Genomic DNA, 55,075 nt, shown 5'->3' with positions numbered 1-55,075 from the left:
GCGCCCCACTCCTTCAATCGCTCGATGACCCCGCGCACCAGCACTTCCGGGGCGGAGGCGCCGGCCGTGATGCCGATGCGCTGGACATTCTCGAACCACTCACGCTTGAGATCCTCGGCACCGTCGATCAGATATGCCGGCGTGTTCATGCGCTGGGCCAGTTCGCGCAGGCGGTTGGAATTGGAGCTGTTGGGACTGCCGACCACCAACACCACATCGCACTCGTCGGCCAGCTGCTTTACCGCATCCTGGCGATTCTGCGTGGCGTAGCAGATGTCGTCCTTGCGCGGCCCGCCGATGCTGGGGAACTTGCTACGCAGCGCATCGATAACCCGACTGGTATCGTCCATCGACAGCGTGGTCTGGGTGACGAACGCCAGTGCCTCGGGATTGCGCACCTGTAGCCGCTCGACGTCCGCCTCATCCTCGACCAGATAGATCGCACCGCCGTTGCGCGCGTCATACTGGCCCATCGTACCTTCGACCTCCGGGTGCCCCTGGTGGCCGATGAGGATGCACTCCCGCCCTTCCCGGCTGTACTTGGCCACTTCCAGATGCACCTTGGTCACCAGCGGACAGGTCGCGTCGAATACCTTCAGGCCGCGCTTGTCTGCCTCTTGGCGAACCGCCTGGGAAACGCCGTGGGCGCTGAAGATGACGATGACGTCGTCCGGAACCTGATCCAGCTCTTCGACAAATATCGCGCCGCGCTCACGCAGGTCTTCCACCACAAACTTGTTATGCACTACCTCGTGTCGCACGTAGATCGGCGGGCCGAACACTTCGAGCGCACGGTTGACGATCTCGATCGCACGGTCGACGCCTGCACAGAAGCCGCGGGGGTTGGCGAGTTTGATTTGCATAGTGGGTCTCGGCGCGCGGAGCTTGAAAACGAAGGGGGAGTAACACTACGGCTCAGCTAATCCTGTGTCACAGTGGCCAGCGGATGCCCGCCAGCCCCGACCAGGTTAGACCGGGCGAACGTCGATGATCTCGACTTCGAAGGTCAGCGTCTTGCCGGCCAGCGGATGGTTGAAATCAACCGTGACCTGACGCTCGTCAAACGCCTTCACCACACCCGGCAGTTCGGTGCGCGCGGCGTCCCGAAAGCTCACCATCAGGCCCTCGGACAGCTCCATGCCCTCGAACTGGCTGCGCGGCATCACCTGCACATTCTGTGGGTTGACCTGACCGAAGCCCTGTTCCGGGGCAATCTGCAAGGTGCGCTTGTCACCGGCTTTGAAACCGTAGAGCTGCTGCTCGAAGCCAGGCAGCAAGTTACCGTCGCCCACCTTGAAGGTGGCAGGCTTCTTATCAAACGTACTGTCGACCAGCTCGCCTGTTTCCAGGCTGAGCGCGAAATGCAGGGTGACTTCCTTGTCCGGCCCGATGCGCTGTTCAGTCATGTGCAGATTCTCCGGTCTTGTTGCCCTTGAGCATGTCCAGCGCCAACATCAGGGCGCCCACGGTGATGGCACTATCAGCGATATTGAAGGCTGGGAAATACCAGCGGTTCTGCCAATGCACCAAGATGAAATCGACAACGTGGCCCAGCACCACGCGATCGTAGAGATTGCCCAGCGCACCGCCCAGCACCAGCGCCAACGCTACTGCCAGCCAGGTCTCGCTAGCCTTCAGCCGCGTCATCCAGACCACCAGCACGACGCTCACGCCAATGGCGATCACGGCGAACAGCCAGCGCTGCCAGCCGTTGTGATCGGCCAGAAAACTGAAGGCCGCTCCGGTGTTGTAGGCCAACGTCCAGGCGAAATAGCCGGGAATGACATCGACCTTCTGGTACAGACTGAAATTGGCCTCGAACCAGTGCTTCGTGACCTGATCGACGACGATCACCAGCACGCTGAGCGATAGCCAGGTGAGCTTGCCGAAACGGCTGGTCATTGCCGGGCCTCCGAAAACGCATCACGCATGGTGACGCACCTCACCGGCACCTTCGATGTTTTCCACACAGCGGCCGCAGATTTCCGGATGCGCCGCATGGGTGCCGACGTCCGGCAGGTGATGCCAGCAGCGCCCGCACTTGGCGTGTTCCGTCTTGCGAACCACCAATTTGAGGCCGTCCAGCTCGCTGTCCACCGCGGCGGCCGGTGCCTTCGCGAGGGGCGCGACTTCGACCGCCGAGGTGATCAGCACGAAGCGCAGTTCGTCGCCCAGCTTGGCCAGCTCGGCTGCCAGCGATTCCTCGGCGTACAGCGTGACTTCCGCCTGCAGGTTGCCGCCAATGGTCTTGGCGTTGCGCTGGTTCTCCAGCTCCTTGTTCACCGCGGCCTTGACCGCCATGACCTTGTCCCAGAATGCGCGATCGAGCTCGAAGCCTTCCGGCAGCTCGGTCAGCCCCTCGTACCAGGTATTGAGCATCACCGACTCGTTGCGCTCGCCCGGCAGATACTGCCAGATTTCCTCGGCGGTGAATGCGAGGATCGGCGCGATCCAGCGCACCAGCGCCTCGGCGATGTGGTACAGCGCGGTCTGGCAGGAACGCCGCGGCAGGCTGTCGGCACCGGTGGTGTACTGGCGGTCCTTGATGATGTCCAGGTAGAAACCGCCCAGCTCCTGCACGCAGAAGTTGTGCACTTTCTGGTAGACGTTCCAGAACTTGTAGGTTTCGTAGGCTTCCTCGATTTCACGCTGCAGCAACAGGGCGCGGTCGATGGCCCAGCGGTCCAGGGCGATCAGCTGGTCGTTGGCCACCATGTGCTGCGTCGGGTCGAAGCCGTCGAGGTTGGAAAGCAGGAAGCGCGCGGTGTTGCGGATGCGCCGGTAGGCATCGGCACTACGCTGCAGGATCTGCGTGGACACCGCCATCTCGCCCGAGTAGTCGGTGGCCGAAACCCACAGACGCAGGATATCGGCACCCATGCTGTCGGTGATTTCCTGCGGAGCAATGACGTTGCCGAGAGACTTGGACATCTTGCGGCCGTTCTCGTCCACGGTGAAGCCGTGGGTCAGCAGGCCGCGGTACGGCGCGTGACCGTCGATGGCAGCGCCGGTCAGCAGCGACGAATGGAACCAGCCGCGATGCTGATCGGAGCCTTCCAGATAGAGATCGGCGCGCGGACCTTCGTCGTGACCCATCGGATGCGAACCGCGCATCACGTGCCAGTGAGTGGTGCCTGAGTCGAACCAGACGTCCAGCGTGTCGCTGGTCTTCTCGTACTGCGCAGCCTCGTCGCCGAGCAGCTCGGCCGGATCGAGCTTGAACCAGGCCTCGATACCCTCGCGTTCGACGCGCTGGGCGACCTGTTCCATCAGCTCAACCGTGCGCGGGTGCAGCTCGCCGCTTTCCTTGTGCAGGAAGAACGGGATCGGCACGCCCCAGTTGCGCTGACGCGAAATGCACCAGTCCGGGCGACCGGCGATCATGCCGTGCAGACGCGCCTGGCCCCAGGCCGGGACGAACTGGGTCTGCTCGATGGCATCCAGTGCGCGACGGCGCAGCGAGCTGCCATCGTGGGCAACTTTGTCCATGCCGACGAACCACTGCGCGGTGGCGCGGTAGATCAGCGGCGTCTTGTGCCGCCAGCAATGCATGTAGCTGTGCTGGATGGCTTCGTGCTTGAGCAGCGCACCGACTTCACGCAGCTTCTCGACGATGGCCGGGTTGGCCTTCCAGATGAACTGGCCGCCGAAGAATGGCAGGTCCGCGACGTAGACACCGTGGCTCTGCACCGGGCTGAGAATGTCGTCGTTCTCCATGCCGTAGTGCTTGCAGGTACGGAAGTCATCCTCGCCATAAGCCGGCGAGGAGTGAACGATACCGGTGCCCGCGCCGGTTTCCACGTACTCGGCCAGGTAGACCGGCGAGAAGCGCTCGTAGAACGGATGGCGGAAGCGAATCAGCTCCAGCGCGCGCCCTTCGCAGCGAGCGACGATCTCGCCGCTCAGGCCGTAACGCTGCAGGCAGGATTCCACCAGCTCCTCGGCCAGCACCAGCAGCCGCTCGCCGGTATCGACCAGCGCATAGATGAAATCGGGGTGAACGTTGAGCGCCTGGTTCGCCGGAATGGTCCAGGGCGTGGTGGTCCAGATCACGATGCTGGCCGGCTTGGCCAGCTCAGCAACACCGAAGGCGACGGCGAGCTTGTCGGCATCTTCAACGGCAAAGGCCACGTCGATGGCATCGGATTTCTTGTCCTGGTATTCGACTTCCGCCTCGGCCAGCGCCGAGCCGCAATCGAAGCACCAGTTAACCGGCTTCAGCCCCTTGAAGACGAAGCCACCCTCGACCATCTTCGCCAGGGCGCGGATCTCGCCGGCTTCGTTGGCGAAATCCATGGTCTTGTAGGGGTTGTCCCAGTCGCCGAGCACGCCGAGACGGATGAAGTCGGCCTTCTGCCCTTCGATCTGCTCGGCGGCGTAAGCGCGGCAGCGCTCGCGGGTCAGGTCCGCCGGCTGGTTCTTGCCGAAGGTGGTCTCAACCTTGTGCTCGATGGGCAGGCCATGGCAGTCCCAACCGGGCACGTAAGGCGCATCGAAGCCGGCCAGGGTGCGCGAACGGACGATCATGTCCTTGATCACCTTGTTCACCGCGTGGCCGATGTGGATGTTGCCGTTGGCGTAGGGCGGGCCATCGTGCAGGACGAACTTCGGACGACCTTCGCCGATCTGCCGCAGCTTCCGGTACAGGTCGATGCTGTTCCAGCGCTGCAGAATCTCCGGCTCGCGCTGTGGCAGACCGGCCTTCATCGGAAATGCCGTGGACGGCAGATTGAGGGTCGCTTTGTAATCGGTCATTTCAGTCCTGACTCGTGGGTGAGTGAAGCCCGCCAATAATCACGGGCGGCGGCGATATCCGCATCTATCGCCGTCTTGAGTGCCTCCAGCGAGGCGAAACGCTGCTCGTCGCGCAGCTTGCGATGAAAGGTTACGCATACCCGCCGGCCGTACAGGTCGCCCTGGTAGTCCAGCAGATGCACTTCCAGATGCGGCTTGCCATCGCTTTCGACGGAGGGACGCGTGCCAATGTTGGCAACGCCAGCCAGTTGCTGGCCATCCAGCTCCAGGCTGACCACGAACACCCCGTTCAGCGGCGTGCTGCGACGCTTGAGCTGGATGTTGGCGGTTGGCGCACCGAGCTGGCGGCCGAGCTTCTGCCCATGCATGACCCGTCCACCCAGGCTGAACGGCCGGCCCAGCAGCGCCTCGACCGCGCCCAGATCGCCGCCAGCCAATGCCTGACGCACGCGCGTGCTGCTGACCCGTTCGCCATCCACCTCGATGGTGGTGGCCGCCTCGACTGTAAAGCCCTCGGCAGCGCCGGCCTTGCGCAGAAAATCGAAGTCGCCGGCGCGGTCGCAACCGAAGCGGAAGTCGTCCCCCACCTCCAGATGACGCACGCCCAGCCCCTGCACGAGCGTGGCATGAACGAACTCGGCGGCACTCAGTTCGCGCAGGCGCCGATTGAAGGCCAGGCACAGCACCCGGTCGACGCCTTGCTCGCTCAGCAGGCAGAGCTTTTCGCGCAGACGGGTCAGGCGCGCCGGCGCCTTGTCCGGAGCGAAGAATTCACGCGGCTGTGGCTCGAAGATGACCACGCAGCTGGGCACCCCCAATTCGGCCGCACGCTCGCGCAGGCGCGCCAGGATGGCCTGATGCCCCCGGTGCACGCCGTCGAAGTTGCCGATGGTGGCGACGCAATCCCGATGCCGGGGGCGCAGGTTGTGAAGGCCTCGAACCAGCTGCATACGCACTTCTTGCTTGAAAAGTGGCCGATTATACGCATGTGCGGAGCATCCCGGACAGGCTTGCTCCCCACCGCCCGGTGCGATCAGTGGCGAAAATGCCGCGGTCGCAGACCGAGCATCACCAGACCGGCGACGAATGCCGCCAGCCCGGCACAAATCAGCAGCGTCAGACGCAGCGCCCGCTGCTGCCAACCCCAGGCGAACCATTCCGACGAGGGCACATTGAGCCACCAGACCACCGCCACCATAGCGGCGCAGCCACCAGCCAGGCGCAGCGCAAACAGCCACCACCCGGCGGCGGGCCGATAGACGCCGATCTTGTAGAGCCCCCAAAACAGCAGGAACGCGTTCAGCATCGACGACAGCGAGGTCGCCAGCGCCAGACCGACGTGCTTGAGCGGCCAGATCAGAATCAGATTCATCGCCATGTTCGCGACCATGCAGATGATCGCCACGCGCACCGGCGTCTTCAGATCCTGACGAGCGAAGAATCCCGGGGCCAGCACCTTGATCAGCATGAACGCCAGCACGCCGAGCGAATACGCCTGCAGCGCGCGAGCCGACTGGACCACGGCTTCCTCTGTCATCGCCCCGTAAAAGAACAGCCCGGCGATCATCGGCTCGGCAAGGATGCCGAGCGCCAGCGCGGCCGGCACGCCAACCAGCAGGACCATCCGCAGCGCCCAATCGAGCGTAGAGGAGAACGCCTGCGGATCGTCACTGGCATGCTGACGCGACAGACTGGGCAGAATCACCGTACCGATGGCGATGCCGAACGCACCCAACGGCAACTCGGACAGACGGTCGGCGTAGTACAGCCAGGAGACACTGCCGGTCTGCAGGAAAGAGGCCAGCACAGTATCCAGCAACAGGTTGATCTGGCTGACCGACACACCGAACAAAGCCGGCACCATCAGCAACATGATCCGCCGCACCCCCTCATCGCCCGGCTTGAACCTGGGCCGGGGTAGCAATCCCAGCTTCGCCACGTAAGGCAACTGGAACGTCAGCTGGGCGAAGCCGGCAATGAACACCCCCCAGGCCAGCGCCATCACCGGCTGATCGAAATACGGCGTCAGGAACACTGCCGACACGATCATGCAGACATTCAGCAGCACGGGAGTAAAGCCAGGTACAGCAAAATGCCCGTAGCTGTTGAGCACGCCGGAAGTGAAGGCGGTGAGCGAAATCAGCAGCAGGTAGGGAAAGGTGATGCGCAAAAGCTCGCCGGCCAGCTGCATCTTCGCCGGATCGTCATGAAAGCCCGGCGCGAACACCATCACCACATAGGGTGCAAACAGCACGCCCACGGCAGTCAGGCCGGCCAGCACCAGGCCGAGCATGCCAGCCGTGCGATCGACCAGCTGCTTGACCTCCGCCAGGGAGCGCTTGGCGCGATACTCCGACAGCACCGGCACGAACGCCTGGGCAAAGGCTCCCTCGGCGAACAGCCGGCGCAGGAAGTTGGGAATCTTAAAGGCAATGAAGAAGGCATCCGCCGCCGCCCCGGAGCCAAAATAGCTGGCCACGACCATATCGCGTACCATGCCCAGCACGCGCGACAGCAGCGTCATGACACTGACCACCGCGCTGGAGCGCAACAATCCGCCCTTGCCGTTGTTTTCGGACATCAGTCTTTCCTGGAATCGCAGCGGGTATTCGGCATGACGCAGCGCGTCAGCCGGTTCGTTGGCCAGATACGACACGCAACGAGGCGGCGAGTTTAGCCGCCGCCCACCTGTCCGACCAGCTTCGCGACTCCGCGACACAGGCTTGACAAGCGCGCGGCGCATCGGCATGATTCGCGGCCTTATTTGCTTTGCAATCCCCACGTTTTCGAGGAGTTCGACGGTGGCCAACAGCCCTTCCGCCAAAAAACGCGCAATTCAGGCTGAGAAGCGTCGCAGCCACAACGCCAGCTTGCGCTCCATGGTCCGCACCTACATCAAGAATGTGGTCAAGGCCATCGACGCCAAAGACCTGGACAAGGCCCGCGCAGCCTACACCGCAGCCGTACCGGTCATCGACCGCATGGCCGACAAAGGCATCATTCACAAGAACAAAGCTGCTCGTCACAAGAGCCGCCTGAACGGCCACATCAAGGCCCTCGGCGAAGCTGCCGCAGCCTGATTAAGCTGTAAGTTCTTTGAAAAAACCGGCCTCGCGCCGGTTTTTTCATGTCTTCGCCTTTGTCTTATGCGCCGCCAGCGCAATCAGCGGGCAGTCGGCCAGGGCAGCACAGGGATCGCCGTCACCGCATTCTGCGGGCTACCCTCAATCACGCGATCGCTATAGACCAGATACACCAGAGTGTTTCGCGACTCATCGAAGAAGCGCACCACCTGCATGGTCTTAAACACCAGCGACGTCCGCTCCTTGAAGACCACCTCACCATCCTCGAGCTTCTCGGCAAAGCGAATCGGCCCGACCTGACGACAGGCGATCGAGGCCTCGGCCCGATCCTCGGCCAACCCGAGCCCACCTTTGATTCCGCCGGTTTTCGCGCGCGACAGGTAACAGGTCACACCCGCAACTTTAGGATCGTCGAAAGCCTCGACCACGATCTTGTGATTCGGCCCGAGCCACTTGAATACCGTATCGACCGAACCGATTTCTTCCGCCATTGCCAGGCCCGAAAACGCCAGCCCCGCCGCTAGCCCCACGAAAGCACGCATAGCCACCTCAGACCAGGATCATGTTGTCGCGATGCACCAGCTCCGGCTCATCGACATAGCCGAGCAACTTTTCGATCTCATCCGATGGGCGCCCAAGGATTCGCTGCGCCTCGGCAACGCTGTAGTTCACCAGCCCGCGCGCAACCTCCTCGCCCTGCGGACCGACACAGACCACCATCTCACCACGACGAAAACTGCCCTGCACCGCCTTCACGCCAACCGGCAGGAGACTGCGATTACCCTGGCGCAGCGCATACACGGCCCCCTCATCCAGCGTCAGGGTGCCGCGCGTCTGCAGGTGGCCCGCCAGCCACTGCTTGCGCGCCGCATGCCGACTGCACTCCGGCGCGAGCAACGTACCCAGGCGTTCGCCAGTCTTGAGCCGCGCAAGCACCTGCTCGATGCGCCCGCCGACAATCACGGTATGCGCACCGGAGCGCGCCGCCAGTCGCGCCGCGCGCAACTTGGTCTGCATGCCGCCGCGCCCCAGCGCACCCCCGGTACCACCGGCAACGGCATCCAGCGCCGGATCGTCGGCACGCGCCTCACTGATGAGATTGGCATCAGGATTGCTCCGCGGATCAGCATCGAACATGCCGTCGCGATCGGTAAGAATGACCAGCAAATCGGCTTCGACCAGATTGGCCACCAACGCAGCGAGCGTGTCGTTGTCGCCAAAGCGGATTTCATCGGTGACTACGGTATCGTTCTCATTGATCACCGGCACCACACCGAGATCGATCAGCGTGCGCAGCGTGCTGCGCGCATTCAGGTAGCGCTTGCGATCGGAAAGGTCGTCATGGGTGACCAGAATCTGCGCAGTCTGCTGATCGCAACGCGCAAAACTCGACTCCCACGCACGAATCAAGCCCATCTGCCCGACCGCCGCAGCCGCCTGCAACTCGTGCACAGCCTTCGGCCGCGCCGCCCAGCCCAGACGGCTCATGCCGGCAGCCACCGCGCCAGACGACACCAGCACCAGCTCGACACCGGCAGCACGCAAGGCCACCATCTGGTCCACCCAGACGGCCATTGCCGCCTGATCGAGACCACGCCCATCGGCGGTCAGCAGCGCACTGCCGATTTTCACCACCCAGCGCCGCGCACCGCTCACCTTGTCCCGCATCGTTCCCGCCTTGTCATTCGGCCAAAACCTTTCCGGGGCGGCCGCGCATGAGCACGCCATCCCGACCTCTCACCCGAACCTGCTTGCCGTGCGCCCGAACTCAGCGCACGTAGAAGATCTCGGCACCACCCTCGTCATCATCATCGTCATCGAAGTCGTCTTCATCGACCTCGTCAGCCGCTTTGACCCCGGCGCGACGCAGCGCCCGCTGATCGTCCAGCTCCTGCAGACGCGCACGCGCCTCGTCCTCGATCTGACGATCCAGCTCGGCCAGCGCCTCGGCATACTGCGGATCCTCCGCGATGCGCAGCGTACGCTCATCGAGATAGCGCATGATGGCCTGAGCCAACGCCTCGGTGCCGTCGCTTTCCAGCGCCGAGATCACAAACACCGGCCCCTTCCAGTCCAGCCGCTCGACCACCTGACGCATGCGCTCTTCGCGCTCCTCGTCGAGCAACTGATCAGCCTTGTTGAGCACCAGCCAACGATCACGCTGCATCAGTGCCGGGCTGAACTTCTCCAGCTCATGCAGGATGATCTCGGCGGCATCGGCCGGATCACTGCCATCCGGCGGCACCATATCGACCAGATGCAGCAGCAGACGGGTGCGCGCGAGGTGCTTAAGGAAGCGAATGCCAAGCCCGGCGCCCTCTGCCGCCCCCTCGATCAATCCGGGAATATCGGCGATCACGAAGCTCTTGTAGCGCCCCACGCTGACCACACCGAGATTCGGCACCAGGGTAGTGAACGGGTAGTCGGCAACCTTCGGCTTGGCCGCGGAAACCGAGCGAATAAAGGTGCTCTTGCCAGCGTTCGGCAGCCCCAGCAGGCCGACATCGGCCAGCACTTTCAGCTCCAGCTTGAGATCACGCGCATCGCCCGGCTTGCCCGGCGTGGTCTGCCGCGGCGCACGATTGGTACTGGATTTGAAACGCGTATTGCCCAGCCCGTGCCAGCCGCCCTGCGCCACCAGCAGGCGCTGGCCCGCCTTGGTCAGGTCGCCCATGATTTCCTGGGTCGCTGCATCGATGACCGTGGTGCCCACCGGCACCGGCAGGATCAGATCCTCGCCCTTCGCGCCGGTACAGTCGGTGCTGCCACCCTTCTGCCCGTTCTGCGCATGGAAGCGACGGGTGTAGCGGTAGTCCACCAGCGTATTGAGGTTCTCGTCGGCCTCCAGGTAGATCGAGCCACCGTCACCGCCATCGCCCCCGTTGGGGCCACCCTTCTCGATGAACTTCTCACGCCGGAAGCTCATCATGCCGTTGCCGCCGTCGCCGGCCTTTACAAAAATCGATACTTCATCGACGAATTTCATGGGAACGCCTCCCGTCACAGGACGGGCTTAGGAAACAGAAACGTAAGGATCTTGCAAAAACGCCTGAGCCACACAGCCCTTTGCAAGAGCCTCACAGGATACAGAAACAAAAAAGCCCCGTCGCATGACAGGGCTTTTCCAGCAACGCCTCAGTTAGGCTGCGACGACGCTCACGTAGCGACGGCCAAAAGCGCCCTTCACTTCGAATTTGACCACACCTTCGACTTTGGCGAAGAGCGTGTGATCCTTGCCCATGCCAACGCCATAACCGGCGTGGAACTGGGTGCCGCGCTGGCGAACGATGATGTTGCCGGCCTTGATGACCTGGCCACCAAACATCTTCACGCCAAGGCGTTTGCTTTCGGAATCGCGACCGTTGCGGGTACTACCGCCAGCTTTTTTGTGTGCCATGAGTTCAATACTCCTGTAGGGGGATTCAGGCCCGATTAGCCCTGAATACCGGTGATTTTGACCTCAGTGAACCACTGACGGTGGCCCTGACGCTTCATGTGGTGCTTACGACGACGGAACTTGATGATGGTGACCTTGTCATGGCGACCCTGGGCAACCACCTCAGCGGTAACCTTGGCACCATCAACCACCGGAGCGCCGATCTTCACGTCGTCGCCGTTGCCAACCAGCAGAACGCGATCAAAAGTGACAGCTTCGCCAGTCGGAACTTCGAGTTTTTCAATCTTGAGGTATTCGCCTTCGGCAACTTTGTATTGCTTGCCGCCGGTCACGATAACTGCGTACATCTGTGTATCTCCGTTAATCCTGCTCACCCAGCGCTTTATAGAAAGTATGGTGGCTGGCATGGCTGCATGGGGCCGGATGAGACGCCCGTGCAATTGCGTAAGGCAGGGAAATGCCCGTGGGGAAAGTTCAGGGTCCGCGATTGTACGCACGCGACAGGGGTGACGCAAGGCCCGGTGGCGCTCGCCTTGACAGTGCCAGAGCCGGCTCATAGCATGCCGCGCAATCTGCGAGGAGTCCCTGATGCAACCCCAGTCTTTCTACCAGGTAGTGGCCGACGATTTTGCCGCTGTCGACGGCATCATTCGCAAGCAACTGACCTCGCGCGTTCCGCTGGTGGAAAAGATCGGGGACTATATCACCTCGGCGGGCGGCAAGCGTCTGCGCCCGCTGCTCGTGCTGCTCAGCGGCAGCGCGCTGGGGCATCAGGGCGATCAGCTGCGTCTGCTGGCGGCGATCATCGAATTCCTGCACACCTCCACGCTGTTGCATGACGACGTGGTCGACATGTCCGGCATGCGTCGCGGCCGCTCGACGGCCAATGCTCTCTGGGGCAATGCGCCGAGCGTACTGGTGGGCGACTTCCTCTATGCCCGCTCGTTCGAAATGATGGTCGAACTCGGCTCGATGCCGGTGATGCGCATCATTTCCCAGGCGACCCGCGTGATCGCCGAAGGCGAAGTGCTGCAACTGTCGAAGGTTCGCGACGCCAGCACCACCGAAGCCATCTACATGGAAGTGATTCGCGGCAAGACGGCGATGCTCTTCGAGGCCTCCACCCATAGCGCCGCTACTCTGGCGGGCGCGACTGCAGAGCAATGCGAAGCGTTGCGCACCTTCGGCGACCAACTCGGCATCGCCTTCCAGCTGGTCGACGATCTGCTGGACTACCAGGGCGACGCAGAAACCCTGGGCAAGAACGTCGGCGACGACCTCGCTGAAGGCAAACCCACCCTGCCGCTCATCTACACCATGCGCGAAGGCACCGCCGAACAGGCCGAACTGGTTCGTCGGGCAATTCAGAAGGGCGGCGTCGAAGATCTGGAAAGCATCCGCAGCGCGGTCGAAGCCTCAGGTGCACTGGCCTATACCGCACAGCTGGCACGCGATCATGTCGAGCGCGCCATCGGCTGCCTGGAACTCATCCCCGCCAACCACTACCGCGACGCGCTGGTGGAGCTGAGCCGTTTCGCCATCGCCCGCACTCACTAAGCGAGCCACCCTTTGCGCCAATCGGCGCTACCGAAATCCAATCCCCTCTTTCCAGATCACCGCTTCGCGCGGTGGGTCTTTCTGCGCTTGCACTTTCGCAAATAACAATTATTCTCATTAAGAAATTTAACTGGAGGTGCCGCATGACTTACTTGATTGATGCCTGGCTGGATCGGCCACAACCGTACCTGCGCATACTCGACCGGCAAACGGGAACAATCTGCGTGTCGCTGGAAGGCGAAGCTCTGGAGGAACTGCGCGAACAGGGCGATCTGGATCTGCACGAGCTGAGCACCAGCGAGCCCTGCGTGCTCAAGGAACAGGTACGCAACCTGTTCCTGTACAGCTATGCCCGGGCGTTGCGACCGTAGCGAAGCGAGGCGGCACGGACGGCCGCCTGCGATTCAGAGCACGTCGAGCAGCTCGACATCGAACACCAGCACGCTGTGCGGCGGGATGCTGCCGACGCCCTGGGCACCGTAGGCCAGCTCGCTGGGAACGTAGAGGCGCCATTTGCTGCCGGCGTTCATCAGTTGCAGGGCCTCGGTCCAACCGGCGATCACGCCACCGACCGGGAATTCGGCCGGCTGGCCACGCTCGTAGGAACTGTCGAACACGCTGCCATCGATCAGGGTGCCATGGTAATGCGTACGCACGTTGTCTTCGCGAGTCGGACGAGCGCCCTCGCCGGTCACAAGCACTTCGTACTGCAGGCCGGACGCCAGCACCGTGACGCCCTCACGCTGGCCATTTTCAGCCAGGAACGCGCGCCCCTCGGCAGCAGCCGCCTCGGCCTTCTGCTGCGCTTCGGCCTGCATGCGCTCGCGAATGACGGCGAAGCTGGCGTTGAGTTCCTGCGGACTGACCTGGCTGGCAGCCCCGGCGAACGCATCGCGAATACCGGCGATCACCGCATCCAGGCTGACCCCCGGCGGCGGGTTGTCGCGCAGCTGATCGCCCAGCTGGCGGCCGATGCCGTAGCTCACGCGGGTTTCGTCGGTAGAGAGGTTGAGTTCGGTCATGCCGAGGCTCCGAAAGGCGAAAAAGGGCCGCTAGCCTAGCACAGCTCGCCATCCTCTCTGCGCCTGCGGCGCGGACGGAGTCAGTGCTTGGTGAGCTTGTCCAGATAGCCCATGACGAAGGCCGAAAGCACGAAGGTCAGATGAATGATCACGTACCACATCAGCTTCTCGCTCTCCAGCTGCTGAGCGTCCATGAACATGCGCAGCAGGTGAATCGACGAAATCGCGACGATGGACGCCGCGACCTTCATCTTCAGCGAGCCGGAATCCATCTTGCCGAGCCAGTCGAGCTTCTCCTTGCCCTCGGCGATATCCAGCTGCGATACAAAGTTCTCGTAGCCGGAGATCATCACCATCACCAGCAGGCCGCCAACCAGCGCCATGTCGATCAGCGAAAGCAGCTTGAGGATCAGTTCGGCTTCGCTGAGCGCGAGGATCGCCGGCAGGATGTGAAATATTTCCTGGAAGAACTTGATGGCCAGCGCCAACAGCGCAAACGCCAGACCGAAATAGATGGGCGCCAGCAGCCAGCGCGCGGCATACATGGTGTTTTCAAGAAAGCGTTCCATGAGGCTCTCACAACCAGGGAGGAAATTCGGCTGGCGAGTATACGCAGCACGAAATGACGGACAAGCCGAGGATGTGCCGCGATATTACGCTGTGGATAACGCCCCAAATGAATCGGCAACGCTCAGGCGCTCACCGCTGCACAACCATGATTACACGGCAGGTCACCTCTCCGGCCGCGACTCCCAACCGCCGAGGAAGCGCGCCTGATTGGCGTTGACCCGGCGCAGCTCGGCCTGCATGTGCAACTGCCAGATGGCCGGATCCTCGGAGGGGCAATAGCCCTGCCCCTGCAGGTTGCTGGCGATCATCTCCAGCACCGATTCGGCCATGCGCGGCCCGCGGAACGGGCCCTGCACCTTTATCGCCGTGGGCTGCGAATCAGCCAGCCCGGCCGCGCAGAGCAGCGTCCACAATCCATTACCGCCCGCCAGCGGGCGGATCATGCATTCGATACGGGTCACCAGACCCAGGCATTGACGATTCAGGCATAGCGCGTGCGACATGGCGGCGGTCCTCGCGACCTGGCTGCCGCAACGCCGAAGGCCAGCGCTGCCAGGCAACCTGCTTATCCCCCACAGACTGTGGATATGTCTGTGGATGGACGGTGAATGGAGCCTGCCCGGTAGACCCGCCGCCCGCGCTATCGTTCCGCTTGTTAGGCGAAAAGTGCCATCTATTTGCCTTCTTCGTTCGCCGCCTTGGCGCCGGCCGGGCGACCCTCTTCAGCCTTGTCGTCATCTTCGAGGCCGATGGCAGCGATATCGCGCAGCCGTTCCACCACGCGTGCATTCACGCTGCCGGACGGAAAGCGCCCCTGCTCGTCCGCTGCGCCCACCTGCTCGCCGACCAGCAGCGACAGCGCCTCATCGACCTGACGCACCGCGTAGATGTGGAAGCGCTCACAGCGAACCGCCTCGAGTACCCGCTCGTCGAGCATCAGCGTGGCGACGTTGGCGAAGGGAATGATCACCCCCTGTTCGCCGGTCAGCCCGCGCGCCTCGCAGAGGCGGAAGAAGCCCTCGATCTTCTCGTTGACCCCGCCGACCGCCTGCACCTCGCCGAACTGGTTGATCGAGCCGGTGATGGCGAAACACTGTTTGAGCGGCGTGCGCGACAGCGCGGAAATCAGCGCGCAGCACTCGCCCAGCGAGGCGCTGTCGCCGTCGACATAACCATACGACTGCTCCAGCGCGATGCTCGCCGATATCTCCAGCGGAAACTCCTGCGCATAGCGGCTGCCCAGATAGCCGGTGAGAATCATCACGCCCTTGGAGTGGATCGGCTGACCGAGGTTGACCTCGCGCTCGATGTCGACGATGCCCGAGCCGCCCGGATAGACGGTGGCGGAAATCCGTGCCGGCATGCCGAACGCCGAATCACCCACCTCTAGTACCGTCAGCCCGTTGCACTTGCCGATGGCCGCGCCTTCGCTGTCGATCAGGATCACGCCGGCGAGAATGTCGTCGAGGATGCGCGCCGACACCCGACCGGTGCGCGTGGCCTTGGCCTTCAGCGCACGTTCGATGTGGCCGACGTCGGTCACTTCGTCCTTGGCCAGCTGACGAATGAAATCAGCCTCGCTGACCAGCTGGAACAGATCGCCGATACGCGCCGACAAGCGCCCCTGATGCTCGGCCAGTCGTGCGCTGTAGGTCGCCAGGCGCGCCACTGCGGCAGCGCTCAGCGGCGCCATGCCCTCCTCCGAGGTGCGGGTCTTGAGCAGCTGGGCGAATTGCTCGAGGCTGTCTTCGGCCAGCGGGATGTCCTCGTCGAAGTCCACCAGCACCCGGAACATCTCCTGGAAGTCCGGATCCAGGTCCTGCAGCGTGTAGTACAGCTGGCGCGAGCCGATGATGATGACCTTGACGTTGAGCGGAATCACTTCCGGCGTCAGCGTCACCGTGGCCAGGCGGCCCAGCTCGGCCAGCGGCGACTCCATCTTCAACTTGCGCGATTGCAGTGCGCGCTTGAGCGCGTCCCAGACGAAGGGCTCGCCGAGCAGTTTCTCCGCCTCGAGCATGAGGAAACCGCCGTTGGCGCGGTGCAGCGCACCCGGGCGCAGCTGCCGGTAGCTGGTGTATAGCGCGCCCTGATCGGTGTTGTATTCGATGCGACCAAACAGGTTGTCGTAGGTCGGATGCGGCTCGAAGACCACCGGCGCACCGGCATCGAGGCTGTGGCCGACCATCAGGCTCGGGCTGTACTGCTCTTCCAGCAGCACGCGGCTCTGCGCTTCCGGGCGGTTCTCGTCCACCAGCTGCTCGACCACCGTCTTCAGCAGGTTGACCTGCACCGCCTGCAGATAGGCCTCGACCCCGGCATTTTCCGCATACTTCTGCGACAACGGCGCCAGCAGCGGCTGCAAGGCCTGGCTGATGGTTTCGTCATTGAGCAGGCGCAGCTGGTTGGTCGACTCGCGCTTCCACTGTGGCAGGCTGGCCAGCTCCTCGTTCAGGCGCACTTCCAGCGTGGAGATATCGTTGTGATAGCGCTCGCGTTCGGCCTCGGGCAGCAAGGCGAAATCGGCTTCGTCCAGCGCCTTGCCGTCCTTCATCGGGGTGAAGGCGATGTTGCTGGCATCGCGATACAGCGCGATCTCCTTCTCCAGCGCGAGCTTTTCGATGATGTCCAGCGCCTTGTCGTAACGCTGATTGAACGCGCGATCGATGGCGCTCTTCTTCTGCTGAAAGCTTGGGTGCTCGAACACCGCCGGAAAGGTCGCCAGCAGGTTGTCGATCAGCTGGTTGATGTCGGCGATGAAGGCCGCCGCGCTGCCCGGCTCCAGCTTGAGCACGCGCGGCTCGCGCGGTTCGTCGAAATTGTTGATGTACAGCCAGTCGGCCGGCGTGTGCAGGCGCTTGCCCTCGGCGCGCAGATAGCGGCGCACGAAGGAGAACCGACCCGTGCCCGGCTCACCCATGACATAGACGTTGTAGCCGGGGCGCGGCATAGCCACGCCGAATTGCAGCGCCTCGACGGCGCGCTCCTGGCCAAGCACGCCGAGGAACGGCTCCAGCTCGTCGGTGTTGTTGAAGTTGAACTGGCTGGGGTCGAACGGGCGGGTCAGCGCATCGGGTGCCAGGCGCAACCCGGCCGCGATAGTTTCAGACATCAGGAATCCTTGAGGATGGCACGCGGGCCACGATTGATGTCGCCATTCTGGCGTCGCCACCGGCACGCCGCAAGGCTGCCGGCTGCGGGGGCGGCGCTCAAGGCCGGGCGGCATCCGCACCCGCACGAACGGGCGAGCCCGAGCGGCGTTGTCACACGCCGACACACTTGGTCGCAGCCGTATGTACCTGCCGGCTTGATTCAGGTCAACCGCCCGCATCGCTGAAAGGGGCTTGCTAGAGCCTTCCCAAACAAGGAGACCTATCGCAATGCGTCCCTCTCATGCCCTGTTGCTTAGCAGCCTACTTTTTTCCGCCTCGGCGCATGCCGACGAACTGCGCGAACGCGCCAGCGCCGTCTTCAAGCCGATTCCAGCCAAGGTCACCGAAGTTCGTGGCAAGACCGTCAGCGAGGACCAGGCATTGCTCGGCCACAAGCTGTGGTTCGATCCGCGCCTGTCCAGCAGCCACATCATCAGCTGCAACAGTTGCCACAACCTCAGCATCGGCGGCAGCGACAACGTGCCGACCTCCATCGGCCACGGCTGGCAGAAAGGCCCGCGCAACTCGCCGACCGTACTCAACGCGGTGTTCAACGCCGCGCAGTTCTGGGACGGGCGCGCCAAGGACCTGCAGGAACAGGCCAAGGGCCCGGTGCAAGCCAGCGTCGAGATGAACAGCACGCCCGAGCGCGTGGTCGCCACGCTCAAGAGCATCCCGGAGTATGTCGCCGAGTTCGGCAAGGCCTTCCCCAACGACAAGGAGCCGGTCAGTTTCGACAACATGGCCTACGCGCTGGAGGCCTTCGAGGTCAGCCTGACCACGCCGAACTCGCCGTTCGACCGCTTCCTCAAGGGCGAGGACAAGGCGCTGGACGACCAGCAGAAGAAAGGCCTCGCGCTGTTCATGGACGTCGGCTGCAGCGCCTGCCACAGCGGCGTCAACCTGGGCGGCCAGAGCTACTTCCCGTTCGGCGTAATCAAGAAGCCGGGCGCCGACATCCTGCCGACCGGCGACAAAGGCCGCTTCGCCGTCACCAACACCGCCAACGACGAATACGTGTTCCGCGCCGCGCCGCTGCGTAACATCGCCCTGACGCCGCCGTACTTCCACAGCGGCGAGGTCTGGGAACTGGAACAGGCGGTGGCGATCATGGGTGACAGCCAGCTCGGCCGTCAGCTCTCTGAGGATGAGGTCGGCGCGATCACCGCCTTCCTCCACAGCCTCACCGGCGAGCAGCCGCAAGTCGCCTATCCGCTGCTGCCGGCAAGCACTGCCAGCACGCCGAAGCCCGAGTAAGTAGCCTGGCGATCCCGGTGCAGACGCATCGGGATCGCCCCGGGCGCAACGGCACCCCTCGTCCGGCTGGTTGGACAACCCCGGCTACCTCTACTAGCCTCGAGCAAGACATGACCAAAGTGAATGTCGCTCATGGCTCTGAAGCATGCCCGATCCGGTGAAGTGATCCATCTGCTGCATGCAGACCAGCTTCCCGAACTCAAGTCGCAAGCCCTCGTCAGTACGCCCGAGTTGGAGGTCATGCGTCTGGTGCTCAACGCCGGGCACGTCGTTCCCAGCCACGCCGTGGCGGGCTCCATCACTATCCATTGCCTGCAAGGCAGCATCGAGGTCCAGGCCGACGGGCGCTGGCAGACGCTGCACGCCAACGACATGGTGTATCTGGCCGGCCAGGCCGAGCATGCCTTACAGGCCATCACCGATACGGTCACGCTGGTGACCATCCTGCGCGTGCCGGCGCCGCCCTGATCGCGTCGGCCGCAAGCACCGGACTTCCCCCGCCACGTCACTCCACAGAGGAATGCGGCCTTGGAAAGAGCTTTACGGATACTCAGCTTCGTGGTCCTCGCGCTGATGCTGGTTGCCATTCTGTACGCCGGCGGCATCGGTATCACCCACTGGACAGGCATCGGCGTGTGACGGCCGTTGAGGCATCTCCATGAACAAACGACAAACCCGCTCCTTCGCCGTCATCTCCACCGCCATCGCCACGGTGGTCTTCCTCGGCCTCACGGTGGACAGCCACCGACAGTTTCCCAAGCTGACCAACGCCGAGACGATCACCCCCGAGGTGACGCGCGGCAAGGACGTCTGGCACGCGAAGAACTGCATCAACTGCCACACCCTGTTCGGCGAGGGCGCCTATTACGCGCCGGACCTGACGAAGATTTCCCAGCTGCGTGGCGCACCCTACCTCACCGCCTTTCTCAAGGACCCGGGCAGGTTCTACGACGAACAGCGCCATCGCCGGCTGATGCCCAACCAGAACCTCAGCGACGAGGAAATCGCCGCGCTGATCGCCTTCTTCGACTGGGTCGCCAACGTCGACAACCAGGGCTGGCCGCCGCGACCGATTCTGGTCACTGGCTCGTCGATCCCCGGCACCGACCTGACGCTGGCGCAGCAGGACGCTTCCGGGCCGGGCAAGGCCGATGCCGCGCTGCCTCCGGGCGCGCGTCCGATCAGCGGCGCAGAGGATCCGATCGCCAAGGGCGAGGCGCTGTTCCGCACCGCCAGCCCGGCCTGCAATGCCTGCCACTCCATTGCGCCGGGGGTGAACCTGGCCGGGCCGACGCTGGCGGGCCTCGCCTCGCGGGCCGAACAGACGATGGCCTCGGCGGACTACAAGGGCAGCGCCGACAGCGTCGAGGCGTACATCCGCGAGTCCATCGTCTCCCCGAGCACCTATCTGCATCCGGGCGACATGTATTCGGCGGGCGGCACCTCGTTCATGCCGAACACCTACGCCCAGTCGCTCACCGACGAACAGCTCGACCAACTGGTCGCGTACCTCGCGACATTCAAATAACAGCGGCTGCCGCCGCGGGACGACACTTGTAGAGGTCAGGCCATGCGCTACAAATCACAGTCCGTCGCTTATTGGTATTTCGCCGTCGCAATGGTGCTGTTCGGCCTGCAACTGGTGTTCGGCCTGCTCTCGGCAGCGAAATACCTGGGCCCCGATCCGCTGCTGAACCTGCTGCCCTTCGACGTCACCAAGGTGATTCACACCAACCTGCTGATCGTCTGGGTGCTCACCGGCTTCATGGGCGCCACCTACTGGATGGTCCCGGACGAATCGCGCAGCGAGCTGCACAGCACCAAGCTGGCCTACATCCAGCTCGGCCTGTGGGTGGTGATGGGCGTCAGCGCCATCATCGGCTACCTGTTCCGTTTCGGTACCGGCAACAAGCTGCTGGAGCAGCCACTGCCGCACAAGATCGTCATCGTCATCTGCATGCTGATCTTCCTCTACAACATCGGCATGACGATCAAGAAGTCCGGCCGCTTCACCACCACCGAGGGTGTGCTGTTGCTCGGTCTGGCCAGCGCCGCGGTGCTCTACCTGCCGGCCCTGCTGCATTACGAGAACTACACGGTGTCGATCTACTACCGCTGGTGGACCATTCACCTGTGGGTCGAAGGGGTGTGGGAGATGATCCAGGGCGGCTTCCTCGCCTACCTGCTGATCCGCCTGTCCGGCGCCGATCGCGAGGTGATGGAGAAGTGGCTGTACGTGATTGTCGGCCTGGTGTTCATCGCCGGCATACTCGGCACCGCGCACCACTATTACTGGGTCGGCGTACCCGGTTACTGGCTGCCGCTCGGCGGCTTCTTCAGCGCGCTGGAGCCGCTGGCGCTGATCGGCATGGCGATGTACGCCTACTACGCCATGCGCCGCTCGGGCTTGGCGCATCCGAACAAGCTGGCGCTGCACTGGACCCTCGGCAGCGCGGTGTTCACCCTGTTCGGCGCGGGCCTGCTGGGCTTTGCTCACACCTTCCCCAGCGTCAACAAGTGGACCCACGGCACGCTGATCACCGCCATGCACGGCCACGCCGCGTTCTACGGCGCCTACGCGATGATCGTGATGGCGATGATCGTCTACGCCCTGCCGTCGCTGACCCGCGGCCGCGAAGAGGAAGGCGGCACCATCGGCTACTGGGCGTTCTGGCTGCAGCTGGCCGGCATGTTCGGCATGACCCTGTCGTTCGCTACCGCCGGCATCGGTCAGGTCTATCTGGAGCGCATCCTCGGCATGGGCTACCTGGACACACAGCTGAAGATCCAGATCCACTTCCTCATGCTGGTGGCCACCGCCTCGATCTTCGCCACCGGCGTCGGCCTGTTCATCTATGACTTCTTCCGCCACCCGCGACGGATCGAGGTCGAGACGGACGAGGTGCGGCCAACCAGCGCTCCGGCCCGGCACGTACTGTGACCGACATGAATGTCTCGCCCATGCCGCGCGGCGAACGCCTGCCGTTCGCGGCTGCCGAGCCCTGGTACCAGCCGCATGCCGACGAGGTGCAGGTCTTCGAGCAGTGCCACGCGCGCCAGCTGGCGGTGATGCTCAAAGGGCCGACCGGCTGTGGCAAGACACGCTTCGTCGAGCACATGGCCTGGCGCCTGGGCCGGCCGCTGGTCACCGTTTCCTGCCACGACGACATGACCGCCAGCGACCTGCTCGGGCGCTTCCTCATCGGCGCCGACGGTACGCGCTGGATCGACGGTCCGCTGACCCGAGCGGTGCGCGAGGGCGCCATCTGTTACCTCGACGAAGTGGTCGAAGCGCGCCAGGACACCATCGTCGTGCTGCATCCGTTGACCGACTACCGGCGCATCCTGCCGCTGGACAAGACCGGCGAAACCCTCGAGGCGGCGCCGGGCTTCCAGCTGGTGGTGTCCTACAACCCGGGCTATCAGCGCATGCTCAAGGACCTGAAGCCCAGTACCCGACAGCGCTTCGTCGCGCTGGAGTTCGACTTCCCCGAAGCCGAGCGCGAGGCCGCCATCGTCGAGCGCGAAGGCGCCATCGACGCGCCCACCGCACGCGCACTGGTCAGCCTCGCCGGGCGCCTGCGCGCGCTGCAGGATCGCGGATTGGCGGAGCTGCCCAGCACCCGCCTGCTGATTGCCACGGCGCGCCTGATCGGCAGCGGCGTCGCGTTGCGCAGCGCCTGCAACGTCGCGCTGATCGCCCCACTGTCGGACGACCCCGCGCTGGTCGGCGCCATGCGCGAGCTGGTCGACCTGACCTTCGTCTGATGGCCGAAGCCGAAGACGTCGTCACCGACGTTGCCCGCCACGCCACCGTTTACGTTCAGGCGCTCTGGCGCCGGCGGCGCGAAGCCGCAGCACCGGCACTGCCGACCCTGACGGACGTCGCCGACCACCTCGACCTGCTGCTGCATGCCAGCCTCGGCCAGCGCTTCACGCTGCGCGCGGCGCAGCCGCCGGCGCCACCGACACTGCTGGAGAAACTGTTCCGCCGCGTCGAGGCGCCCTATCCGCAGCACGCCGTGCCGGCCACCGATGGCCGCACGATCTGGCTGCCGGCACGCCTGGAAGCGGCCGATCCGGCCGGCGCCCGCACGCTGTATCGCACCCTCGCCCTGCAACAGGCGATGCGCGCGCGGCGCGGCGCGGCGGCGCTCGTGCAATGCATCGACTCACCGTTGCAGCGCAGCCTGTTCCTGCTGCTCGAAGCCTGGGCGGCGGATTCGCAACTGATCGCCCAGCTACCGGGCCTGCACGCCGCCATACAGCAGCAGCGCAACCAGATGCTGGCCGCGCGTCCACCGCTGGCCCGCTTCAGTGCCGCACGCCAGCCGCTGGAAGCGTTCCTGCGCCGATTGCTGCAGTCGCGCAGCGACACTGCGCCCGACGAACTGCCGGCGACTTTCGACAGCTATCAGGCGTTGCAGCTGACGGCGCGGCTGGCGGCCCGACTCTATCCACACGGCGAACCGACTGGCGCCGCACTGCTGCCGGACCTGTGGACCGGCGAGCTGTGCGCAGCGTCCCGCCTGGATGCGCTCGATGCCGCGGCGGCAGCACCGGACCCCGCCGCCGCCCCACCGCGCAGCGCTCGCCTGCCGCGCCGGCCGCAGGTACGCGAGGCCGCCGATGACGAGGACGATGACACGCAGCCGGGCGTCTGGATGGTGCAGCCCTCGCCTCCGCTGGAACACGCCGAGGACCCGCTCGGCATGCAGCGTCCCAGTGATCGCGACGATGCGACCGCGGCCGAGGACTTCGCCGACTCGCTCAGCGAGCTCAACGAGGCGCGACTGGTGGTCAGCCCCGGCAGCCCGAAGGAAGTCCTGCTGTCCGACGACCCACCCGAGCCGCGCGCGCGCTTCAGCCGCGACACGCCGAACGCCACCGCCGCCCTGCGCTACCCGGAGTGGGACTACCGCAGCCGCAGTTACCGCCATCCGGGCGCGCAGGTGCTGTTGTTGCCGGCAGAGCCCGGACCACAGCAGTGGATCGAACAGACGCTCGAACGCCATCGCAGCATGCTGGCGACCATCCGCCGGCAGTTCGAGCAGCTCAGCGCCCGACGTCTGCGGCTGCGCCGCCAGCTGGATGGCGACGAGGTGGATCTGGACGCCTACCTCGACGGCCTCGCCGAGGCCCGCGCCGGCCTGAGCATGCCGCAGGCGCTGTACCAGACGCAGCGACTGCAGCAGCATGACCTGGCGATCATGCTGCTGGTCGATGCCAGCGGCTCCACCGACGGCTGGCTGAGCAATCACCGCCGGGTGATCGACGTCGAGCGCGAGGCGTTGCTGCTGGTGTGCCTGGCGCTCGACGGGCTGGGCGAGCCCTACAGCGTGCAGAGTTTCTCCGGTCAGGGACCGAACGCGGTAACGGTGCGCAGCCTCAAGGCCTTCGGCGAGCGCTACGGCGAAAGCGTCGGCCGGCGCATTGCCGGGCTGGAACCGGAGCACTACACCCGCGCCGGCACCGCCATCCGCCACGCCAGCAGCCTGCTGATGCAGCAGCCGGCGACGCACCGGCTGCTGTTGCTGCTCTCCGATGGCAAGCCCAACGACGTTGACGAATACGAAGGCCGCTATGGCGTCGAGGACCTGCGCCAGTCGATCACCGAGGCACGGTTGCAGGGCATCCGGCCGTTCTGCCTGACCATCGACCGTCAGGCCGCCAGCTACCTGCCGGCCGTGTTCGGCGTGCACCAGTACGCCCTGCTGCCCAAGCCAGAGCTGCTGCCACGCGTGCTGCTGGACTGGCTCAGGCGACTGATCGCCGCCTGAGCGGTGCTAAAACGAAAACGCCCTGCAGGTGCAGGGCGTTCGGTCAGCGCGAATGCGTTCAGGGCTGGTTGCGGTTCTGCTCACGCAGCAGGTCGCGGATCTCGGTGAGCAGCAGCTCCTCCTTGGTCGGCGCCGGCGGCGCTGCAGGCGCTTCGGCCTCCTTGCGACGCAGCGAGTTCATCGCCTTGATCGCGATGAAGATGGCGAAGGCGACAATCAGGAAATCCACCACCGTCTGGATGAACGCACCGTAGCGCAGCAGCACCGCCGGGGTTTCGCCGACCGCCTCCTTGAGCACGATCGCCAGATCGGAGAAATCCACGCCACCGATCAGCAGCCCCAGCGGCGGCATGATCACTCCGTCGACGAACGAAGAAACGATCTTGCCGAACGCGGCCCCGATGATGATACCGACGGCCATGTCGATCACATTGCCGCGCATGGCGAACGCCTTGAATTCGCTGATCAGGCTCATATGAGAAATCCTTAGCTGAGGAAGAAGTGCCAGCATGCGCGCCGCTCCGCGACGGCCGAGGCCCGTCGTAGAGCATAGGCGTTCGGTCGGGAGTCGACCACACCAACCGCGCGTTCGTCGCGCGTCGCCAGCGCCGCGGCAATCGCTTGATCGCCGTCAACCGAGTAACACGGAGGCGCGGCTAAGGTAGCGCTTCCCTGTACATCCCGGAGCAGTTCCATGCACGTTGAACACCACCCCCTGGTCAAGGATTTCCCCGAAAAGCGCGAGCAGCTGCAGAAACTGCGTCAGGAAGATCCGGTTTTCGCCCGCAAGGCCGATGAATACGAAGCGCTGGACAAGCGCATCTGCCGCGTCGAAGACGGCGTCGAAACCCTCGACGATGCCGCACTGAACGCCCTCAAGCAGGAGCGTGTGAACCTCAAAGACGACATCGCCCGCGACCTCAAGCGCGCCGGTGGCAGCTGCTGCGGCGGTTGCTGCGGCTGAAGCCCGGCAGATGGTCAAGAAGCCCGCATTCGCGGGCTTCTTTGTTTCAGCAGTCGGTCAGAACAGCCCGCCGAAGCGGAATCCCGCGCCAACCCAGACGAACGCCACCGCCGTCAGGGTGATCAGCACGATATGCGCCCCCAGCTGCGGCAAACGCTGCGCGTCGAGCTTGGGGATCAGCGCCAGCCGCGCATGCACGCCCAGCGCGGCGGTCAGTCCGAGCAGCACCAGCTTGGCCTGAATCAGCTGCGCCGCCGGCGACGCGCCGAACCACTGCGCATGCGGCAACCACAGGCTGGCCATCCACAAGCCGGTGACGATCTGGATCAGCAGCGCCGGAATGCCGATGCGCTCATAGATCTGCTCGAAGTTGCGTACCGGCTGCGGGTCGCGCTGGCGCAACGCCTTGGGCAACACGCCGAACAGCAGCACCAGATGCCCGCCGACCCAGACGCTGGCGCCCAGCAGGTGCAGAAACAACAGATGACGCATGGCGCTCACTCCCGTTCGATTTGTTTACAGTCTGGCGGCTGACGCGCCGCTTGTGGCTGATGGCAATCAAGTCAGTCGTTATCATGCGACTCCATTTGCCCCACGCGGAGTTTCCTCATGGCCAAGGCCAAGCGCATGTATGGCTGCACTGAATGCGGCTCGACCTTCCCCAAGTGGGCTGGCCAGTGCGGCGACTGCGGCGCCTGGAACACGCTGGTGGAAACCATCGTCGAGGCCGCTCCCGCCGCGTCGGGGCGCGCCGGCTGGGCGGGCGAGCAGGCCAATATCAAGACCCTGGCCGAAGTCAGCGTCGAGGAAGTGCCGCGCTTCTCCACCGCTTCCGGCGAGCTGGACCGCGTGCTCGGCGGCGGCCTGGTGGACGGCTCGGTGGTGCTGATCGGCGGTGATCCGGGCATCGGCAAGTCGACCATCCTGTTGCAGACGCTCTGCGCCATCGCCCAGCGCTACCCGGCGCTGTATGTCACCGGCGAGGAATCGCAGCAGCAGGTCGCCATGCGCGCCCGCCGCCTGGACCTGCCGCAGGACAAGCTCAAGGTGATGACCGAGACCTGCATCGAATCGATCATCGCCACCGCGCGGCTGGAGAAGCCCAAGGTGATGGTGATCGACTCGATCCAGACCATCTTCACCGAGCAATTGCAGTCTGCGCCCGGCGGCGTGGCGCAGGTGCGCGAGAGCGCCGCGCTGCTGGTGCGCTACGCCAAGCAGAGCGGCACGGCGATCTTCCTGGTCGGCCACGTGACCAAGGAAGGCGCGCTGGCCGGACCGCGCGTGCTGGAGCACATGGTCGACACGGTGCTGTACTTCGAGGGCGAATCCGACGGCCGCCTGCGCCTGCTGCGCGCGGTGAAGAACCGTTTCGGCGCGGTCAACGAGCTTGGCGTGTTCGGCATGACCGACAAGGGCCTGAAGGAAGTCACCAACCCCTCGGCGATCTTCCTCACCCGGGCGCAGGAGGCGGTGCCGGGCAGCGTGGTCATGGCCACCTGGGAAGGTACCCGGCCGATGCTGGTGGAAGTGCAGGCGCTGGTCGACACCAGCCACCTGGCCAACCCGCGTCGCGTCACCCTAGGCCTCGACCAGAACCGCCTGGCCATGCTGCTGGCCGTGCTGCATCGGCACGGCAGCATCCCGACCTACGACCAGGACGTGTTCATCAATGTGGTCGGCGGGGTGAAGGTGCTGGAAACCGCGGCGGACCTGGCGCTGATGGCCGCGGTGATTTCCAGCCTGCGCAACCGCCCGCTGGATACCGATCTGCTGGTATTTGGAGAGGTGGGTCTGTCCGGCGAGATCCGCCCGGTGCCGAGCGGTCAGGAGCGCCTGAAGGAAGCCGCCAAGCACGGCTTCAAGCGCGCCATCGTGCCCAAGGGCAACGCGCCGAAAGAGGCGCCAGCCGGGCTGCAGATCATCGCGGTGACGCGTCTGGAACAGGCGCTCGACGCGCTGTTCGAGTAACCGCTAGAAACCGCCCAGTGCCGCCAGCTCGCGCTCCAGCAACGTCTCGTCGCCGAGGTTGAGTTCGACCAGTCGGCGCAGGTGGGCGATCGAGTCGAGGTCGATGTGCTGGCAGGCGAAGCCGATCAGCTCGCCCTCCTCGTGTGCCATCGTCACCTCCATGCGCACCTCCGCGTCGCCGGACAGCCGCACCCGCGCCTGAAAAGGTTGCGCGGCGTCGGCGTCCCACTGCTGCGGCCGGCGCACCAGCAGGCCCCGGAGCGACAGATCATGCAGCTCCACCGGCCAGCACCGCTCGCCCTGGCGTAGCTCGGTGGTGGCGTCGAACTCGATGCGCTGGAAGCGCCGACGATCGCTGGGGGAATCAGTCATCAGAAAATCACTCCGCAAAACCTGGAATCACTATAGACAGCCGCGCCGGCGCACGTCGTCACAACCAGCGGCGCACGCGCCGGCAATAGTCGCGGTAAGCATCGCCGAACAGCTCGTTCAGCAGGCGCTCCTCGTGGACGATCACCCCGCGCTGCATGGTGAGGATCAGCAGCGGCAACAGCAGCCACGGCCACAGCGTGCCCCACAGCAACGCGATGCCGGCGTAGATCAGGCTGTCGGCCAGGTAGATCGGATTGCGCGAGAAGCGGAACGGCCCCTCCTCCAGCAGCTTCGCCGGCGTGCCGTATGGATTGACCGTGGTGCGCCGCCAGAGCATCAGTAAACCGGCCCAGAGCATCAGCACCACACCGGCGTCGATCAGCCCCCAGCCGAGGTAGTGCGTCCACAGCGTCTGCGGCAGCCCGAGCGGCAGCAACCCGTCGAGCGCCCATGCGGCGGCGAGGAACAGCAGATAGATCAGCGGAGGTGGCAGCAGGACGCCGTTGGCACGTTTGAACATGGAAGGCTCCGAGGCGGGCGGTTCGCTGCAGTCTACGCGGTTCGCCGGGGCGCCGCTGCGCGGCGCCTGATGCCTAGCGCGGGGCGACGCTCAGCGCATACCGGATCAGCGCCGCCGTGCCGTCGATGTTCAGCTTGCGGCGGATGCTCAGCCGGTGGGTTTCCACGGTGCGCACGCTGATCGCCAGTTCACGCGCCATCGCCTTGCTGTCCAGGCCGCGGGCAAGCATCTGCAGGATCTGCTCCTCGCGCGGGGTGAGGTTGTGCGCGGCGGCGTCCTGCCGCTGTTCGGCCAGTCGACGGGTGATCTCCGCGCTGTAGAAGGTGCCGCCGGCGGCAACCGCTTCGATCGCGGCAATGATCTCGCGCGCGGAGGAATCCTTGAGAACGTAGCCGCGCGCACCGGCATGGATCGAACTGCGCACGTATTCGAGGTTGTCGTACATGCTCAGCATCAGCACCTGCAGCCGCGGGTACAGCTGGCACAGGCGTCGGGTCAGCTCCAGGCCGTTGGTGTCCTTCAGGCCGATGTCCAGCAGCAGCAGGTCCGGTTGTACCTGTTCGAGCAGTTCGAGCGCCGCGGCGCCGCTGTCCGCCTCGCCGACCACCTCGATCTGCGGCATCACGGCCAGCAGCGCGCGAATGCCGTCGCGCACCAGCGTGTGGTCATCGACGAGGGCTATGCGGATCGGGGTGCCGGAATTCATGGGCGACTCTTCTGGCAGGCGGTGGCTCGCGGCTCAGCTCGCCGAGACTGGCAATACTACATGCATCGCGCTGCCCTCAGAGCTGGACGAAAGACTGAGTTGTCCGCCGAGGTGCTCGATCCGCTCGCGGATGTTGCGCAGGCCGATGCCGCCGGGCATACGCTCGATGGTGCGCGGGTCGAAGCCGATGCCGTCGTCGCGCACCTGCAGCTGCACGCCATCGACGCTCGGCGCAAGGTCGATCTGAACCAGGCTGGCGCGGGCATGCCGTTCGATATTGGTCAGCGCTTCCTGGACAATGCGAAACAGCGCCACCGCCACCGCGTCGGGCAACGGCGCATCGCCCAGCTGCTGGCGGCAGACCACCGTCAATCCGCACCGCTGCTCGAATTCCGTGGCCAACTGGCCGATGGCCGCCGACAGCCCGAGGGTGTCGAGCAGCGACGGACGCAGATCGTGGGAGATGCGCCGCACCTCGCCGATGGCGCCGCCGAGCCGTTCGATGGCCTGTTCGAGACTGTCTAGCCCGCCGCTGGCGCCGCGCTGCAGCTGATGGGCGGCCAGCTCGAACTGGAACTTGATCGACACCAGCAGCTGGCTGATGCCGTCGTGCAGCTCGCGCGACACCCGCGAGCGCTCGTCCTCCTGCAGGCTGAGCAGGCGCTGGTTGAGGGCCTGCAGCTTGCGGTCGGCCAGACGGTGCTCCTTGATGCTCAGCATCAGGCTGCCGATGAACACCACCAGCACCACGATCAGCGTGACCCCGGTGATGGCGATCATCGTCGCGCGGATACCGCTGGCTACCTCCGAGCGCACCTGCCGGGTGGCCCGCTCGATGTCTTCCAGATAGATGCCGGTGCCGACCATCCAGCCCCAGCCGTCAAGCATGGTCACGTAGGCCAGCTTGTCGGTTTCCTGTCCGCTCGATGGCTTGCGCCAGGAGTAGCGCTGGAAGCCGTCGCCGCTCATGGCGCTCTTGAGCAGCGCCTGGATCACCGGCAGGCCGTGGATGTCGGTCATGTGCCAGAGATCGCGGCCGACCAGTTCCGCCTGGCGCGGATGCATCAGGTTGCGGCCGCGGTCGTCGTAGACGAACAGGTAGCCATCCTCGCCGAAACTGATCTTGCCCAGCACATCCAGCGCCTGCTTCTGCGCCGCGGCGTCGCCGCGCCCGCCATCGTGCAGCGGTGCGATCACGCTCAGCGCCATCGCCACGTAGTTCTTCAGCTCGGCCTGCTTGCTGGACAGGATGGCGCTCTCGATCAGCTGTACCTGCTGCTCGCCGAGCCGCTGGTTCTGCAGCAGCACCAGCGCGCAGATGATCGCCACTGCCAGCAACAGCGGCAGGATGCCGAGGGCAACGATCTTGTGCTTGAGCTGCATGGAACGTCTCGCGAATCGGAATGCGCGGATGCGCTGGGTCGGGGGCTCGCGACGCGCCTACGTAAATCTACGTAGCCACGCTGAGTAGTACTGCGAATACCGGCGATTGCAGGTTGTGGCGATAGTAGCAAGGCTCGCCCGAGGCGCGCGCATTCACCATGCCCAATAACAATGACGCCGCAGACCCTACAGTCGACGGCGGGAGATCTTCTTATGAACCGATTGGTCAGCCAGCTCGCCTGGTTCGCCCTCGCAGTGCTGGGCGCCGTCGCCCTCGGTGTCGTCGCCCTGCGCCGCGGCGAAGCCATCAACGCACTCTGGATCGTGGTCGCCGCCGTGGCGATCTATCTGGTCGCCTACCGCTACTACAGCCTGTTCATCGCCACCAAGGTGATGCAGCTCGACCCCACCCGCGCCACCCCCGCCGTGCTCAACAACGATGGTCTGGACTTCGTGCCGACCAACAAGCACGTGCTGTTCGGCCACCACTTCGCCGCCATCGCCGGCGCCGGCCCGCTGGTCGGCCCGGTACTCGCCGCGCAGATGGGCTACCTGCCCGGCACGCTCTGGCTGATCGCCGGCGTGGTGCTGGCCGGTGCGGTGCAGGACTTCATGGTTCTGTTCCTCTCCACGCGCCGCAACGCCCGCTCGCTGGGCGACATGGTGCGCGAGGAGATGGGGCGCATCCCCGGTACCATCGCGCTGTTCGGCTGCTTCCTGATCATGATCATCATCCTCGCGGTGCTCGCGCTGATCGTGGTGAAGGCGCTGGCGCACAGCCCGTGGGGCATGTTCACGGTGATGGCGACCATCCCGATCGCCATGTTCATGGGCGTGTACATGCGCTACCTGCGTCCGGGCCGCATCGGCGAGATTTCCATCATCGGCGTGGCGCTGCTGCTCGGCTCGATCTGGCTCGGCGGGGAGATTTCCACCGATCCGTACTGGGCTGGCGCGTTCACCTTCACCGGCGAGCAGATCACCTGGATGCTGGTCGGCTACGGCTTCGTCGCCGCGGTACTGCCAGTGTGGCTGATCCTCGCGCCGCGTGACTACCTGTCGACCTTCCTCAAGATCGGCACCATCGCCGCGCTGGCCGTCGGCATCCTGATCCTCGCCCCCGAGCTGAAGATGCCGGCGCTGACCCAGTTCACCGACGGCACCGGCCCGGTGTGGAAGGGCGCACTGTTCCCGTTCCTGTTCATCACCATCGCCTGCGGCGCGGTCTCCGGCTTCCACGCGCTGATCAGCTCGGGCACCACGCCCAAGCTGCTGGCCAACGAAACCCATGCTCGCTACATCGGTTACGGCGGCATGCTGATGGAGTCGATGGTCGCCATCATGGCCATGGTCGCCGCCTCGGTGATCGAGCCGGGTGTGTACTTCGCCATGAACAGCCCGCCGGCAGTGGTCGGTGCCGACGTCGCCAGCGTGGCCGTAGCGGTCAGCAACTGGGGCTTCGCCATCACCCCAGAAGCGCTGGAAGGCGTCGCCCGCGACATCGGCGAGAGCAGCATCCTCAACCGCGCCGGCGGCGCGCCGACGCTCGCCGTGGGTATCGCGCAGATCCTCCACCAGGTGCTGCCGGGCGAGAACACCGTGGCGTTCTGGTACCACTTCGCGATCCTGTTCGAGGCGCTGTTCATCCTCACCGCGGTGGACGCCGGCACCCGTGCCGGGCGCTTCATGCTGCAGGACCTGCTCGGTAACTTCATCCCGGCGCTCAAGCGCACCGACTCCTGGGGCGCCAACGTGGTCGCCACCGCCGGCTGCGTGGCGCTGTGGGGCTACCTGCTGTACCAGGGCGTGATCGACCCGCTGGGCGGCATCAACACCCTGTGGCCGCTGTTCGGCATCTCCAACCAGATGCTCGCCGGCATCGCGCTGATGCTCTGCACCGTGGTGCTGATCAAGATGAAGCGCCAGCAGTACGTCTGGGTCACCCTGCTGCCGGCCCTGTGGCTGCTGATCTGCACCACCGTCGCCAGCCTGATCAAGCTGTTCGACGCCAACCCGGCGGTGGGCTTCCTCGCCCTGGCCGACAAGTACCGCACCGCGCTCGACGCCGGTCAGGTACTGGCGCCGGCCAAGGACCTCGGGCAGATGCAGAACGTGATCATGAACGCCTACACCAACGCCGGTCTGACCGTGCTGTTCCTGGTGGTGGTGTTCAGTATCCTGTTCTACGCGTTGAAGGTCGGCCGCGCCGCCTGGATTCGCAGCGAGCGCACGGACAAGGAAATGCCCTTCGAGGGCATGCCCAGCGCCTGACCCCAGCCGTGCCGGGTGCCGCGAGGCGCCCGGCCTTCATTGCAAGAGGAGCACCGCCGTGTTCAACGACCTCAGCCGCATGGGCAAGTACCTCGGCCAGGCCGCGCGCATGCTGGTCGGCATGCCCGACTACGACACCTACCTCGAGCACATGCGCAGCACCCACCCGGACCAGCCGGTGATGAGCTACGAGGCGTTCTTCCGCGAGCGCCAGGATGCTCGTTATGGCGGTGGCAAAGGGCGGCCGATCCGCTGCTGTTGACCTGGGGTAGGGTGGACATCCGCGTAGCGTTGTCCACCATTAGCCACAGAGTAGCGGTGGACAAGCCTGCGGCGTTGTCCACCCTACGGCAGATGCCCGTCCCGCCATTGACTCCCCGCGCCACGCCTTGCCGTGGCGCGTTTCGTTGCGAGGAGCGCCTTCATGTCGCAAGCCCCCATCCCGGTCACCGTGCTGACCGGCTTTCTCGGCGCCGGCAAGACCACCCTGCTCAGGCACATGCTGCAGGCCGAGCATGGCCTGAAGCTGGCGGTGATCGAGAACGAGTTCAGCGAGACGCCCATCGACGGTCAGCTGCTCGGCAGTGAGCCCGTCGAGCTGCTGACCCTGGCCAACGGCTGCGTCTGCTGCTCGATCCATGTCGAGCTGGAGAAGGCGCTGTATCTGCTGCTGGACAAGCTGGACAGCGGCGAGCTGGCCTTCGAACGCCTGGTCATCGAATGTACCGGGCTGGCCGATCCGGCGCCGGTGGCGCAGACCTTCTTCGCCGGCGATGAGCTGTGCGAGCGCTACGTGCTCGACGGCATCATCACCCTGGTCGACGCGGCCAATGCCGAGCGCCATCTGCAGGAATCCATCGCCCAGGCGCAGGTCGGTTTTGCCGACCGCATTCTGCTGAGCAAAACCGATCTGGTCGAAGCGCCGGCGGTCGAGGCGCTGAGCCAGCGCCTGCAGCGGATCAACCGCCGCGCGCCGATCCATATCGTCGAGCATGGGCGCATCGAACTGGCCGAACTGCTCGATATCCGCGGCTTCAACCTCAACGCCGACATCGCCCCGGCGCCGGCTCTGCGGCCGCTGCTGCCGGCGACCAGCAAGGACCGCATCGCCACGCTGGTACTGCACAGCGAGCGTCCGCTGGACATGCAGCGCCTGAGCGCCTTCATGGAAGACCTGCTGGAGCGCCACGGCAATTCGCTGCTGCGCTACAAGGGTGTGCTGGAGGTGGCCGGCGAGCCGCGCCGACTGGTGTTTCAGGGCGTGCTAAGGCTGTACGGCTTCGACTGGGACGCCGAATGGGCCGAAGGCGAGGCGCGGCGCAGCGTGCTGGTGTTCATCGGCGACAACCTGCCGGAAGCCGAGATCCGCGCCGGCTTCGCCGCAGTACAGGCGTAGGGTGGACAACGGCGCAGCCTTGTCCACCGTTCTGCGCTACGGATGGCTGGCCGGCGGGTGGCGCGAACCGGGCCAAGCCGCACGCAGCTAGCCCGCCCTGCGCACTGCCGGCCTGATTCCGAGGCATTTCCTGCAGACAAAAAGAAACCCGGCCGAGGCCGGGTTTCTTCATTGCAGCGCGCGAATCTTACTTGCCGTACACCGGCAGCTTGGCGCAGACGGCCTGGACCTTGGCGCGCACCGCGTCGACCACGGACTCGTCGCCCATGTTGTCGAGGATGTCGCAGATCCAGCCAGCCAGTTCACGGCACTCGGCTTCCTTGAAACCACGGGTGGTGACCGCCGGGGTGCCGATGCGCAGACCGGAAGTGACGAACGGCGAACGCGGGTCGTTCGGCACGCTGTTCTTGTTCACGGTGATGAAGGCGCGGCCCAGAGCGGCATCCGCGTCCTTGCCGGTGATGTCCTGCTTGATCAGCGAGAGCAGGAACAGGTGGTTCTGCGTGCCGCCGGACACCACGTCGAAACCGCGCTGGATGAACACTTCGGCCATGGCCTGGGCGTTATTCACCACTTGCTGCTGGTATTCCTTGAACTCGGGCTGCAGGGCTTCCTTGAAGCACACCGCCTTGGCGGCGATGACGTGCTCCAGCGGGCCACCCTGGGCACCCGGGAAGACTGCGGAGTTGAGCTTCTTCTCGATCTCCTCGTTCTTCTTCGCCAGGATCAGGCCGCCGCGCGGGCCGCGCAGGGTCTTGTGGGTGGTGGTGGTGACCACGTCAGCGAACGGCACCGGGTTCGGGTAGACGCCAGCGGCGACCAGACCGGCCACGTGGGCCATGTCGACGAACAGGTAGGCACCGACCTTGTCGGCGATTTCGCGGAAACGCGGGAAGTCGAGTTTCTGCGAGTAGGCGGAGAAGCCGGCAACGATCATCTTCGGCTTGTGCTCAACGGCCAGACGCTCGACTTCGTCATAGTCGATCAGGCCCTGGTCGTTGATGCCGTACTGCACGGCGTTGTACAGCTTGCCGGAGGACGACACGGACGCGCCGTGGGTCAGGTGGCCGCCGTGGGCCAGGCTCATGCCGAGGATGGTGTCGCCCGCGCTGAGCAGCGCCAGGTAGACAGCAGCGTTGGCCTGGGAACCGGCGTGCGGCTGGACGTTGGCGTAGTCGGCGCCGAACAGCTCTTTGGCGCGGTCGATGGCCAGCTGCTCGACCACGTCGACGTGCTCGCAACCGCCGTAGTAGCGCTTGCCCGGGTAGCCTTCGGCGTACTTGTTGGTCAGCACCGAACCCTGGGCTTCCATCACCGCCGGGCTGGTGTAGTTCTCCGAGGCGATCAGCTCGATGTGGTCTTCCTGACGCTGGGCTTCCTGCTGCATGGCAGCGAAGAGTTCGGCGTCGAAGCGTTCGATGGTCAAGTCACGGCTGAACATGGCAGTCCTCTGAAGTCAGCTGGCGGTAAAAATAGAGCGGCGGATTCTACCCCAATCCGCCGTGCGACGGGTATGAGCGCCGGTCATGCACAAGATGAGCGCGGCTGCCGCAAGGCGCCGCCCCGGCCGGGCGCCGCGGTTTGCCCTGCCCGGTGCATTCGGGTAGCGTTGCGCCCTTTAAGCGCGCCCCGGCTACGCGGCTTCGCGCAGCGGGTTCGAGTCTCTTCATCACCGTCACGGGCATCGTTTTCATGGCTCAATACGTCTACACCATGCACCGGCTGAGCAAGGTCGTTCCGCCGAAGCGTGAGATCCTCAAGAACATTTCCCTGTCGTTCTTCCCGGGCGCCAAGATCGGCGTGCTCGGCCTGAACGGCGCCGGTAAGTCCACCCTGCTGCGCATCATGGCCGGCGTCGACACCGAGTTCGACGGCGAAGCTCGCGCCATGCCGGGCATCAATGTCGGCTACCTGCCGCAGGAGCCGCAGCTCGACCCCGAGAAGACCGTGCGCGAGATCGTCGAGGAAGCGGTCAGCGTGATCAAGGACGCCCAGGCGCGTCTGGACGCCGTCTACGCCGCCTACGCCGAGCCGGATGCCGACTTCGATGCGCTGGCCGCCGAGCAGGCCAAGCTCGAAGCGATCCTGCAGGCATCCGACGGTCACAACCTGGAGCGCCAGCTGGAAGTCGCCGCCGATGCCCTGCGCCTGCCGGCGTGGGACGCCAAGGTCGCGCACCTGTCCGGCGGCGAGAAGCGCCGCGTCGCGCTGTGCCGCCTGCTGCTGTCGGCGCCGGACATGCTGCTGCTGGACGAACCGACCAACCACCTGGACGCCGACTCGGTGGCCTGGCTGGAACATTTCCTCCACGACTTCCCCGGCACCGTGGTGGCGATCACCCACGACCGCTACTTCCTCGATAACGTCGCCGGCTGGATTCTCGAACTCGACCGTGGTCAGGGCATCCCGTTCGAGGGCAACTACTCACAGTGGCTGGAAGCCAAGGCCACGCGCCTGGAGCAGGAAGCCAAGCAGGAGTCGGCGCACAAGAAGGCCATGAAGGCGGAATTGGAGTGGGTACGCCAGGGCGCCAAGGCGCGGCAGTCGAAGTCCAAGGCCCGTCTGCAGCGCTTCGAGGAAATGCAGTCGCAGGAATTCCAGAAGCGCAGCGAGACCAACGAGATCTACATCCCGGCCGGTCAGCGTCTGGGCGACAAGGTCATCGAACTGCACAACGTGCGCAAGGGCTACGGCGATCGCGTGCTGATCGACGACCTTTCCTTCAGCGTGCCGAAAGGCGCCATCGTCGGCGTGATCGGCGGCAACGGCGCGGGCAAGTCCACGCTGTTCCGCATGCTGATGGGCAAGGAAACCCCGGATTCGGGCAGCATCGAAATCGGCGAAACCGTACAGCTGGCCTGCGTCGACCAGAGCCGCGACGACCTGGACGGCAACAAGACGGTCTGGGAAGCGGTTTCCGACGGCCTCGACCAGATCCGCATCGGCAACTACGAGGTGCCGTCGCGCAGCTACGTCGGCCGCTTCAACTTCAAGGGCGCCGACCAGCAGAAGTTCGTCAAGGACCTCTCCGGCGGTGAGCGCGGCCGTCTGCATCTGGCGCTGACGCTCAAACAGGGCGCCAACGTGCTGCTGCTCGACGAACCGTCCAACGACCTCGACGTGGAAACCCTGCGCTCGCTGGAAGAAGCGCTGCTGGACTTCCCCGGCTCGGCCATCGTCATTTCCCACGACCGCTGGTTCCTCGACCGCGTGGCCACCCACATCCTCTCCTACGAGGACGACGGCGGCGTGGTGTTCTTCGAAGGCAACTACAGCGACTACGAAGCCGACCGCAAGAAGCGCCTCGGCGACGCCGCTTCGCAGCCGCACCGGGTCAAGTACAAAAAGCTCGCACAATAATGGTGCACGACGGAGCCGCAAGGCTCCGTTTTTTTGTCCGGCGAATGCCGGATGCGCCAAAAAGGCGCTCGCTAGCAGCCTCTCCGCCTTTTCGCCTGCGACATTTTCGCGCACGGCGGACGACAGTAAATCCCGGCCACAGGCCAATTCCCATCGGGCATTCCGCCGCGAATGCACCAATATAGTGCAAGCAAAATCGGCGAACAGGATGCGTTTTGCACCGCTCCGGCGCATCGCGATGTACGTCGCACTTTCATGGAACGAATCAGGTTTGCTAAAGTCGCCCGCCAAAAAATTTTTAATGACGGCCGCATACGGTCGCCGAGGGCCCAAAAATGATCGAAACCGTTGATGCCTTTCTCGCCCGGCTCAAGCAGCGCGACCCCCATCAGCCAGAATTCCATCAGGCCGTAGAAGAGGTCGTCCGCAGCCTCTGGTCTTTCCTCGAAGCCAACCCACGCTACATGCAGGCCGGCATCCTCGAACGCATGGTCGAGCCGGAACGCGCCATCATGTTCCGCGTACCGTGGATCGACGATCAGGGCCGCGTGCAGGTCAACCGCGGTTTCCGTATCCAGATGAGCAGCGCCATCGGCCCGTACAAGGGCGGTCTGCGCTTCCATCCGTCGGTCAACATCGGCGTACTGAAATTCCTCGCCTTCGAGCAGGTGTTCAAGAACTCCCTGACCTCGCTGCCAATGGGCGGCGGCAAGGGCGGCTCGGACTTCAACCCGAAGGGCAAGAGCGACAACGAAGTGATGCGCTTCTGCCAGTCGTTCATGACCGAGCTGTACCGCCACATCGGTGCGGATCTCGACGTACCGGCCGGTGACATCGGCGTCGGCGGCCGCGAGATCGGCTTCCTCTTCGGCCAGTACAAGCGCCTGTCCAACCAGTTCACCTCGGTACTGACCGGCAAGGGCCTGGCCTACGGCGGCAGCCTGATCCGCCCGGAAGCCACCGGCTACGGCTGCGTGTACTTCGCCCAGGAAATGCTCAAGAGCATCCAGAGCGGCTTCGAGGGCAAGCGCGTCTCCATCTCCGGTTCCGGTAACGTCGCGCAGTACGCCGCGCAGAAGGTCATGGAACTGGGCGGCCACGTGGTTTCGGTGTCCGACTCGGGCGGCACCCTGCACTTCCCGGATGGCATGACCTGCGAGCAGTGGGACTACCTGATGGACCTGAAGAACGTCCGTCGCGGCCGTCTGGAAGAAATGGGCGCGCACTTCGGCGTCACCTACCTGGCCGACCAGCGTCCGTGGAGCCTGCCGTGCGACATCGCACTGCCGTGCGCCACGCAGAACGAACTGGACGGCGACGACGCCCGCACGCTGCTGAAGAACGGCTGCACCTGCGTGGCCGAAGGCGCCAACATGCCATCGACGCTGGAAGCCGTGGACCTGTTCCTCGAGGCCGGCATCCTCTACGCACCGGGCAAAGCCTCCAACGCCGGCGGCGTGGCTTGCTCGGGCCTGGAGATGAGCCAGAACGCCATGCGCCTGCACTGGAGCGCCGGCGAGGTGGACACCAAGCTGCACAGCATCATGCAGTCGATCCACCACGCCTGCGTCGCCTACGGCGAGGAAGCGGACGGCCGGATCAACTACGTCAAGGGCGCCAACATCGCCGGCTTCGTCAAAGTCGCCGACGCCATGCTGGCCCAGGGCGTGGTGTAACCGCTACCGCAAGCCTCAGGCTGCACGCGACAAGAAAAGCCCCCGCCGGATCGTCCGGCGGGGGCTTTTCATTTGGGGGCCGGACTTGTCCGTAGGGTGGAAAACTCGCGCAGCGATTTTCCACGCGGCACGTACAATTCGGGCGCTTCGAGGTCAAGCGACTAGCGCGTGGATGGCTTCGGCCATCCACCCTACGCATGACCAAGTCGCAGATCTTTTTCACCCTCTGCGGCCGGGCGGCGGCGCTCCGCTTACCAGTAGTTCTCCACCGCCACCTGTCCCGGCTTGCGCGTCAGCGCCAGATTGAGGTCGCGGGCCTTCAGCACGGCGCGGGTGTCTTCGATCATCTGCGGATTGCCGCAGAGCATGATGCGCGAATGCTCGGGAGTCAGCTGCAGATCGGCGGCGCGCTCCAGCTCGCCACTCTCGATCAGCGTGGTGATGCGCGCGTGCAGGGCGCCAGGCACCTGTTCGCGGGTGACCACCGGCAGGTACAGCAGCTTCGATCCCAGCCCCTCCAGATACTCGCGCTGTGGCAGTTCGGCGATCAGCTGCTGATAGGCCAGCTCGCGCGCCTCGCGCACGCTGTAGACGAGGATGATGCGCTCGAAGCGCTGCCAGGCCTGGAAGTCCTGCAGGATCGACAGGAACGGCGCGATGCCGGTGCCGGTGGCCAACAACCAAAGGTCGCGGCCATCGGGGAAACGGTCCAGGGTCAGGAAGCCGAAGGCCTGTTTGTCGATCAGCAGCTCGTCGCCGACCTTGAGTCGGCTCAGTTCGCTGGTGAACTCGCCGTCCGGCACGACGATGGAGAAGAAATCGAGAAACTCGTCGTGCGGCGCCGAGACCATCGAATAGGCGCGCCAGACGATGCAGCCGCTGGGCTTGCGCACGCCGAGGCGGGCGAACTGGCCGGCGCTGAAACGAAATCCCGGATCGCGGCTGGTGCGCAGGGTGAACAGGCTGGGCGTCAGCGTCTGCACCTCGAGCAGGCGCTGGCGGGTGAACTTCTCTTCGCTGGCGGTCATACTTCGCTCCCTCCGAGCCTCTGTCGGACCTGCCGCACGCAGCGTCCGTAACGCCTTGATACTCCTTTCCGACGCCGACAAACACCGCCAGTTCTCATGCCTATTCTCGACACGCCCTACGCCCGCCTCGATCTGATCCGCCAGCCGGAGCAGCCGAACGAGCCGCTGCAGGCCTTCGATGCCGCCGACGAGTACCTGCTCGCCGAGCTGCATCCGCGCGCCCTGCCGGCGACCACGCGGGTGCTGATCCTCAACGACAGCTTCGGCGCGCTGGCCTGCGCCCTGGCGGCGCATGTCGAAGTGACCAGCAGCGGCGACTCGCATCTGGCCCATCTGGCGCTGCAGAAGAACCTGGCGCGCAACGGGCTGCCGGCCGCGCGTGTGCGTTTCGTCCCGGCCAGCGAAGTAGCCCAGGGGCCGTTCGATCTGGTGCTGATTCGCGTGCCGAAGACCCTGGCCCTGCTGGAAGAACAGCTGATCCGCCTGCACGGCCAACTGGCGCCAGACGCCCAGGTCATCGCCGCAGCAATGATCAAGCACCTGCCGCGCGCCGCCGGCGATCTGCTGGAGCAGTACATCGGCCCGGTGCAGGCCTCGCTGGCGGTGAAGAAGGCGCGCCTGCTCACCGCCACGCCAAGCGCCAAACCGGCGCCGCAGTCGCCCTACCCGACCCGCTATAAGCTCGATCAGCCAAAACTCGAATTGCTCAACCACGCCAACCTGTTCTGCCGTGAAGGCCTGGATATCGGCACCCGCGCCTTCCTGCCGCATCTGCCCAAGGCGCTGGGTGTGCTGCGCGTGGCCGATCTCGGTTGCGGCAACGGCGTGCTCGGCATCGTCTATGCGCTGAACAACCCGCAGGCCGAACTGACGCTAGTAGACGAGAGCTTCATGGCGGTGCAGTCGGCGCGGGAAAACTGGCAGGCCGTTCACGGCCAGCGCCCGGTGGAGGTTCGTGCCGGCGACGGCCTCGCCGAGCAGCCGCCCGCCTCGCTGGACCTGGTGCTGTGCAATCCGCCGTTCCACCAGCAGCAGGTGGTCGGCGATTTCCTCGCCTGGCGCATGTTCACCCAGGCCAAGGCCGCGCTGCGCCAGGGCGGCGAGCTGTGGATCGTCGGCAACCGCCACCTGGGCTATCACCTCAAGCTCAAGCGCCTCTACGGGCGGGTCGAGCAGGTCGCGGCGACGCCCAAGTTCGTCATCCTGCGCGCGATCAAGGGTTAGCCGGCTACCAGCATGTCTGCCGCCACTTCGCGGCGCCGGGTCTTGCCGACCAGGCGCTCGACCAGCGTCAGAGCGAACTCCAGCGCGGTCGCCGGGCCCTGGCTAGTAATGCAGTTGCCATCGACCACCACCGGCTGATCGACGAACACGCTGCCGCTCAGCCTGTCGCTCATGCCCGGATAGCAGGTGACGCGGCGCCCCTTGAGCACGCCGTAGGCATGCAGCGCCACCGCCGGCGCGGCGCAGATCGCGGCGAACTCGCGACCGCCGGCCGCCTGCTGACGCACGCGCTCGGCCAGCGGCTCCAGCTCGCCGAGCGTCTGCGCGCCGGGCATGCCGCCGGGTAGCACGATCAGGTCGAAATCCTGCGCCAGCACGTCGAGCAGCATGGCATCGGCGGTGATCCGCGTGCCGCGCGCGCAGGTCAGCATGCGCCGTTCCTCGGCGCTGGCGACGGTGACGTCGAGGTCGGCGCGGCGCAGCACGTCGATCAGGGTGACGGCTTCGAGATCCTCGGAACCGTCGGCGATCGGAATCAGGACACGTTTGCTCATGGGGCTTCTCCTGCTCGATGGAAATTCAAACGCACGTTCGGGCGGTGTAACATGCGCCGCCTTTGCGAGCGCCCTACGGATGGGCTTTGCTGTAGCAGGCCCACCTCCCCCACGACCGGCACGAGAGAATCGACCATGCTGGAAAAGCTGTTCCAACTCAAGGCGCACGGTACCAACGTGCGTACCGAGATCCTGGCCGGTGTCACCACCTTCCTGACCATGGCCTACATCCTCTTCGTCAACCCGAGCATCCTCAGCGAAACCGGCATGGACAAGGGCGCGATCTTCGTCGCCACCTGCCTGGCGGCGGCCATCGGTTCGGCGGTGATGGGCCTGATCGCCAACTACCCGATCGCCCTGGCGCCGGGCATGGGCCTCAACGCCTTCTTCACCTACACCGTGGTGCTGGGCATGGGCCACACCTGGCAGGTCGCACTCGGCGCAGTATTCGTCTCCGCGTGCCTGTTCTTCCTGCTGTCGATCTTCAGAATCCGCGAGTGGATCATCAACAGCATCCCGCTGGAGCTACGTTCGGCCATCGCCGCGGGCATCGGCCTGTTCCTCGCGCTGATCGCCCTGCAGAGCGCCGGCATCGTCGTCGACAACCCGGCGACGCTGGTCGGCATGGGCGACCTGGGCAAGCCGCAGGCGCTGCTGGCGATCCTCGGCTTCTTTCTGATTATCGGTCTGGAAGCCCGCGGCGTCACCGGCGCGGTGCTGATCAGCATCCTCGTGGTGACGGTCATCAGCATCCTGCTCGGCGTATCCGAGTTCGCCGGCGTGGTGTCGATGCCGCCGTCGCTGGCGCCGACCTTCCTGCAACTCGACATCATGGGCGCGCTGGATGTGGGGCTGGTCAGCGTGATCTTCGCCTTCCTCTTCGTAGACCTGTTCGACAACTCCGGCACCCTCATCGCGGTGGCGAAGAAGGCCGGGGTGATGCGCAAGGACGGCTACCTGCCGAAGATGGGCCGCGCGCTGATCGCCGACAGCACCGCGGCGCTCGGTGGCTCGCTGCTGGGAACCTCGACCACCACCAGCTACATCGAATCGGCCGCAGGCGTCAGCGCCGGCGGGCGCACCGGGCTGACCGCCATCGTGGTTGCCGTGCTGTTCCTGCTGGCGCTGTTCTTCGCGCCGCTGGCCGGCAGCGTGCCGGCGTTCGCCACCGCGCCGGCGCTGCTGTTCGTCGCCGTGCTGATGGCCTCCGGCCTGGCCGAGATCGACTGGCATGACCTCACCGTCGCCGCGCCGGTGCTGATCACTGCCCTGGCGATGCCGCTGACCTACTCCATCGCCACCGGCATCGCCTTCGGCTTCATCGCCTGGGTCGCCGCCAAGTTCCTCGCCGGCCGCGCGCGCGAGCTGAGCGTGGCGATGTGGGTGCTGTCGGCGCTGTTCGTGGTCAAGCTGGCGTTCCCCGGCTGATCGCGACCTCCGCTCAGGTCGGGCGCTACGCGCGCCCGGCCTGACAACCCTCCCCGCCGCCCGTACAATCGTCGCCCCATCGCTGGCGCTCGCCCAGCCGCCCGCCGCCGGCTCCATCACGCAACGACCGCCGCCATGACCCAGCTTCGCTTCGATCCCGCCTGCTACGACAGCCAACTCGCCGACAAGGCCGCGCGCCTGCAGGCACTGCTCGCGCCCTTCGCCGCCCCCGCCGCAGAGGTCTTCGACTCGCCTCGCGAGCACTACCGCCTGCGCGCCGAATTCCGCCTGTGGCGCGAAGACGGCCAGCGCCATTACGCGATGTTCGAGCCGGGCGACAAGCACAAGGCGATCCTGATCGACGAGTTCCCCATCGCCAGCCGCCGGATCAACGAACTGATGCCGCAGCTGAAGGCTGCCTGGCAGGCGTCCGAAGTGCTGAGCTTCAAACTGTTCCAGGTGGAATTTCTCACCACCCTGGCCGGCGACGCGCTGATCACCCTCGCCTATCACCGCCCGCTGGACGAGGCCTGGCAGGCCGCGGCCGAACAGCTCGCCGCGCAACTGGGCGTGAGTCTGGTCGGCCGTTCCAAGGGCAAGCGCATCGTCATTGGGCGAGATTACGTGGAAGAAGAACTGGTGGTCGCCGGCCGCAGCTTCCGCTACCGCCAGCCGGAAGGGGCGTTCACCCAGCCCAACGGTGTGGTCTGCCAGAAGATGCTCAACTGGGCCTTTGATGCCCTCGGCCAGCGCGACGACGATCTGCTGGAGCTCTACTGCGGCAACGGCAACTTCACCCTGCCGCTGGCCACCCGTGTGCGCCGCGTGCTCGCCACCGAGATCAGCAAGACTTCGGTGAATGCCGCGCTGGCCAATATCGCTGACAACGGCATCGACAACATCGAGCTGGTGCGCCTCTCCGCCGAGGAGCTGACCCAGGCGCTCAACGAGGTGCGCCCGTTCCGTCGCCTGGCCGACATCGACCTGAAGAGCTACCAGTTCGGCAGCGTCTTCGTCGACCCGCCGCGCGCCGGCATGGACCCGGACACCTGCGAGCTGACCCGCCGCTTCGAGCGCATCCTCTACATCTCCTGCAACCCGGAAACCCTGGCGCAGAACATCGCCCAACTGGCCGACACCCACCGCATCGAACGCTGCGCGCTGTTCGACCAGTTCCCCTACACCCACCACATGGAATCCGGGGTGCTGCTGGTCCGCAAGTGATCGGTCCGACTGAACGCCGGCCGCCGGGCGGCGTTCCACATCCATAACCACTGACGCGTTATGGAGGTGACAGCATGCTGGTCTTCGAGCCGATCTATACCGATGGTCTGGCACAGATTTCCTATCTGGTGGGTGACAGCAAGGCCGCGGTCGCCGCGGTGATCGACCCGCGGCGCGACGTCGATGTCTACCTCGACCTCGCCCGCGCGAAGGGCCTGCGCATCGTCTATGCGATCGAAACGCACATCCATGCCGACTTCGTTTCCGGCGCCCAGGCGCTGGCCGCGCGCAGCGGCGCCGAGATCATCGGTGGCTGCTCGGCGGACTACGGTTTCGAGCTGCGCCAGGTTGCCGATGGCGAGGTGCTGGAGCTGGGCCAGGTCAGCCTGGAAATCATCCATTCGCCGGGCCATACCCCCGAGCACATCTCCCTGCTGCTGCGCGACAGTCAGCAGGGTGAACAACCGTTCGCGCTGTTCACCGGCGATACGCTGTTCAACCTCGACGTCGGCCGGCCAGACCTGCTCGGCGAGGACAGCACCCGGCAACTGGCCGCGCAGCTCTACAGCACGCTGTTCACCCGCTACCTGCCGCTCGGCGAACGCATCGAGATCTACCCCTGCCATGGCGCCGGGTCGGCGTGCGGCAAGTCCATCGGCGACCGCCGCCATTCCACCCTCGGCAACGAATTGCTGTTCAATCCGGCGCTCGATCAGCAGCGCAGCGAACGTGAATTCGTCGATTGGCTGTTGGCCGAGATGCCCGAGCCACCGCGCCACTATGCGCGGCTGAAGAAACTCAACGCGCGATCGCTCGATCTGCATGGCCCGGCGCTGCCGCCACCGCTGTCACCCGAGGAGTTCCGCCAGCGCACCGCCGACCCCAGCGCTGTGCAACTGGTGGACGTGCGCTCGATTCTGGCCTTCGGCGGCGGCTATGTGCCGGGCGCGCTGAACATCGCGCTACGCAACGAGTTCGTCAGCTGGGCCGGCTGGATGCTCGACGACCAGCGACCGATCTACCTGATCGGCGAGGACAGTCACGAAATCCACCAGGCGACGCTGCAGCTGTACCGCATCGGCCTCGATCAGGTGGTGGGTTACCTGCGCAACGGCATGAGCGACTGGCAGAACGCCGGCCTGCCGCTGGAGTGCGTCGGCGAATGGACAGTGCACGAGCTCGACCGCCGCCGCGGCGATCCGCAGGTGCAGGTGCTCGACGTGCGCGCCCCCGAAGAACTCGAGCAAGGGCGCGTCCCCGGGGCCAAGCACGCCTTCGTCGCTCATCTACCGCGACATCTCGAGCAGCTGGACAAGAGCAAGATCGTGGCGACGTACTGCGGCAGCGGCTATCGCGCCTCGATCGCTGCCAGCATCCTCAAGCGCCACGGCTTCAGCCAGGTGGTCAACGTGCCGGGCTCCTGGGCCGCCTGGCGCAAGCACGATCTGCCGGTGGCGGAGCACTAAGCCAGGTCTCATCGCAGACCTCCCCTTTTTCCCGCATTTCAGACGCAGGTCCGGTGGATAAGGCTGCGCCGTTATCCACCCTACGCCTGCGAACTCATGCGATCCGTAGGGTGGAAAACGGCCAACGGCCTTTTCCACGCGTCAATATTCGACCTGTAGTTCGGCGCTGCGCGGTTCGGCCTGGCAGGCCAGCGCCCAGCCCTGGCGCACTTCGCTTTCGCTCAGCACCTGGTTGCTGCGCATGCTCACGCTGCCCTCCACCACCCGGCACTTGCAGGCGGCGCAGACACCCGAGCGGCACGCGCTCGGCGGTTGCAGGCCGGCCTGTTCCATGGCCTCCAGCAGCACCTCGCCGCGCGGCACGTCCAGCTCGTGACGGCGACCATCGAGCGCGACCCGCAGGCGGCTGCGGCGCCCGCCCGGTGCGGCCGTCGGCGCTGCGGCGGCAAAGCGTTCCAGATGGATGCGCGCGGCATCCACACCCAGCTCGCCCAGCGCGGCACTGGCGGCATCCATGAACGGTTGCGGCCCGCAGATGAAGGCGTCGGCGGCTGACCAGTCGGCGATCTTCGCGGCAATCGCCGGGCCGCTCGGCACACCCTGCTCGGCATCGAGCCAGATGCGCAGCTGCAGGCGCTCGGGGTAACGGGCAGACCACTCGGCCAGCTCCTCGGCGAAGATCAGCGAGGCGGCATCGCGGCTGGCATAGAACAGCCGTACCTGCCCGCTGCCCTCGACCAGCGCCGCCTGCAGGATCGCCATCAGCGGCGTGATACCGCTGCCGGCGCCGAGCAGCAGCAGATCGTCATCCAGATTGCGCGGCACGAACACACCGGCCGGCGGCAGCGCCTCGATGCAATCGCCCGCCTGCAGGTTGTCCAGCAGCCAGTTCGACGCGCGGCCGCCGGGCACCCGCTTGATGGTGATGCGCAGCGCGCCATCCGCCTGCGGCCGCTGCGACAGCGAGTAGCAGCGCAGCAGCGCCGGTTCGGCGCCGGGCACCTTCAGCGTGAGGAACTGCCCCGGCTGCGCGGTAAAGCGGGCGCGCTGGGCGGCCGGCACTTGCAGGGTGAACGAGCAGCTGTCGGCGGTTTCGGCCTGGCGTGAGGCGATGCGCAGGCGGGTGAATTCACCGGCAACCGGCGTCGGCGACGATGCGAGTGAGGTCGCCACCGCAGTCGCTGCCGGCGCCGCGGCCGAAGCCGAAGCCGAAGCCGAAGCCGAAGCCGAAGCCGAAGCCGAAGGTGCAGTAGAAGCCGGCCCCGACTTGGGCACGCCACGCAGCATCGGCCACACCGACTTGCGGCGGAACAGCAGCACATAGCCGACATGCAGGCCGATCAGCCACAGCCCCAGATTGGCGAAGAACTCGTGCACCTCTTCGGCATCGCCCATCCAGCCGATGAAATCGATGTCGCTGGCGGCGCCGAAGACATCCGGCCCAACGCCCGGCAGGGCGGCCAGCACATCGCCGTTGTCGACCATACCCAGGCCGACCACGCTGGCAATGGCGAAACTGCCCAGCGCGCCGACCGTCAGCCACTTGCCGACGCTCGACAGGCCCGGCTTGCTCCGCTGGCCCTTCGGCGGCAGCAGCTGCGGGAAGCCGCGCAGGCGCAGCGGCACGATCAGCAGGCGCCACACCAACAGCGCTACCAGGCCGTAGCCCAGCCAGATATGCAGCGTCTCGGCGTCGTCACCGCTGAGGTAGGCGCCAAGAAAGAAACCGGCCAGCAGCCAATGGAACAGACGGAAACGATTGAAAGCAGCCACGACGGCGATCCTCTTTGAATGGATGCCGCCTTTGTATTCCTGCGAGCTGAAACGAAACTGAACGCCGCCGGCCGCTGCGGTTCAGCTTGGCGTAAGGCAGCGCGCCTAGGCTGCGCTCATTCCCAACCGGAGAGCGCACCATGAAAGCCCGCTGGATCATCCTCCTGTCCTGCTGCCTGAGCCTGCCGGCCCTGGCCGAAACCGAACACCCGCTGCTGCCCGGCTACGCCGCCCAGGCGCGTCAGGAGAATCCGAACTTCGCCGGTTTCTCCGCCGAGCGCGGCAAGGCGCTGTACTTCGCCGAGGAGCAGCGCAATGGCAAGACCATGAGCTGCACCACCTGCCACACCGCCGACCCGCGTCAGCCCGGCAAGACGCCGGCGCATCGCAAGGTCGATCCGCTGGCGCCGGCAGCCAACCCCGAGCGCTTCACCGACCTGAAGAAGGTCGAGAAATGGTTCCGCCGCAACTGCGACGACGTCTACGCCCGTGAATGCACCGCGCAGGAAAAAGGCGACTTCATCAGCTGGATCGACAGCATCAAGTAAGGAGCCCGCCATGAAGATTGCACCCCTCGCTGCCGTCGCCGGGCTGGGCCTGACCCTGGTACTGGCCGGTCTCAGCTTCGCCGATGACGACGACCATCGCGAACGCAAGGGCTACAAGCGGCCCAAGCGCCTGTCGGTACCCAGCGACGCACCGCTGGTGTGGAAGGAAGAATGCGCGGCCTGCCACATGCTCTATTCTCCCGGCCTGCTGCCTGCCGATGCCTGGCGCGAGCAGATGCGCACCCTGGGCGATCACTACGGCAGCAACGCGTCGCTGGACCCGGTGCAGGAAAAGGAAATCCTCGACTTCCTGGTCCGCGCCTCGGCCGCCAACCGCCTGCCGGTGGAGCCGTCACCGACCGCCGGCGAGCCGCCACGCATCAGCCAGACGCGCTGGTTCGAGCACAAGCACGACGAGGTCAGCAAAGCCAAGTTCGCCCGCGAGTCGGTCGGCGGCCGCTTCAACTGCGTGGCCTGCCATCGCGACGCGGAAAAAGGCGACTTCGACGAGGACCGGGTGAAGATTCCGCGCTGAGACAAAAATAGCCGGAACATTTCGCCAACCGTTGCGTTATATCCCTGCGGCAACCCGGCCGGCAGCGCATGGCACTGCAAAAAACCGAGGCGTTGGTAACGCAGGCGGATTTTTAGCGGTGCCCTGCGCGGCCAGCCCAGACGAGCGCTTAATGAACGACAGCGAACAGCACCTCATCCAGCAGGCCGCGCGTGGTGATCGCCAGGCGTTCGGCACGCTGGTGCGCGTCCATCAGGCGCGGGTCTTCCACTTCCTCCGTCGCCTGCTCGGCAGCGCCGACGAGGCCGCGGACCTGACTCAGGAAACGTTCATCCGCGCCTTCCAGGCGCTGCCCAGATGGCGCCCGGAAGCACGCTTGCAGACCTGGTTGCTGCAGATCGCACGCAATGCCGCGCTGGATACGCTGCGCCAGCGGCAACGCTACGTCGACGTGGCGCCGGAGGAACTGGCCGAGCCGGTCGATCCGGCGCCATCACCGCTGAGCCGACTGCAGACCGGGCGCGATCTGGCATTGCTGGAACGCTTGCTGGCCCGCCTGCCCCACGAACAGCGCGAGATCCTGCTGCTGCGCGAGGTGGAGGGGCTGGCCTACGACGAACTGGCCGCCACGCTGCAGCTCGCCGCCGGCACCGTCAAGTCGCGCCTGGCTCGCGCCCGCGAGGCGCTGCTGCACGGCTATCGCCAGGCCAACGGAGGCACCCTCGATGACTGAGCATCTGGACATGGCAATCCTGTCCGCCTACCTCGACAACGAACTCGACGCTGCCGTACAGCGCCACGCCGACGCCCACCTGGCGGGTTGCCCACAGTGTCGCGCCACCCTGGCCGAACTCGACGGACTCGGCCAGGGCTTGCGTGCGCTGGCCTGCCCGGAGTTGCCGGCCGAGTTGCAGGCGCGTCTGCAGCGGCCCTTCGCGCCGCCGCCGGTGCGCAGCGGGTGGGCCCGGCACTGGGCGCAGGGTATCGGCGCCGCGGCGTCGATCCTGCTCGGCCTGCTGCTCGGCTATGCCCTGCCCGGCCAGCCGCCGGGCAGCTCACCCAGCCACGACCTGCTCGCCGTACTCGGCAGCACTCCACCCGGCGCGCTCTGCGCGCGCCCCGAATTCTGCTACCTGAAGGTAAACCTGAAATGAGCCACACCACCCTGCGCAACGCCCTGGTCCTGTCCGTGCTGGTCAACGTCGGCGTGCTCGCCGGCCTCGGCTGGCAGAAACTCAGTCGCGATGGCCTGCCGATGCCCTCTGGCGCACCGACCGAGCTGTCGCGCGAGCTGCAACTGAGCGCCAGCCAGCTGCAGCTCTGGCACGATGCCGAGGCGCCGTTCCTGGCCTACCTGCGCGCCTCCAACGCCAGCCTCGGCGAACACCGCAACCGGCTGATCGAGGCGATTTTCGCTGAACAGGTGGACCGCACGGTGATAGACGCCGAGCAGGCGAAGATCGCCGAACTGCAGAACGAACAGCAGCGCCTGCTCATCGACCAGCTGCTGCAGGAGCGCGAGATCCTCGAACCGCAGCAGCGCGCGCGGCTCGCCGAGGTGCTCACGCAGCAGTCGTTCGGCGCCGACAGCATCGAGCAATTGCACCGCAAATGACGGATTGCACGGCGCGATGGAACAAAACCGTCGCGCCTGCGTTAGAACATCAGGAGCCGCACTTCGCCGGCTCGCTCAATGGAGTTCTATCGATGATCCGCAAGCCCCACGCGCTCGCCTTCGCCATCATCCTCGCCGGCACCCTCGGCCACGCCGGCACCAGTCTCGCGGCCACCAGCCATGACCACGGCCACGGCGAAGGCGCGCCGTCGCTGCAACTCGATGCCGGCAAGCGCTGGGCCACCGATGCGCCGCTGCGCCAGGCAATGGGCACCATCAACGACGATATGCGCCAGGCGCTGCCGGCGATCCACGAGGACCGTCTGCCCGCCGCCCGCTACGGCGAACTGGCCGAGACGGTGCGCGGCCAGGTCGCCTACATGGTGGAGAACTGCAAGCTGAGCGCCGAGGCCGACGCGCAGCTGCACCTGATCATCGCCCAGCTGCTCGCCGGCGCCGACGCCATGAGCGGCGCCCCGGCCGGTCAGCGCGACGGCGCGGTGACGGTGGTCGGCGCGCTGGGCGACTACGCCACCTACTTCGCCGACGACAGCTTCAAGCCGCTGGAACACTGATCGAGCGCCGCGTTCAACCCTTGTCGGGCCGTGCCGGCGGGGCCGCTTTCACCGCGAGCGGCACGTCGGCGGCCACCGCTTCCTGCTCGCCCGCGCCGCTGCGATCTCCGCTGGTGTTGGCCAGCAGGCTGGCGGTGGCGGTCTGCAGGTAGGCGTGCAGCTGGCGCAGCAGCTGCGGCTGATCCTCGGCCGCGGCGATCCGCTCGCCAGCCGGTTCACCGCCCAGGCGATAGCGATACAGCCGCGCCGGCTGCTCCTTGGGCTGTACCAGCACCCGATCACCGCGGATCAGCGCCACCGTCTGGTCGCTGCCCGACGGCTTGACGATGCCGAAACCCGGATCGTCCGCCGCCAGGCTGAGCAGGTCGCGGCCCCAGCATTGATGACGCACCTCGCCACCGAGGCGGCCCATGATGGTCGGCACCACGTCCACCTGCGTACCGACCACCTCGCGACGGCTGCCGAAACGCTCGGTGACGCCCGGGGCGATCAGCAGCAGCGGCACGTGGAAGCGCAGCAGATCCATCTCGGTGACTTCCTCCGGCGCGCCGAACCCGTGGTCGCCGACCACGACGAACAAGGTCTGCTTGAACCAGGGCTGGTTACGCACCTTGTCGAAGAACTGCCCCAGCGCCCAGTCCGAATAACGCATCGCCGTCAGATGCTGGTCCAGCGCGCCATGCCCCTCGACAGCAGCGACCGGCAACTGCTCGGGCAGCGCATACGGCGTGTGGTTGGACAGCGTCTGCAGCAGCGCATAGAACGGCGCGCCGTTATCCAGCTTGCCCAGCTCCTCGGCGGCGCGGGTGAACATGTCCTGGTCGGAAACGCCCCAGGTCGGGTCGGAAACCACCGGATTCACGTAGTCGTTGCGGCCAACGAAGCGCTTCATGCCCTGGTTGCCGAAGAATCCCGCCTGGTTGTCCCAGGCGAAATCACCGTTATAGACGTAGACGTCGTCGAACGCCCGCGCGCCGAGCAGCTGCGGCAGTCCGGAGAAGCGATGGCCGCCTTCTGGCGTCTGCATCAGGTACTCGAAGCCCGGCAGGTTGGGAAAGCAGGCCATGCTGGCGAACATGCCCTGGTGGGTGTGGGTGCCGTTGGCGAAGAAGCGCTCGAACAACAGCCCCTCGCCGGCCAGGCGGTCGAAGTTCGGCGTGATGCCGTCGGCACTGCCGAGCGCGCCGACATAGCGGCCGGCGAAGCTCTCCATGAGGATCACCACCACGTTGCGCACCGCCAGCTGGCCGTCCGCCGGCGGCTGGAAGTCACGGCGCACCGGCGCCAGCTCGGCATCCACCAGCCGGTCGTTGGCGGTCAGCAGCAGCTCGCGAGTGATCGCCTGCGCATCCGCCACCGGCAGTGTCGCCTTCCAGCTGTTGTCGCGATGGCTGGAGAAGCGGTTGCGCGCCGCATCGTAGAGCGACAGCGTGGCGTTCTGACCAAGGTGGTTGGCGAAGGTCGAGGCGGTGGTGAAGGCATCGCCCCAGCGCAGCGGCGGGCCCTGACGCAGCGTGCCGCGCGCGGCCACCACACCGACCACCAGCAACACGCCGAACACCGCGAAGCGCGCCGGCCAGCTCGCGCCGCGGCGGGCCGGCGCGCTCGCCAGGCTCACCGGAGCGGCACGGGTGCGGCGCTCCAGCCAGCCGAACAGCGCGAACAGCGCGGCGCTCGCCGCGAGCCAGGCGGCCAGCAGCCGCAGCACCGGAAAGCCGTGCCAGAGCATGCTCAGCACCGTCGCCGGGTCTTCCTGCAGGTACTGGAACACCAGGCTGTTGAGGCGCTGGTGAAACTCGCGATAGAAGTTCAGCTCGATCAGCCCGAGCAGGATCGCCACGCTGGCGCAGACGCCCAGCCACAGCTGCTGCAGCCGGCGGGCGGCCATTGCCCGACTGCTGAGTACCGCGAGCAGCAGCGGCACGAGGATGTACACCGTCACCCGCAGGTCGAAACGCAGGCCGTTGCCGAATGCCTCGACGAAACTGGCCAGCGGTGTGCTGCCGATCAGCTCGCGGTTGAACAGCAGCAGGCCCAGGCGCAGCAGGGCGAACAGCGCCAGCAGCGCAACGGTGCTGGCGAGGATGAAGCGCAGGTGTGCGGCGAGACCGGAGCCGCGCGGGAAGGAACGCATGCGATGTCCTTTCAGAAGATGCGGTTCAGAGCAGGATCACGCCCCAGACCAGGCCGACCAGGCACAGCGCCAGCAGTTGCGCGGCGCTGCCCATGTCCTTGGCCCGCCCGGAGAGCGGATGCAGATCGAGGGAAATGCGGTCGACGGTGGCCTCGATGGCCGAGTTGAGCAGCTCGACGATCAGCCCGAGCACCACCACGCCGATCAGCACCGCGCGCTCGACGCGGCTGACGTCGAGCAGCAGGGCCACGGGGATCAGCAGCAGGTTCAACCACACCAGCTGACGGAACGCCGCTTCGCCGGCATAGGCGGCCTTCAGGCCGGCCAGCGAATAGCCGGCCGCGTTGCAGATGCGCGCCAACCCGCCGCGCCCCTTGAGTGCCGCGGCGGCGCCCAGCGGGTTCGGTTCAGATGACATGGGCATCCGCCTCGCTGGCCGTCGTGTGCGCGGCGAGCAGCCGCAACCAGTCTTCGACGGGCATGTCCTGGCGGTGCCGATTGAGCTGGCGCAGGTCGTGACGCGCCGCAGCGCTGCGGCGCAGCCGGCGGCGGCTCTTCTCCAGATCGAGCAGCGCAACCTCGACCCAGGCTGCATCGCCTAAGCCATGCACGCGCAGGAAGATGTGCTTGGGATAGCAGCAGCCATGCTGCCAGCGCGCCCGGTGAATACGGCTCAGGGCGACGCCGACCGCCGCCAGCATGCGCTGATGGACAAGCGTGCCGTGGCGCGCGGCGTGGCCGTCGCGGTACCAGTCCTCCAGGCTGACGAAGCTGTCCAGCTCGGCGGTAATCAGCAGCGCCTGCCACTGCCCGGCCTGCTGGCGCGTACCGCAGTAGATCACCTGCGGCACGCGCACACCGGCGTCGGCGAAGGCCTGCAAGGCGCGCAATTCGCGCAGCGCGGTGGGCCGGCCGAACGGATGGGCGAGCGTGCGATACAGATGGCCGACCTGGCGCTTGCAATACAGCAGCGGCTGCCCGGCATCGCGCAGGCGCAGGCGCTGCACGCCGCTTTCGCCGTCGCGGCGCTGGTTGGGCGCCTCGACCCATTCGCCGTGGGTGTCCCACCAGCGCTGGAAGGTGCTGGTCAGGGTTTCGCGGGCCGGCAGTACGAGCGGTCGATTCATGCTCACCCCCGCTTGCGCAGCACGTAGACCCGCCACATGGCGTAGCCGGGCAGGAAGTCGCGGTGCTCGAGGATGTCGAAACCGGCCTGGGCGAACTCCGCCTCGATGGTCGAACGGGCGACGACGAAGCGGTTCTGGTTGTCCTTGGCCGGCCGCCGACGCTCCAGGCGCTTGCGCTTCCAGGCCTTGTAGTTGCCGTCCACCCACAGCGAGACGATCAGCGTATCGCGGGTGACGCGGTGGAACTCGCGCAGCATCGCCAGGCGGTGCTGCGGGTCGGCGATGTGGTGCAGCAGGCGCATGCAGAAGATGCAGTCCACCGCGTTGTCGCCCATGTCGATGGCGAACGCCGAGGTCTGGAAGGTTTCCACGCGCTTGACCACTTCCAGCGGCTGCGCGCCTTGGGCGATGGCCAGCATGTCGGCGGAGTTGTCTGCGGCGAAGATCATCCGGCTCGGATGCTCGGCCAGCAGCGGCCAGAAGCGCCCGGCGCCACAGGGCAGGTCGAGCACCAGATCGGGATCGCCGGCGACCTTCAGCGCTCGCCGCGCCAGCTGCTCGTCACGCCAGTGCGACAGGCGCCGCGCCAGGCCGTCCTGGTGCTTTTCCAGGTACTGATGGGCGTGCTCGCGATCGTACTTGCGCGAGAACTCCAGTTCGATGGGGCTCGATC

General features: G+C 65.7%; 55 protein-coding genes (2 of these 55 only partly in view). 26 read left to right on the top strand and 29 right to left on the bottom strand.

All coding sequences use genetic code 11. The features are described from left to right. From ispH to murJ, 6 genes are all read right to left on the bottom strand, one after another. On the bottom strand, nt 1–863 hold the 5' portion of the coding sequence (ispH, locus tag AC0ZJQ_RS03615) for a 4-hydroxy-3-methylbut-2-enyl diphosphate reductase (RefSeq protein WP_155551498.1). The gene continues 82 nt to the left of window position 1, outside the view; 863 of the gene's 945 nt are visible here — the first part of the coding sequence; the start codon lies at nt 861–863; its stop codon lies beyond the left edge, outside the window. Between the two features lie 105 nt (nt 864–968). Beyond that, entirely contained in the window at nt 969–1,406 is a 438-nt protein-coding gene (locus AC0ZJQ_RS03610; protein ID WP_008567422.1) for an FKBP-type peptidyl-prolyl cis-trans isomerase, read from the bottom strand. Further along, nucleotides 1,399–1,902 carry a signal peptidase II gene (gene lspA, locus AC0ZJQ_RS03605; RefSeq protein ID WP_155551497.1) on the bottom strand — a complete coding sequence of 168 codons (504 nt, stop codon included), beginning with the start codon at nt 1,900–1,902 and terminating at the stop codon, nt 1,399–1,401. The genes AC0ZJQ_RS03610 and lspA overlap by 8 nt, the downstream gene beginning before the upstream one ends. A 21-nt stretch (nt 1,903–1,923) precedes the next feature. Further along, nucleotides 1,924–4,755, bottom strand: a complete 2,832-nt coding sequence (gene ileS, locus AC0ZJQ_RS03600; protein ID WP_237264412.1) for an isoleucine--tRNA ligase — start codon at nt 4,753–4,755, stop codon at nt 1,924–1,926. After that, nucleotides 4,752–5,705: a bifunctional riboflavin kinase/FAD synthetase gene (gene ribF / locus AC0ZJQ_RS03595; protein ID WP_237264410.1), complete on the bottom strand. Its 954-nt coding sequence runs from the start codon at nt 5,703–5,705 to the stop codon at nt 4,752–4,754. The genes ileS and ribF overlap by 4 nt, the downstream gene beginning before the upstream one ends. Before the next feature lie 83 nt (nt 5,706–5,788). Next, nucleotides 5,789–7,336 carry a murein biosynthesis integral membrane protein MurJ gene (gene murJ, locus AC0ZJQ_RS03590; protein WP_155551684.1) on the bottom strand — a complete coding sequence of 516 codons (1,548 nt, stop codon included), beginning with the start codon at nt 7,334–7,336 and terminating at the stop codon, nt 5,789–5,791. Nucleotides 7,337–7,556: 220 nt separating this feature from the next. Between murJ and rpsT the strand changes: the two genes are divergently transcribed. Then, on the top strand, nt 7,557–7,835 hold the full coding sequence (gene rpsT, locus AC0ZJQ_RS03585) for a 30S ribosomal protein S20 (RefSeq protein ID WP_003288018.1): 279 nt from the start codon (nt 7,557–7,559) through the stop codon (nt 7,833–7,835). A gap of 83 nt (nt 7,836–7,918) precedes the next feature. Here rpsT and AC0ZJQ_RS03580 read toward each other — a convergent pair whose 3' ends face one another. From AC0ZJQ_RS03580 to rplU, 5 genes are all read right to left on the bottom strand, one after another. After that, the gene (locus AC0ZJQ_RS03580) at nt 7,919–8,380 is read right to left on the bottom strand and encodes a CreA family protein (protein WP_165594046.1); all 462 of its coding nucleotides are present in this window, start codon (nt 8,378–8,380) and stop codon (nt 7,919–7,921) included. A 7-nt stretch (nt 8,381–8,387) separates the two neighbouring features. After that, on the bottom strand, nt 8,388–9,506 hold the full coding sequence (gene proB / locus AC0ZJQ_RS03575; RefSeq protein WP_237264406.1) for a glutamate 5-kinase: 1,119 nt from the start codon (nt 9,504–9,506) through the stop codon (nt 8,388–8,390). Nucleotides 9,507–9,606: 100 nt separating this feature from the next. Next, the gene (gene cgtA, locus AC0ZJQ_RS03570; protein WP_008567430.1) at nt 9,607–10,824 is read right to left on the bottom strand and encodes an Obg family GTPase CgtA; all 1,218 of its coding nucleotides are present in this window, start codon (nt 10,822–10,824) and stop codon (nt 9,607–9,609) included. Nucleotides 10,825–10,977: 153 nt separating this feature from the next. Continuing rightward, complete coding sequence (gene rpmA / locus AC0ZJQ_RS03565; RefSeq protein WP_008567431.1) at nt 10,978–11,235, bottom strand: 50S ribosomal protein L27; 258 nt, start codon at nt 11,233–11,235, stop codon at nt 10,978–10,980. A gap of 35 nt (nt 11,236–11,270) precedes the next feature. Then, the gene (gene rplU / locus AC0ZJQ_RS03560) at nt 11,271–11,582 is read right to left on the bottom strand and encodes a 50S ribosomal protein L21 (RefSeq protein ID WP_003288024.1); all 312 of its coding nucleotides are present in this window, start codon (nt 11,580–11,582) and stop codon (nt 11,271–11,273) included. A gap of 241 nt (nt 11,583–11,823) precedes the next feature. Between rplU and AC0ZJQ_RS03555 the strand changes: the two genes are divergently transcribed. Continuing rightward, the gene (locus tag AC0ZJQ_RS03555) at nt 11,824–12,792 is read left to right on the top strand and encodes a polyprenyl synthetase family protein (RefSeq protein WP_043297999.1); all 969 of its coding nucleotides are present in this window, start codon (nt 11,824–11,826) and stop codon (nt 12,790–12,792) included. Between the two features lie 143 nt (nt 12,793–12,935). Next, the gene (locus AC0ZJQ_RS03550) at nt 12,936–13,163 is read left to right on the top strand and encodes a PA4570 family protein (RefSeq protein WP_008567434.1); all 228 of its coding nucleotides are present in this window, start codon (nt 12,936–12,938) and stop codon (nt 13,161–13,163) included. Between the two features lie 33 nt (nt 13,164–13,196). On the opposite strand, the gene AC0ZJQ_RS03545 is transcribed toward AC0ZJQ_RS03550, so the two are convergent. From AC0ZJQ_RS03545 to AC0ZJQ_RS03530, 4 genes are all read right to left on the bottom strand, one after another. Continuing rightward, complete coding sequence (locus tag AC0ZJQ_RS03545) at nt 13,197–13,814, bottom strand: FKBP-type peptidyl-prolyl cis-trans isomerase (RefSeq protein ID WP_165594048.1); 618 nt, start codon at nt 13,812–13,814, stop codon at nt 13,197–13,199. 80 nt (nt 13,815–13,894) lie between these two features. Then, complete coding sequence (locus tag AC0ZJQ_RS03540; RefSeq protein ID WP_008567437.1) at nt 13,895–14,383, bottom strand: TIGR00645 family protein; 489 nt, start codon at nt 14,381–14,383, stop codon at nt 13,895–13,897. A 162-nt stretch (nt 14,384–14,545) separates the two neighbouring features. Continuing rightward, complete coding sequence (locus AC0ZJQ_RS03535; protein ID WP_008567438.1) at nt 14,546–14,887, bottom strand: PA4575 family protein; 342 nt, start codon at nt 14,885–14,887, stop codon at nt 14,546–14,548. Between the two features lie 170 nt (nt 14,888–15,057). Next, nucleotides 15,058–17,496 (bottom strand): Lon protease family protein, encoded by a 2,439-nt coding sequence (locus AC0ZJQ_RS03530; RefSeq protein WP_155551489.1) that lies wholly within the window; start codon nt 17,494–17,496, stop codon nt 15,058–15,060. A gap of 268 nt (nt 17,497–17,764) precedes the next feature. Here AC0ZJQ_RS03530 and AC0ZJQ_RS03525 point away from each other — a divergent pair, with 268 nt between their 5' ends. The 6 genes from AC0ZJQ_RS03525 to AC0ZJQ_RS03500 all read left to right on the top strand — a co-directional run bounded on the left by AC0ZJQ_RS03525 (nt 17,765) and on the right by AC0ZJQ_RS03500 (nt 24,573). Further along, nucleotides 17,765–18,793 (top strand): cytochrome-c peroxidase, encoded by a 1,029-nt coding sequence (locus tag AC0ZJQ_RS03525; RefSeq protein WP_476477340.1) that lies wholly within the window; start codon nt 17,765–17,767, stop codon nt 18,791–18,793. A gap of 132 nt (nt 18,794–18,925) precedes the next feature. Further along, a complete protein-coding gene (locus AC0ZJQ_RS03520) occupies nt 18,926–19,261 on the top strand; it encodes a cupin domain-containing protein (protein WP_237264400.1) in 336 nt (111 codons plus the stop codon). A 190-nt stretch (nt 19,262–19,451) separates the two neighbouring features. Beyond that, nucleotides 19,452–20,321 carry a c-type cytochrome gene (locus AC0ZJQ_RS03515; RefSeq protein ID WP_237264398.1) on the top strand — a complete coding sequence of 290 codons (870 nt, stop codon included), beginning with the start codon at nt 19,452–19,454 and terminating at the stop codon, nt 20,319–20,321. A 42-nt stretch (nt 20,322–20,363) separates the two neighbouring features. Next, nucleotides 20,364–21,734 (top strand): cbb3-type cytochrome c oxidase subunit I, encoded by a 1,371-nt coding sequence (locus AC0ZJQ_RS03510; protein WP_213662633.1) that lies wholly within the window; start codon nt 20,364–20,366, stop codon nt 21,732–21,734. 5 nt (nt 21,735–21,739) lie between these two features. Further along, on the top strand, nt 21,740–22,561 hold the full coding sequence (locus tag AC0ZJQ_RS03505) for a CbbQ/NirQ/NorQ/GpvN family protein (protein ID WP_272875803.1): 822 nt from the start codon (nt 21,740–21,742) through the stop codon (nt 22,559–22,561). Continuing rightward, nucleotides 22,561–24,573 (top strand): nitric oxide reductase activation protein NorD, encoded by a 2,013-nt coding sequence (locus AC0ZJQ_RS03500; protein WP_476477339.1) that lies wholly within the window; start codon nt 22,561–22,563, stop codon nt 24,571–24,573. Before AC0ZJQ_RS03505 ends, AC0ZJQ_RS03500 begins: the two co-directional genes overlap by 1 nt. 58 nt (nt 24,574–24,631) lie before the next feature. Here the strand turns inward: AC0ZJQ_RS03500 and mscL are convergent, their stop codons facing one another. Beyond that, nucleotides 24,632–25,048: a large-conductance mechanosensitive channel protein MscL gene (gene mscL, locus AC0ZJQ_RS03495; protein ID WP_008567450.1), complete on the bottom strand. Its 417-nt coding sequence runs from the start codon at nt 25,046–25,048 to the stop codon at nt 24,632–24,634. Between the two features lie 219 nt (nt 25,049–25,267). On the opposite strand from mscL, the gene AC0ZJQ_RS03490 reads away from it, so the two are divergent. After that, on the top strand, nt 25,268–25,537 hold the full coding sequence (locus AC0ZJQ_RS03490; protein ID WP_008567452.1) for an HP1242/YdcH family protein: 270 nt from the start codon (nt 25,268–25,270) through the stop codon (nt 25,535–25,537). Between the two features lie 57 nt (nt 25,538–25,594). Here AC0ZJQ_RS03490 and AC0ZJQ_RS03485 read toward each other — a convergent pair whose 3' ends face one another. Further along, the gene (locus tag AC0ZJQ_RS03485) at nt 25,595–26,029 is read right to left on the bottom strand and encodes a CopD family protein (protein ID WP_165594053.1); all 435 of its coding nucleotides are present in this window, start codon (nt 26,027–26,029) and stop codon (nt 25,595–25,597) included. A 117-nt stretch (nt 26,030–26,146) separates the two neighbouring features. On the opposite strand from AC0ZJQ_RS03485, the gene radA reads away from it, so the two are divergent. After that, entirely contained in the window at nt 26,147–27,508 is a 1,362-nt protein-coding gene (gene radA, locus AC0ZJQ_RS03480; RefSeq protein ID WP_165594054.1) for a DNA repair protein RadA, read from the top strand. A gap of 3 nt (nt 27,509–27,511) precedes the next feature. Here the strand turns inward: radA and AC0ZJQ_RS03475 are convergent, their stop codons facing one another. From AC0ZJQ_RS03475 to AC0ZJQ_RS03460, 4 genes are all read right to left on the bottom strand, one after another. Further along, on the bottom strand, nt 27,512–27,880 hold the full coding sequence (locus AC0ZJQ_RS03475; RefSeq protein WP_008567455.1) for a PilZ domain-containing protein: 369 nt from the start codon (nt 27,878–27,880) through the stop codon (nt 27,512–27,514). 58 nt (nt 27,881–27,938) lie between these two features. Then, a complete protein-coding gene (locus AC0ZJQ_RS03470; protein WP_237264395.1) occupies nt 27,939–28,400 on the bottom strand; it encodes a methyltransferase family protein in 462 nt (153 codons plus the stop codon). A gap of 73 nt (nt 28,401–28,473) precedes the next feature. After that, nucleotides 28,474–29,106 (bottom strand): response regulator, encoded by a 633-nt coding sequence (locus AC0ZJQ_RS03465; RefSeq protein ID WP_155551480.1) that lies wholly within the window; start codon nt 29,104–29,106, stop codon nt 28,474–28,476. A 33-nt stretch (nt 29,107–29,139) separates the two neighbouring features. Next, nucleotides 29,140–30,489 carry a cache domain-containing protein gene (locus AC0ZJQ_RS03460; protein ID WP_476477338.1) on the bottom strand — a complete coding sequence of 450 codons (1,350 nt, stop codon included), beginning with the start codon at nt 30,487–30,489 and terminating at the stop codon, nt 29,140–29,142. 213 nt (nt 30,490–30,702) lie between these two features. On the opposite strand from AC0ZJQ_RS03460, the gene AC0ZJQ_RS03455 reads away from it, so the two are divergent. From AC0ZJQ_RS03455 to yjiA, 3 genes are all read left to right on the top strand, one after another. Continuing rightward, nucleotides 30,703–32,760, top strand: coding sequence for a carbon starvation CstA family protein (locus tag AC0ZJQ_RS03455; RefSeq protein ID WP_476477337.1), 2,058 nt, complete (start codon nt 30,703–30,705; stop codon nt 32,758–32,760). A 58-nt stretch (nt 32,761–32,818) separates the two neighbouring features. Next, on the top strand, nt 32,819–33,022 hold the full coding sequence (locus tag AC0ZJQ_RS03450; protein ID WP_003288055.1) for a YbdD/YjiX family protein: 204 nt from the start codon (nt 32,819–32,821) through the stop codon (nt 33,020–33,022). Nucleotides 33,023–33,184: 162 nt separating this feature from the next. After that, nucleotides 33,185–34,156 (top strand): GTPase, encoded by a 972-nt coding sequence (gene yjiA / locus AC0ZJQ_RS03445; protein ID WP_155551477.1) that lies wholly within the window; start codon nt 33,185–33,187, stop codon nt 34,154–34,156. A gap of 187 nt (nt 34,157–34,343) precedes the next feature. Here yjiA and glyA read toward each other — a convergent pair whose 3' ends face one another. Beyond that, a complete protein-coding gene (gene glyA / locus AC0ZJQ_RS03440; RefSeq protein WP_155551476.1) occupies nt 34,344–35,597 on the bottom strand; it encodes a serine hydroxymethyltransferase in 1,254 nt (417 codons plus the stop codon). Between the two features lie 251 nt (nt 35,598–35,848). On the opposite strand from glyA, the gene ettA reads away from it, so the two are divergent. Together ettA and gdhA are read left to right on the top strand one after the other, a co-directional pair. Beyond that, nucleotides 35,849–37,516: an energy-dependent translational throttle protein EttA gene (gene ettA, locus AC0ZJQ_RS03435; RefSeq protein ID WP_155551475.1), complete on the top strand. Its 1,668-nt coding sequence runs from the start codon at nt 35,849–35,851 to the stop codon at nt 37,514–37,516. A 335-nt stretch (nt 37,517–37,851) separates the two neighbouring features. After that, nucleotides 37,852–39,192 (top strand): NADP-specific glutamate dehydrogenase, encoded by a 1,341-nt coding sequence (gene gdhA / locus AC0ZJQ_RS03430; protein ID WP_213662625.1) that lies wholly within the window; start codon nt 37,852–37,854, stop codon nt 39,190–39,192. A 251-nt stretch (nt 39,193–39,443) separates the two neighbouring features. On the opposite strand, the gene AC0ZJQ_RS03425 is transcribed toward gdhA, so the two are convergent. Continuing rightward, entirely contained in the window at nt 39,444–40,220 is a 777-nt protein-coding gene (locus AC0ZJQ_RS03425) for a ferredoxin--NADP reductase (RefSeq protein WP_167135939.1), read from the bottom strand. Between the two features lie 96 nt (nt 40,221–40,316). Between AC0ZJQ_RS03425 and AC0ZJQ_RS03420 the strand changes: the two genes are divergently transcribed. After that, nucleotides 40,317–41,444: a methyltransferase gene (locus AC0ZJQ_RS03420; RefSeq protein ID WP_476477336.1), complete on the top strand. Its 1,128-nt coding sequence runs from the start codon at nt 40,317–40,319 to the stop codon at nt 41,442–41,444. Here the strand turns inward: AC0ZJQ_RS03420 and AC0ZJQ_RS03415 are convergent. Then, complete coding sequence (locus AC0ZJQ_RS03415) at nt 41,441–41,998, bottom strand: DJ-1 family glyoxalase III (RefSeq protein ID WP_102827669.1); 558 nt, start codon at nt 41,996–41,998, stop codon at nt 41,441–41,443. The genes AC0ZJQ_RS03420 and AC0ZJQ_RS03415 overlap by 4 nt on opposite strands. A 135-nt stretch (nt 41,999–42,133) precedes the next feature. Here AC0ZJQ_RS03415 and AC0ZJQ_RS03410 point away from each other — a divergent pair, with 135 nt between their 5' ends. From AC0ZJQ_RS03410 to AC0ZJQ_RS03400, 3 genes are all read left to right on the top strand, one after another. Further along, the gene (locus tag AC0ZJQ_RS03410; RefSeq protein ID WP_476477335.1) at nt 42,134–43,426 is read left to right on the top strand and encodes an NCS2 family permease; all 1,293 of its coding nucleotides are present in this window, start codon (nt 42,134–42,136) and stop codon (nt 43,424–43,426) included. A gap of 135 nt (nt 43,427–43,561) precedes the next feature. Beyond that, complete coding sequence (gene trmA / locus AC0ZJQ_RS03405; RefSeq protein ID WP_476477334.1) at nt 43,562–44,650, top strand: tRNA (uridine(54)-C5)-methyltransferase TrmA; 1,089 nt, start codon at nt 43,562–43,564, stop codon at nt 44,648–44,650. Nucleotides 44,651–44,724: 74 nt separating this feature from the next. Further along, a complete protein-coding gene (locus tag AC0ZJQ_RS03400; protein WP_237264385.1) occupies nt 44,725–46,116 on the top strand; it encodes an MBL fold metallo-hydrolase in 1,392 nt (463 codons plus the stop codon). 141 nt (nt 46,117–46,257) lie between these two features. Here AC0ZJQ_RS03400 and AC0ZJQ_RS03395 read toward each other — a convergent pair whose 3' ends face one another. Next, the gene (locus AC0ZJQ_RS03395) at nt 46,258–47,889 is read right to left on the bottom strand and encodes a 2Fe-2S iron-sulfur cluster-binding protein (protein ID WP_476477333.1); all 1,632 of its coding nucleotides are present in this window, start codon (nt 47,887–47,889) and stop codon (nt 46,258–46,260) included. Nucleotides 47,890–48,029: 140 nt separating this feature from the next. On the opposite strand from AC0ZJQ_RS03395, the gene AC0ZJQ_RS03390 reads away from it, so the two are divergent. The 6 genes from AC0ZJQ_RS03390 to AC0ZJQ_RS03365 all read left to right on the top strand — a co-directional run bounded on the left by AC0ZJQ_RS03390 (nt 48,030) and on the right by AC0ZJQ_RS03365 (nt 51,141). Continuing rightward, nucleotides 48,030–48,437 (top strand): DUF1924 domain-containing protein, encoded by a 408-nt coding sequence (locus AC0ZJQ_RS03390; RefSeq protein ID WP_003302072.1) that lies wholly within the window; start codon nt 48,030–48,032, stop codon nt 48,435–48,437. Between the two features lie 10 nt (nt 48,438–48,447). Further along, entirely contained in the window at nt 48,448–48,972 is a 525-nt protein-coding gene (locus tag AC0ZJQ_RS03385) for a diheme cytochrome c (RefSeq protein WP_008569858.1), read from the top strand. A gap of 151 nt (nt 48,973–49,123) precedes the next feature. Continuing rightward, on the top strand, nt 49,124–49,684 hold the full coding sequence (locus AC0ZJQ_RS03380) for an RNA polymerase sigma factor (protein ID WP_008569860.1): 561 nt from the start codon (nt 49,124–49,126) through the stop codon (nt 49,682–49,684). Next, complete coding sequence (locus AC0ZJQ_RS03375; protein WP_476477332.1) at nt 49,677–50,105, top strand: anti-sigma factor family protein; 429 nt, start codon at nt 49,677–49,679, stop codon at nt 50,103–50,105. Before AC0ZJQ_RS03380 ends, AC0ZJQ_RS03375 begins: the two co-directional genes overlap by 8 nt. Beyond that, on the top strand, nt 50,102–50,566 hold the full coding sequence (locus tag AC0ZJQ_RS03370; RefSeq protein ID WP_476477331.1) for a periplasmic heavy metal sensor: 465 nt from the start codon (nt 50,102–50,104) through the stop codon (nt 50,564–50,566). The genes AC0ZJQ_RS03375 and AC0ZJQ_RS03370 overlap by 4 nt, the downstream gene beginning before the upstream one ends. Nucleotides 50,567–50,658: 92 nt before the next feature. Then, nucleotides 50,659–51,141, top strand: coding sequence for a hypothetical protein (locus AC0ZJQ_RS03365; RefSeq protein WP_476477330.1), 483 nt, complete (start codon nt 50,659–50,661; stop codon nt 51,139–51,141). Between the two features lie 13 nt (nt 51,142–51,154). Here the strand turns inward: AC0ZJQ_RS03365 and AC0ZJQ_RS03360 are convergent, their stop codons facing one another. The 4 genes in view from AC0ZJQ_RS03360 to AC0ZJQ_RS03345 are tightly spaced (at most 25 nt apart) and all read right to left on the bottom strand, a layout consistent with a single transcriptional unit that may run on beyond the window. Beyond that, the gene (locus tag AC0ZJQ_RS03360) at nt 51,155–53,275 is read right to left on the bottom strand and encodes an LTA synthase family protein (RefSeq protein ID WP_476477329.1); all 2,121 of its coding nucleotides are present in this window, start codon (nt 53,273–53,275) and stop codon (nt 51,155–51,157) included. Nucleotides 53,276–53,300: 25 nt separating this feature from the next. Then, nucleotides 53,301–53,693: a diacylglycerol kinase gene (locus AC0ZJQ_RS03355; RefSeq protein ID WP_008570516.1), complete on the bottom strand. Its 393-nt coding sequence runs from the start codon at nt 53,691–53,693 to the stop codon at nt 53,301–53,303. Beyond that, nucleotides 53,683–54,402, bottom strand: coding sequence for a lipopolysaccharide kinase InaA family protein (locus tag AC0ZJQ_RS03350; RefSeq protein WP_476477328.1), 720 nt, complete (start codon nt 54,400–54,402; stop codon nt 53,683–53,685). Before AC0ZJQ_RS03350 ends, AC0ZJQ_RS03355 begins: the two co-directional genes overlap by 11 nt. Before the next feature lie 2 nt (nt 54,403–54,404). Beyond that, nucleotides 54,405–55,075: the 3' portion of a class I SAM-dependent methyltransferase gene (locus AC0ZJQ_RS03345; protein WP_167135919.1), read on the bottom strand. The gene runs 7 nt beyond the window's last position; 671 of the gene's 678 nt are visible here — the last part of the coding sequence; the start codon falls outside the window, past its right edge; the stop codon is at nt 54,405–54,407.

The sequence above is a fragment of the Stutzerimonas sp. 21-1 genome (assembly GCF_056336065.1).
Note: the sequence above shows the minus strand (reverse complement) of the source record. Positions and strands in the feature narration are given on the sequence as shown.

Bases quoted from the DNA above. Each gene is read 5' to 3' on its own strand.
- AC0ZJQ_RS03610 (WP_008567422.1), bottom strand. From the start codon at position 1,406: ATGACTGAACAGCGCATCGGGCCGGACAAGGAAGTCACCCTGCATTTC.
- lspA (WP_155551497.1), bottom strand. From the start codon at position 1,902: ATGACCAGCCGTTTCGGCAAGCTCACCTGGCTATCGCTCAGCGTGCTG.
- ileS (WP_237264412.1), bottom strand. From the start codon at position 4,755: ATGACCGATTACAAAGCGACCCTCAATCTGCCGTCCACGGCATTTCCG.
- ribF (WP_237264410.1), bottom strand. From the start codon at position 5,705: ATGCAGCTGGTTCGAGGCCTTCACAACCTGCGCCCCCGGCATCGGGAT.
- murJ (WP_155551684.1), bottom strand. From the start codon at position 7,336: ATGTCCGAAAACAACGGCAAGGGCGGATTGTTGCGCTCCAGCGCGGTG.
- AC0ZJQ_RS03580 (WP_165594046.1), bottom strand. From the start codon at position 8,380: ATGCGTGCTTTCGTGGGGCTAGCGGCGGGGCTGGCGTTTTCGGGCCTG.
- proB (WP_237264406.1), bottom strand. From the start codon at position 9,506: ATGCGGGACAAGGTGAGCGGTGCGCGGCGCTGGGTGGTGAAAATCGGC.
- cgtA (WP_008567430.1), bottom strand. From the start codon at position 10,824: ATGAAATTCGTCGATGAAGTATCGATTTTTGTAAAGGCCGGCGACGGC.
- rpmA (WP_008567431.1), bottom strand. From the start codon at position 11,235: ATGGCACACAAAAAAGCTGGCGGTAGTACCCGCAACGGTCGCGATTCC.
- rplU (WP_003288024.1), bottom strand. From the start codon at position 11,582: ATGTACGCAGTTATCGTGACCGGCGGCAAGCAATACAAAGTTGCCGAA.
- AC0ZJQ_RS03555 (WP_043297999.1), top strand. From the start codon at position 11,824: ATGCAACCCCAGTCTTTCTACCAGGTAGTGGCCGACGATTTTGCCGCT.
- AC0ZJQ_RS03550 (WP_008567434.1), top strand. From the start codon at position 12,936: ATGACTTACTTGATTGATGCCTGGCTGGATCGGCCACAACCGTACCTG.
- AC0ZJQ_RS03545 (WP_165594048.1), bottom strand. From the start codon at position 13,814: ATGACCGAACTCAACCTCTCTACCGACGAAACCCGCGTGAGCTACGGC.
- AC0ZJQ_RS03540 (WP_008567437.1), bottom strand. From the start codon at position 14,383: ATGGAACGCTTTCTTGAAAACACCATGTATGCCGCGCGCTGGCTGCTG.
- AC0ZJQ_RS03535 (WP_008567438.1), bottom strand. From the start codon at position 14,887: ATGTCGCACGCGCTATGCCTGAATCGTCAATGCCTGGGTCTGGTGACC.
- AC0ZJQ_RS03530 (WP_155551489.1), bottom strand. From the start codon at position 17,496: ATGTCTGAAACTATCGCGGCCGGGTTGCGCCTGGCACCCGATGCGCTG.
- AC0ZJQ_RS03525 (WP_476477340.1), top strand. From the start codon at position 17,765: ATGCGTCCCTCTCATGCCCTGTTGCTTAGCAGCCTACTTTTTTCCGCC.
- AC0ZJQ_RS03520 (WP_237264400.1), top strand. From the start codon at position 18,926: ATGGCTCTGAAGCATGCCCGATCCGGTGAAGTGATCCATCTGCTGCAT.
- AC0ZJQ_RS03515 (WP_237264398.1), top strand. From the start codon at position 19,452: ATGAACAAACGACAAACCCGCTCCTTCGCCGTCATCTCCACCGCCATC.
- AC0ZJQ_RS03510 (WP_213662633.1), top strand. From the start codon at position 20,364: ATGCGCTACAAATCACAGTCCGTCGCTTATTGGTATTTCGCCGTCGCA.
- AC0ZJQ_RS03505 (WP_272875803.1), top strand. From the start codon at position 21,740: ATGAATGTCTCGCCCATGCCGCGCGGCGAACGCCTGCCGTTCGCGGCT.
- AC0ZJQ_RS03500 (WP_476477339.1), top strand. From the start codon at position 22,561: ATGGCCGAAGCCGAAGACGTCGTCACCGACGTTGCCCGCCACGCCACC.
- mscL (WP_008567450.1), bottom strand. From the start codon at position 25,048: ATGAGCCTGATCAGCGAATTCAAGGCGTTCGCCATGCGCGGCAATGTG.
- AC0ZJQ_RS03490 (WP_008567452.1), top strand. From the start codon at position 25,268: ATGCACGTTGAACACCACCCCCTGGTCAAGGATTTCCCCGAAAAGCGC.
- AC0ZJQ_RS03485 (WP_165594053.1), bottom strand. From the start codon at position 26,029: ATGCGTCATCTGTTGTTTCTGCACCTGCTGGGCGCCAGCGTCTGGGTC.
- radA (WP_165594054.1), top strand. From the start codon at position 26,147: ATGGCCAAGGCCAAGCGCATGTATGGCTGCACTGAATGCGGCTCGACC.
- AC0ZJQ_RS03475 (WP_008567455.1), bottom strand. From the start codon at position 27,880: ATGACTGATTCCCCCAGCGATCGTCGGCGCTTCCAGCGCATCGAGTTC.
- AC0ZJQ_RS03470 (WP_237264395.1), bottom strand. From the start codon at position 28,400: ATGTTCAAACGTGCCAACGGCGTCCTGCTGCCACCTCCGCTGATCTAT.
- AC0ZJQ_RS03465 (WP_155551480.1), bottom strand. From the start codon at position 29,106: ATGAATTCCGGCACCCCGATCCGCATAGCCCTCGTCGATGACCACACG.
- AC0ZJQ_RS03460 (WP_476477338.1), bottom strand. From the start codon at position 30,489: ATGCAGCTCAAGCACAAGATCGTTGCCCTCGGCATCCTGCCGCTGTTG.
- AC0ZJQ_RS03455 (WP_476477337.1), top strand. From the start codon at position 30,703: ATGAACCGATTGGTCAGCCAGCTCGCCTGGTTCGCCCTCGCAGTGCTG.
- yjiA (WP_155551477.1), top strand. From the start codon at position 33,185: ATGTCGCAAGCCCCCATCCCGGTCACCGTGCTGACCGGCTTTCTCGGC.
- glyA (WP_155551476.1), bottom strand. From the start codon at position 35,597: ATGTTCAGCCGTGACTTGACCATCGAACGCTTCGACGCCGAACTCTTC.
- ettA (WP_155551475.1), top strand. From the start codon at position 35,849: ATGGCTCAATACGTCTACACCATGCACCGGCTGAGCAAGGTCGTTCCG.
- gdhA (WP_213662625.1), top strand. From the start codon at position 37,852: ATGATCGAAACCGTTGATGCCTTTCTCGCCCGGCTCAAGCAGCGCGAC.
- AC0ZJQ_RS03425 (WP_167135939.1), bottom strand. From the start codon at position 40,220: ATGACCGCCAGCGAAGAGAAGTTCACCCGCCAGCGCCTGCTCGAGGTG.
- AC0ZJQ_RS03420 (WP_476477336.1), top strand. From the start codon at position 40,317: ATGCCTATTCTCGACACGCCCTACGCCCGCCTCGATCTGATCCGCCAG.
- AC0ZJQ_RS03415 (WP_102827669.1), bottom strand. From the start codon at position 41,998: ATGAGCAAACGTGTCCTGATTCCGATCGCCGACGGTTCCGAGGATCTC.
- AC0ZJQ_RS03410 (WP_476477335.1), top strand. From the start codon at position 42,134: ATGCTGGAAAAGCTGTTCCAACTCAAGGCGCACGGTACCAACGTGCGT.
- trmA (WP_476477334.1), top strand. From the start codon at position 43,562: ATGACCCAGCTTCGCTTCGATCCCGCCTGCTACGACAGCCAACTCGCC.
- AC0ZJQ_RS03400 (WP_237264385.1), top strand. From the start codon at position 44,725: ATGCTGGTCTTCGAGCCGATCTATACCGATGGTCTGGCACAGATTTCC.
- AC0ZJQ_RS03390 (WP_003302072.1), top strand. From the start codon at position 48,030: ATGAAAGCCCGCTGGATCATCCTCCTGTCCTGCTGCCTGAGCCTGCCG.
- AC0ZJQ_RS03385 (WP_008569858.1), top strand. From the start codon at position 48,448: ATGAAGATTGCACCCCTCGCTGCCGTCGCCGGGCTGGGCCTGACCCTG.
- AC0ZJQ_RS03380 (WP_008569860.1), top strand. From the start codon at position 49,124: ATGAACGACAGCGAACAGCACCTCATCCAGCAGGCCGCGCGTGGTGAT.
- AC0ZJQ_RS03375 (WP_476477332.1), top strand. From the start codon at position 49,677: ATGACTGAGCATCTGGACATGGCAATCCTGTCCGCCTACCTCGACAAC.
- AC0ZJQ_RS03370 (WP_476477331.1), top strand. From the start codon at position 50,102: ATGAGCCACACCACCCTGCGCAACGCCCTGGTCCTGTCCGTGCTGGTC.
- AC0ZJQ_RS03365 (WP_476477330.1), top strand. From the start codon at position 50,659: ATGATCCGCAAGCCCCACGCGCTCGCCTTCGCCATCATCCTCGCCGGC.
- AC0ZJQ_RS03360 (WP_476477329.1), bottom strand. From the start codon at position 53,275: ATGCGTTCCTTCCCGCGCGGCTCCGGTCTCGCCGCACACCTGCGCTTC.
- AC0ZJQ_RS03355 (WP_008570516.1), bottom strand. From the start codon at position 53,693: ATGTCATCTGAACCGAACCCGCTGGGCGCCGCCGCGGCACTCAAGGGG.
- AC0ZJQ_RS03350 (WP_476477328.1), bottom strand. From the start codon at position 54,402: ATGAATCGACCGCTCGTACTGCCGGCCCGCGAAACCCTGACCAGCACC.